60 protein-coding genes and 5 pseudogenes (2 of these 65 running past the window's edge) are annotated in these 54,194 nt (G+C 63.5%); 48 read left to right on the top strand and 17 right to left on the bottom strand.

The genetic code is table 11. The features are described 5' to 3' along the window. The 9 genes from ACSQ9I_RS33700 to ACSQ9I_RS33660 form a co-directional block, all read left to right on the top strand. On the top strand, positions 1 to 636 hold the 3' portion of the coding sequence (locus ACSQ9I_RS33700) for an NADP-dependent oxidoreductase (protein WP_436316343.1). The gene continues 384 nt to the left of window position 1, outside the view; the window shows 636 of its 1,020 coding nt (coding positions 385-1,020); the start codon falls outside the window, past its left edge; the stop codon is at positions 634 to 636. Positions 637 to 702: 66 nt separating this feature from the next. Next, positions 703 to 1,173, top strand: a complete 471-nt coding sequence (locus tag ACSQ9I_RS33695; RefSeq protein ID WP_436316342.1) for a MarR family winged helix-turn-helix transcriptional regulator — start codon at positions 703 to 705, stop codon at positions 1,171 to 1,173. 103 nt (positions 1,174 to 1,276) lie between these two features. Next, a complete protein-coding gene (locus ACSQ9I_RS33690) occupies positions 1,277 to 2,113 on the top strand; it encodes an ABC transporter ATP-binding protein (protein ID WP_436316341.1) in 837 nt (278 codons plus the stop codon). Beyond that, positions 2,110 to 2,997 carry a branched-chain amino acid ABC transporter permease gene (locus ACSQ9I_RS33685; protein ID WP_436316340.1) on the top strand — a complete coding sequence of 296 codons (888 nt, stop codon included), beginning with the start codon at positions 2,110 to 2,112 and terminating at the stop codon, positions 2,995 to 2,997. Before ACSQ9I_RS33690 ends, ACSQ9I_RS33685 begins: the two co-directional genes overlap by 4 nt. Positions 2,998 to 2,999: 2 nt before the next feature. Beyond that, the gene (locus tag ACSQ9I_RS33680; RefSeq protein ID WP_436316338.1) at positions 3,000 to 4,037 is read left to right on the top strand and encodes a branched-chain amino acid ABC transporter permease; all 1,038 of its coding nucleotides are present in this window, start codon (positions 3,000 to 3,002) and stop codon (positions 4,035 to 4,037) included. A gap of 38 nt (positions 4,038 to 4,075) precedes the next feature. Next, complete coding sequence (locus ACSQ9I_RS33675; protein WP_436316336.1) at positions 4,076 to 5,281, top strand: ABC transporter substrate-binding protein; 1,206 nt, start codon at positions 4,076 to 4,078, stop codon at positions 5,279 to 5,281. Further along, entirely contained in the window at positions 5,266 to 6,096 is an 831-nt protein-coding gene (locus ACSQ9I_RS33670; protein WP_436316334.1) for an ABC transporter ATP-binding protein, read from the top strand. The genes ACSQ9I_RS33675 and ACSQ9I_RS33670 overlap by 16 nt, the downstream gene beginning before the upstream one ends. Before the next feature lie 10 nt (positions 6,097 to 6,106). Continuing rightward, positions 6,107 to 7,933: an AMP-dependent synthetase/ligase gene (locus ACSQ9I_RS33665; protein WP_436316332.1), complete on the top strand. Its 1,827-nt coding sequence runs from the start codon at positions 6,107 to 6,109 to the stop codon at positions 7,931 to 7,933. Then, positions 7,926 to 8,720: an enoyl-CoA hydratase/isomerase family protein gene (locus tag ACSQ9I_RS33660; protein WP_436316330.1), complete on the top strand. Its 795-nt coding sequence runs from the start codon at positions 7,926 to 7,928 to the stop codon at positions 8,718 to 8,720. The genes ACSQ9I_RS33665 and ACSQ9I_RS33660 overlap by 8 nt, the downstream gene beginning before the upstream one ends. Here the strand turns inward: ACSQ9I_RS33660 and ACSQ9I_RS33655 are convergent. Beyond that, the gene (locus ACSQ9I_RS33655) at positions 8,717 to 9,832 is read right to left on the bottom strand and encodes a hypothetical protein (RefSeq protein ID WP_436316329.1); all 1,116 of its coding nucleotides are present in this window, start codon (positions 9,830 to 9,832) and stop codon (positions 8,717 to 8,719) included. The genes ACSQ9I_RS33660 and ACSQ9I_RS33655 overlap by 4 nt on opposite strands. An 83-nt stretch (positions 9,833 to 9,915) precedes the next feature. Between ACSQ9I_RS33655 and ACSQ9I_RS33650 the strand changes: the two genes are divergently transcribed. Both ACSQ9I_RS33650 and ACSQ9I_RS33645 read left to right on the top strand, forming a co-directional pair. Continuing rightward, positions 9,916 to 10,848, top strand: a complete 933-nt coding sequence (locus tag ACSQ9I_RS33650; RefSeq protein ID WP_436316328.1) for a 3-keto-5-aminohexanoate cleavage protein — start codon at positions 9,916 to 9,918, stop codon at positions 10,846 to 10,848. 814 nt (positions 10,849 to 11,662) lie between these two features. Next, positions 11,663 to 12,793, top strand: a complete 1,131-nt coding sequence (locus tag ACSQ9I_RS33645) for a site-specific integrase (RefSeq protein ID WP_436316327.1) — start codon at positions 11,663 to 11,665, stop codon at positions 12,791 to 12,793. A 171-nt stretch (positions 12,794 to 12,964) separates the two neighbouring features. On the opposite strand, the gene ACSQ9I_RS33640 is transcribed toward ACSQ9I_RS33645, so the two are convergent. The 5 genes from ACSQ9I_RS33640 to ACSQ9I_RS33620 form a co-directional block, all read right to left on the bottom strand. After that, positions 12,965 to 13,372 (bottom strand): hypothetical protein, encoded by a 408-nt coding sequence (locus ACSQ9I_RS33640; RefSeq protein ID WP_436316326.1) that lies wholly within the window; start codon positions 13,370 to 13,372, stop codon positions 12,965 to 12,967. Continuing rightward, entirely contained in the window at positions 13,372 to 13,659 is a 288-nt protein-coding gene (locus ACSQ9I_RS33635; protein ID WP_436316324.1) for a hypothetical protein, read from the bottom strand. Before ACSQ9I_RS33635 ends, ACSQ9I_RS33640 begins: the two co-directional genes overlap by 1 nt. Before the next feature lie 671 nt (positions 13,660 to 14,330). Next, positions 14,331 to 14,747, bottom strand: a complete 417-nt coding sequence (locus tag ACSQ9I_RS33630; protein ID WP_436316322.1) for a TA system VapC family ribonuclease toxin — start codon at positions 14,745 to 14,747, stop codon at positions 14,331 to 14,333. Positions 14,748 to 14,754: 7 nt separating this feature from the next. Next, positions 14,755 to 14,994, bottom strand: a complete 240-nt coding sequence (locus ACSQ9I_RS33625) for a DUF6364 family protein (RefSeq protein WP_436316321.1) — start codon at positions 14,992 to 14,994, stop codon at positions 14,755 to 14,757. A gap of 302 nt (positions 14,995 to 15,296) precedes the next feature. Continuing rightward, positions 15,297 to 15,524, bottom strand: coding sequence for an AbrB/MazE/SpoVT family DNA-binding domain-containing protein (locus ACSQ9I_RS33620; protein WP_436316320.1), 228 nt, complete (start codon positions 15,522 to 15,524; stop codon positions 15,297 to 15,299). A 248-nt stretch (positions 15,525 to 15,772) separates the two neighbouring features. Here ACSQ9I_RS33620 and ACSQ9I_RS33615 point away from each other — a divergent pair, with 248 nt between their 5' ends. Continuing rightward, complete coding sequence (locus tag ACSQ9I_RS33615) at positions 15,773 to 16,072, top strand: YlcI/YnfO family protein (RefSeq protein ID WP_436316319.1); 300 nt, start codon at positions 15,773 to 15,775, stop codon at positions 16,070 to 16,072. 123 nt (positions 16,073 to 16,195) lie between these two features. Here ACSQ9I_RS33615 and ACSQ9I_RS33610 read toward each other — a convergent pair whose 3' ends face one another. Further along, positions 16,196 to 16,441: a tripartite tricarboxylate transporter substrate-binding protein gene (locus tag ACSQ9I_RS33610; protein ID WP_436317103.1), complete on the bottom strand. Its 246-nt coding sequence runs from the start codon at positions 16,439 to 16,441 to the stop codon at positions 16,196 to 16,198. Positions 16,442 to 16,635: 194 nt separating this feature from the next. Here ACSQ9I_RS33610 and ACSQ9I_RS33605 point away from each other — a divergent pair, with 194 nt between their 5' ends. Beyond that, positions 16,636 to 16,800, top strand: coding sequence for a hypothetical protein (locus ACSQ9I_RS33605; RefSeq protein ID WP_436316318.1), 165 nt, complete (start codon positions 16,636 to 16,638; stop codon positions 16,798 to 16,800). A 281-nt stretch (positions 16,801 to 17,081) separates the two neighbouring features. On the opposite strand, the gene ACSQ9I_RS33600 is transcribed toward ACSQ9I_RS33605, so the two are convergent. Beyond that, positions 17,082 to 18,206 (bottom strand): ABC transporter substrate-binding protein, encoded by a 1,125-nt coding sequence (locus ACSQ9I_RS33600; protein WP_436316317.1) that lies wholly within the window; start codon positions 18,204 to 18,206, stop codon positions 17,082 to 17,084. A 189-nt stretch (positions 18,207 to 18,395) separates the two neighbouring features. Between ACSQ9I_RS33600 and ACSQ9I_RS33595 the strand changes: the two genes are divergently transcribed. Together ACSQ9I_RS33595 and ACSQ9I_RS33590 are read left to right on the top strand one after the other, a co-directional pair. Next, positions 18,396 to 18,518 (top strand): hypothetical protein, encoded by a 123-nt coding sequence (locus ACSQ9I_RS33595; protein WP_436316316.1) that lies wholly within the window; start codon positions 18,396 to 18,398, stop codon positions 18,516 to 18,518. Between the two features lie 113 nt (positions 18,519 to 18,631). Beyond that, positions 18,632 to 18,968, top strand: a pseudogene (locus tag ACSQ9I_RS33590) (sensor histidine kinase); the annotation flags it as partial. A 1,051-nt stretch (positions 18,969 to 20,019) separates the two neighbouring features. On the opposite strand, the gene ACSQ9I_RS33585 reads toward ACSQ9I_RS33590, so the two are convergent. The 3 genes and pseudogenes from ACSQ9I_RS33585 to ACSQ9I_RS33575 all read right to left on the bottom strand — a co-directional run. Continuing rightward, the gene (locus tag ACSQ9I_RS33585; protein WP_436316315.1) at positions 20,020 to 21,003 is read right to left on the bottom strand and encodes an IS5 family transposase; all 984 of its coding nucleotides are present in this window, start codon (positions 21,001 to 21,003) and stop codon (positions 20,020 to 20,022) included. Between the two features lie 182 nt (positions 21,004 to 21,185). Continuing rightward, entirely contained in the window at positions 21,186 to 21,497 is a 312-nt protein-coding gene (locus tag ACSQ9I_RS33580) for a HigA family addiction module antitoxin (RefSeq protein ID WP_093110419.1), read from the bottom strand. A gap of 108 nt (positions 21,498 to 21,605) precedes the next feature. After that, positions 21,606 to 21,824, bottom strand: a pseudogene (locus tag ACSQ9I_RS33575) (type II toxin-antitoxin system RelE/ParE family toxin); the annotation flags it as partial. Between the two features lie 112 nt (positions 21,825 to 21,936). On the opposite strand from ACSQ9I_RS33575, the gene ACSQ9I_RS33570 reads away from it, so the two are divergent. The 8 genes and pseudogenes from ACSQ9I_RS33570 (at position 21,937) to ACSQ9I_RS33535 (ending at position 25,668) form a co-directional block, all read left to right on the top strand. Next, entirely contained in the window at positions 21,937 to 22,071 is a 135-nt protein-coding gene (locus ACSQ9I_RS33570; protein WP_436316314.1) for a hypothetical protein, read from the top strand. A gap of 19 nt (positions 22,072 to 22,090) precedes the next feature. Further along, positions 22,091 to 22,729 (top strand): annotated as a pseudogene (locus tag ACSQ9I_RS33565) (site-specific integrase); the annotation flags it as partial. A 94-nt stretch (positions 22,730 to 22,823) separates the two neighbouring features. Then, positions 22,824 to 23,036: a type II toxin-antitoxin system VapB family antitoxin gene (locus ACSQ9I_RS33560; protein WP_436316313.1), complete on the top strand. Its 213-nt coding sequence runs from the start codon at positions 22,824 to 22,826 to the stop codon at positions 23,034 to 23,036. Beyond that, positions 23,036 to 23,419 carry a type II toxin-antitoxin system VapC family toxin gene (locus ACSQ9I_RS33555; RefSeq protein WP_436316312.1) on the top strand — a complete coding sequence of 128 codons (384 nt, stop codon included), beginning with the start codon at positions 23,036 to 23,038 and terminating at the stop codon, positions 23,417 to 23,419. The genes ACSQ9I_RS33560 and ACSQ9I_RS33555 overlap by 1 nt, the downstream gene beginning before the upstream one ends. A gap of 432 nt (positions 23,420 to 23,851) precedes the next feature. Then, positions 23,852 to 24,190 (top strand): annotated as a pseudogene (locus tag ACSQ9I_RS33550) (integrase); the annotation flags it as partial. Positions 24,191 to 24,576: 386 nt separating this feature from the next. Next, the gene (locus ACSQ9I_RS33545; protein WP_436316311.1) at positions 24,577 to 24,831 is read left to right on the top strand and encodes an AbrB/MazE/SpoVT family DNA-binding domain-containing protein; all 255 of its coding nucleotides are present in this window, start codon (positions 24,577 to 24,579) and stop codon (positions 24,829 to 24,831) included. After that, a complete protein-coding gene (locus tag ACSQ9I_RS33540) occupies positions 24,825 to 25,145 on the top strand; it encodes a type II toxin-antitoxin system PemK/MazF family toxin (protein WP_093110425.1) in 321 nt (106 codons plus the stop codon). Before ACSQ9I_RS33545 ends, ACSQ9I_RS33540 begins: the two co-directional genes overlap by 7 nt. A gap of 178 nt (positions 25,146 to 25,323) precedes the next feature. Continuing rightward, positions 25,324 to 25,668, top strand: a complete 345-nt coding sequence (locus ACSQ9I_RS33535) for a hypothetical protein (protein ID WP_436316310.1) — start codon at positions 25,324 to 25,326, stop codon at positions 25,666 to 25,668. On the opposite strand, the gene ACSQ9I_RS33530 is transcribed toward ACSQ9I_RS33535, so the two are convergent. Further along, on the bottom strand, positions 25,638 to 26,846 hold the full coding sequence (locus ACSQ9I_RS33530) for a DUF6454 family protein (protein WP_436316309.1): 1,209 nt from the start codon (positions 26,844 to 26,846) through the stop codon (positions 25,638 to 25,640). The genes ACSQ9I_RS33535 and ACSQ9I_RS33530 overlap by 31 nt on opposite strands. A 541-nt stretch (positions 26,847 to 27,387) precedes the next feature. Here ACSQ9I_RS33530 and ACSQ9I_RS33525 point away from each other — a divergent pair. After that, positions 27,388 to 28,422 (top strand): IS630 family transposase, encoded by a 1,035-nt coding sequence (locus ACSQ9I_RS33525; RefSeq protein WP_106561526.1) that lies wholly within the window; start codon positions 27,388 to 27,390, stop codon positions 28,420 to 28,422. 271 nt (positions 28,423 to 28,693) lie between these two features. Here the strand turns inward: ACSQ9I_RS33525 and ACSQ9I_RS33520 are convergent, their stop codons facing one another. Then, a complete protein-coding gene (locus ACSQ9I_RS33520; protein WP_436316308.1) occupies positions 28,694 to 30,337 on the bottom strand; it encodes a Fic family protein in 1,644 nt (547 codons plus the stop codon). 146 nt (positions 30,338 to 30,483) lie between these two features. On the opposite strand from ACSQ9I_RS33520, the gene ACSQ9I_RS33515 reads away from it, so the two are divergent. Continuing rightward, a complete protein-coding gene (locus ACSQ9I_RS33515) occupies positions 30,484 to 31,086 on the top strand; it encodes a hypothetical protein (protein WP_436316307.1) in 603 nt (200 codons plus the stop codon). 31 nt (positions 31,087 to 31,117) lie between these two features. Here the strand turns inward: ACSQ9I_RS33515 and ACSQ9I_RS33510 are convergent, their stop codons facing one another. The 4 genes from ACSQ9I_RS33510 to ACSQ9I_RS33495 form a co-directional block, all read right to left on the bottom strand. After that, the gene (locus ACSQ9I_RS33510; RefSeq protein ID WP_436316306.1) at positions 31,118 to 31,552 is read right to left on the bottom strand and encodes a hypothetical protein; all 435 of its coding nucleotides are present in this window, start codon (positions 31,550 to 31,552) and stop codon (positions 31,118 to 31,120) included. An 88-nt stretch (positions 31,553 to 31,640) separates the two neighbouring features. Next, positions 31,641 to 32,669 (bottom strand): hypothetical protein, encoded by a 1,029-nt coding sequence (locus tag ACSQ9I_RS33505; RefSeq protein WP_436316305.1) that lies wholly within the window; start codon positions 32,667 to 32,669, stop codon positions 31,641 to 31,643. A gap of 1,273 nt (positions 32,670 to 33,942) precedes the next feature. Next, positions 33,943 to 34,206, bottom strand: coding sequence for a hypothetical protein (locus ACSQ9I_RS33500; protein ID WP_436316304.1), 264 nt, complete (start codon positions 34,204 to 34,206; stop codon positions 33,943 to 33,945). Further along, positions 34,203 to 34,769: an IS66 family transposase gene (locus ACSQ9I_RS33495; protein ID WP_436316303.1), complete on the bottom strand. Its 567-nt coding sequence runs from the start codon at positions 34,767 to 34,769 to the stop codon at positions 34,203 to 34,205. The genes ACSQ9I_RS33500 and ACSQ9I_RS33495 overlap by 4 nt, the downstream gene beginning before the upstream one ends. Positions 34,770 to 34,795: 26 nt before the next feature. Between ACSQ9I_RS33495 and ACSQ9I_RS33490 the strand changes: the two genes are divergently transcribed. The 23 genes and pseudogenes from ACSQ9I_RS33490 to ACSQ9I_RS33380 form a co-directional block, all read left to right on the top strand. Continuing rightward, positions 34,796 to 35,167, top strand: coding sequence for a hypothetical protein (locus tag ACSQ9I_RS33490; RefSeq protein WP_436316302.1), 372 nt, complete (start codon positions 34,796 to 34,798; stop codon positions 35,165 to 35,167). Between the two features lie 80 nt (positions 35,168 to 35,247). Then, positions 35,248 to 36,345, top strand: a complete 1,098-nt coding sequence (locus tag ACSQ9I_RS33485) for a hypothetical protein (protein ID WP_436316301.1) — start codon at positions 35,248 to 35,250, stop codon at positions 36,343 to 36,345. Positions 36,346 to 36,352: 7 nt separating this feature from the next. Beyond that, positions 36,353 to 38,800, top strand: a complete 2,448-nt coding sequence (locus tag ACSQ9I_RS33480) for a TOTE conflict system archaeo-eukaryotic primase domain-containing protein (RefSeq protein WP_436316300.1) — start codon at positions 36,353 to 36,355, stop codon at positions 38,798 to 38,800. Then, positions 38,797 to 39,093, top strand: coding sequence for a hypothetical protein (locus ACSQ9I_RS33475; protein ID WP_436316299.1), 297 nt, complete (start codon positions 38,797 to 38,799; stop codon positions 39,091 to 39,093). The genes ACSQ9I_RS33480 and ACSQ9I_RS33475 overlap by 4 nt, the downstream gene beginning before the upstream one ends. Positions 39,094 to 39,128: 35 nt before the next feature. Then, positions 39,129 to 39,359 (top strand): antitoxin, encoded by a 231-nt coding sequence (locus ACSQ9I_RS33470; protein ID WP_093110435.1) that lies wholly within the window; start codon positions 39,129 to 39,131, stop codon positions 39,357 to 39,359. Continuing rightward, a complete protein-coding gene (vapC, locus tag ACSQ9I_RS33465) occupies positions 39,360 to 39,764 on the top strand; it encodes a type II toxin-antitoxin system tRNA(fMet)-specific endonuclease VapC (RefSeq protein WP_436316298.1) in 405 nt (134 codons plus the stop codon). It abuts the gene before it with no gap. A 165-nt stretch (positions 39,765 to 39,929) separates the two neighbouring features. Continuing rightward, a complete protein-coding gene (locus ACSQ9I_RS33460) occupies positions 39,930 to 40,421 on the top strand; it encodes a helix-turn-helix domain-containing protein (protein WP_436307021.1) in 492 nt (163 codons plus the stop codon). Then, the gene (locus tag ACSQ9I_RS33455) at positions 40,421 to 41,080 is read left to right on the top strand and encodes a nucleotidyl transferase AbiEii/AbiGii toxin family protein (RefSeq protein ID WP_436317102.1); all 660 of its coding nucleotides are present in this window, start codon (positions 40,421 to 40,423) and stop codon (positions 41,078 to 41,080) included. The genes ACSQ9I_RS33460 and ACSQ9I_RS33455 overlap by 1 nt, the downstream gene beginning before the upstream one ends. A 557-nt stretch (positions 41,081 to 41,637) precedes the next feature. After that, positions 41,638 to 41,880 (top strand): CopG family ribbon-helix-helix protein, encoded by a 243-nt coding sequence (locus ACSQ9I_RS33450; RefSeq protein WP_436307023.1) that lies wholly within the window; start codon positions 41,638 to 41,640, stop codon positions 41,878 to 41,880. Further along, the gene (locus tag ACSQ9I_RS33445; protein WP_436316297.1) at positions 41,870 to 42,154 is read left to right on the top strand and encodes a type II toxin-antitoxin system RelE/ParE family toxin; all 285 of its coding nucleotides are present in this window, start codon (positions 41,870 to 41,872) and stop codon (positions 42,152 to 42,154) included. The genes ACSQ9I_RS33450 and ACSQ9I_RS33445 overlap by 11 nt, the downstream gene beginning before the upstream one ends. A gap of 435 nt (positions 42,155 to 42,589) precedes the next feature. Next, entirely contained in the window at positions 42,590 to 43,501 is a 912-nt protein-coding gene (locus tag ACSQ9I_RS33440) for a LysR family transcriptional regulator (protein WP_436316296.1), read from the top strand. A 129-nt stretch (positions 43,502 to 43,630) separates the two neighbouring features. Beyond that, on the top strand, positions 43,631 to 44,641 hold the full coding sequence (locus ACSQ9I_RS33435; RefSeq protein ID WP_093110439.1) for a Bug family tripartite tricarboxylate transporter substrate binding protein: 1,011 nt from the start codon (positions 43,631 to 43,633) through the stop codon (positions 44,639 to 44,641). A 27-nt stretch (positions 44,642 to 44,668) separates the two neighbouring features. Then, a complete protein-coding gene (locus ACSQ9I_RS33430; RefSeq protein WP_436316295.1) occupies positions 44,669 to 45,556 on the top strand; it encodes an amidohydrolase family protein in 888 nt (295 codons plus the stop codon). Positions 45,557 to 45,574: 18 nt separating this feature from the next. Further along, positions 45,575 to 46,558 (top strand): annotated as a pseudogene (locus ACSQ9I_RS33425) (Bug family tripartite tricarboxylate transporter substrate binding protein); the annotation flags it as partial. Positions 46,559 to 46,599: 41 nt separating this feature from the next. After that, positions 46,600 to 47,289, top strand: a complete 690-nt coding sequence (locus tag ACSQ9I_RS33420) for an RraA family protein (RefSeq protein ID WP_436316293.1) — start codon at positions 46,600 to 46,602, stop codon at positions 47,287 to 47,289. After that, positions 47,286 to 48,212, top strand: a complete 927-nt coding sequence (locus tag ACSQ9I_RS33415; protein ID WP_436317101.1) for an NAD(P)-dependent oxidoreductase — start codon at positions 47,286 to 47,288, stop codon at positions 48,210 to 48,212. Before ACSQ9I_RS33420 ends, ACSQ9I_RS33415 begins: the two co-directional genes overlap by 4 nt. A 64-nt stretch (positions 48,213 to 48,276) precedes the next feature. Next, positions 48,277 to 49,224, top strand: coding sequence for a Bug family tripartite tricarboxylate transporter substrate binding protein (locus ACSQ9I_RS33410; RefSeq protein WP_436317100.1), 948 nt, complete (start codon positions 48,277 to 48,279; stop codon positions 49,222 to 49,224). Positions 49,225 to 49,274: 50 nt separating this feature from the next. Then, the gene (locus ACSQ9I_RS33405; RefSeq protein ID WP_436316292.1) at positions 49,275 to 50,231 is read left to right on the top strand and encodes a Bug family tripartite tricarboxylate transporter substrate binding protein; all 957 of its coding nucleotides are present in this window, start codon (positions 49,275 to 49,277) and stop codon (positions 50,229 to 50,231) included. A 7-nt stretch (positions 50,232 to 50,238) separates the two neighbouring features. Further along, positions 50,239 to 51,126, top strand: coding sequence for an amidohydrolase family protein (locus tag ACSQ9I_RS33400; protein WP_436316291.1), 888 nt, complete (start codon positions 50,239 to 50,241; stop codon positions 51,124 to 51,126). 63 nt (positions 51,127 to 51,189) lie between these two features. Then, entirely contained in the window at positions 51,190 to 52,125 is a 936-nt protein-coding gene (locus ACSQ9I_RS33395; RefSeq protein WP_436316290.1) for an SMP-30/gluconolactonase/LRE family protein, read from the top strand. A 327-nt stretch (positions 52,126 to 52,452) separates the two neighbouring features. Continuing rightward, complete coding sequence (locus tag ACSQ9I_RS33390; protein WP_436316289.1) at positions 52,453 to 52,770, top strand: hypothetical protein; 318 nt, start codon at positions 52,453 to 52,455, stop codon at positions 52,768 to 52,770. 68 nt (positions 52,771 to 52,838) lie between these two features. Continuing rightward, the gene (locus ACSQ9I_RS33385) at positions 52,839 to 53,753 is read left to right on the top strand and encodes a LysR family transcriptional regulator (protein ID WP_436316288.1); all 915 of its coding nucleotides are present in this window, start codon (positions 52,839 to 52,841) and stop codon (positions 53,751 to 53,753) included. A 159-nt stretch (positions 53,754 to 53,912) separates the two neighbouring features. Next, positions 53,913 to 54,194 carry the 5' portion of an SLC13 family permease gene (locus tag ACSQ9I_RS33380; RefSeq protein ID WP_436316287.1) on the top strand. It continues 1,092 nt past the right edge of the window, so the window shows 282 of its 1,374 coding nt (coding positions 1-282); it begins with the start codon at positions 53,913 to 53,915; its stop codon lies off the right edge, out of view.

Genomic DNA, 54,194 nt, shown 5'->3' with positions numbered 1-54,194 from the left:
CTAGGCATCAACGGGGTCACCGCGCACTACGGATTGCTCGAGATCGGCCGGCCAAAGCCCGGCGAGACGGTGGTCGTGTCGACCGCGGCCGGCGCCGTCGGCTCCTGCGTGGGGCAGATCGCAAAGATCAAGGGTTGCCGCAGCGTCGGGATCGCCGGCGGCGCCCAAAAGACGGCCTTGTGCACTGGGCTGTTCGGCTACGACGCGGCCGTCGACTACAAGGCCGGCGCGCTCGCCCCGCAGCTTGCGGCCGCCTGCCCCGACGGCGTCGACGTCTACTACGACAACACGGCCGGCGCGATCAGCGACGCCGTGATGGAGCGCCTGAACGTGGGTGCCCGGGTCGTGATCTGCGGCACCGCCTCGGTGGCGAACTGGGATCCGCCGCCGCAAGGCCCGCGCGTGGAGCGGCACTTGCTCGTCAACCGCGCATCCATGCGGGGCTTCGTCATCTTCGATCATCCTGAACACGGCGCTCTTGCGCGCCGCGAGCTGGCGCAATGGCTGCGCGAAGGCAGGCTCCAGTACCAGGAGGAAATCCTGGAGGGCATCGAGCAGGCGCCCGATGCGATCGCGGGGCTCTACCGCGGCGAGAACCTGGGCAAACGACTGGTCCGGATCGCGGAGCTCGATTGAGGACGACCGAGGCCCGGTCATAAAATGTTCGCATGCGTATAGTAATGAATCGCCCAAGGAGCACATATGGCCGCTGAACCGACGACAAGCACCGACTGGGAGCTCAGGCTCGGGTTTCTGATCCACGACGCGTCACGGCTGCGCCGCAGCGCCTTCGACCGCTGCCTGAAGCCGCTGAACGTCACCCGCTCCCAGTGGTGGGTTCTGGCCTATCTGTCGCGGCAGGACGGCATGACCCAGTCGCAGCTCGCCGAAGAACTCGATCTGGGCAAGGTCGCCATCGGCGGCCTGATCGATCGCCTCCAGAAGTCGGGGCTGGTACGCCGCGACGCCGATGCCAGCGACCGCCGCGTCAACCGCGTCTTTCTCGAGCCCAAGAGCAAGCAGCTCATCAACCGCATGCGCAAGGTCAGCCACCAGCTCAACCAGCAGATCCTGGCGGGCCTTCCCGAAACCCAGCTCGAGACCACGGCCAAGACGCTCGACACGATGAAGCGCAACCTGCTGTCCTATCTACAGGAGCCGGTCGAAGCCTGAATCCCGGCTCGCCGGCGCCGGCACACAGGGAAATTCCTTATGTGCGTATCCTTATTGTGCAGTAGTGTACGAATATCCGCGACACTGCAAGGACACGCACGCCATGACCTCCGAGTCCCCCGAAGGCCAGCGCCCCTCTGATTGGGGCGGCCTTTCTCTTTCGGTCGAGCAGGTCGAACTGCGGTTCGGCGGCATCCGTGCGCTGCGCGGCGTTTCCTTCGCGGCCGGCGCGGGCGAAATCACGGCCGTGATCGGGCCCAACGGCGCCGGCAAGACCAGCGTCTTCAACACCATCTCGGGCTTCTACCGCCCCGCCTCCGGCCGCGTGCTGCTGGGCAGCGACGACATCACCGACACGCCGGTCTACGGCCGCGCCGGCCTCGGGCTGGCGCGCACCTTCCAGAACATCGCGCTGTTCCATGGCCTCAGCGTGCTCGAGAACATCAAGCTGGGCGGCCATCACCTGATGCGGTCGGGCCTGATGTCGAGCCTGCTCTACGCGAGAAGCGCGCAGCAGGAGGAGCTGGCGCTGCGCGCGGAGATCGAACGCCGGGTGATCGACTTCCTCGAGATCGACCACATCCGCCACAAGCCGGTCGACGCTCTCTCCTACGGCCTGCAGAAGCGCGTCGAGCTGGCGCGCGCACTGGCGATGCGGCCGCGTGTGCTGCTGCTCGACGAGCCCGTTGCGGGCATGAACCGCGAGGAGACGGAAGACATGGCGCGCTTCATCCTCGACGTGCAGGAGGACTGGGGCGTGACGGTGCTGCTAGTGGAACACGACATGGGCATGGTGATGGACATCTCCAGCCACGTGGTGGTGCTGAACTTCGGCGAGGTCATCGCCAGCGGATCGCCGGCCGAGGTGCGTCGGCACCCCGAGGTGATCCGGGCCTACCTCGGCGCCGAAGCCGAAGAGGCCGAAGAGGCGATCGCATGAACGCACCCGCCCTCTACGAGCTGCTGGAATACAGCCTGATCGGCCTGCTGTCGGGCGGCGTGCTGGCGCTGATCGCGCTGAGCTTCGTGCTGGTCTACAAGGGCACCGGCGTCGTCAACTTCGCGGTCGGCGAAGTCATGATGCTGGGGGCCTACCTCTACTACACCGGCAACGTGCTCTTCGGCCTCTCGCCGGTGCCTGCCTTCGTGCTGTCGCTGCTCCTGATCGCGCTGCTCGCGGTGCTGATCGAGCGCCTGGTGCTGCGGCCGCTGGCCGGCCAGTCGGCGGTATCGGTGCTGATGGCCACGATCGGCATGGCCAGCATCCTGCACGGCGTGGTCGAGTCCTTCTGGGGCAGCGACACCTACTCCGTGCCGCCGCTCCTTCCCCGCCGGCCGCTGAACTTCAGCGAGGTGATGATCCCGGGCACGGCGATCGGCAACTTCGCGGTCGCCGCGGCGCTGATCATCGCCTTCATCCTGTTCTTCCGCTATTCGAAGACCGGCATCGCGATGCGCGCGACGGCGAGCGATCCGGTCACGGCCTGCACGCTGGGCATCAACATCCGCTTCGCGCAGCGTTTGACCTGGGTGCTGTCGGGCGTGGTCGGCACGGTGGCCGGCGTCCTCATCGCCTCCTCGGCCAATCTCTCGCCCCTGCTGGCCGCCACGGCCCTGAGCGCCTTCGCGGTGATCATCCTCGGCGGCCTCGACAGCATCCTCGGCGCCATCGTCGCCAGCCTGATCATCGGGTGGATCGATGCGGTGACCGCTGGCTATCTCGGCGGCAAGGCGCGCGACGTCGTGCCCTACGTCGTGGTGCTGGCCATCCTGGTCGTGCGTCCCTACGGCATCTTCGGCACCCGCACGATCGAAAGGCTCTGACCATGCGCACCGGCGTTTTTCACGAGAACTTTGCCGCCGAGGAGCAGCTGTGGGACTCCTCCACCGCGCGCCGCTGGATGCTGGCCTTCACGGTGGCGCTGTTCGCGCTGCCCTTCTACGGCAGCGACTATGTGCTCGCGATGAGCTGCATCATCGGCATCCACGTCATCGCCACGCTGGGCCTGAACATCACGACCGGCAGCACGGGCCAGATCTCGCTCGCGCACGCGGCTTTCATGGGCGTGGGCTGCTATACCGTGGCCTGGCTCGCGAAGCACGGCATTCCCTTCTTCGTCGCACTGCCCGCAGCCGGGATGCTGGCGGCGCTCATCGGCGTGCTCGTGGGGCTGCCGAGCCTGCGCGTCAAGGGGCTCTACCTGGCCATCGCCACGCTGGCCGCACACTTCATCCTGACCTTCATCTTTCGCGAGTGGGAGCCGGTGACCGGCGGCGTGCCGGGCACGTCGATCCCGCGCGCGCGCCTCTTCGGCTTCGAGCTGGTCGGCGACCGCGCCAACTTCTACCTGATCTTCGGCTGCGCCTTCCTGATGGCGCTGGCGGTGCGCAACCTCTCGCGCACGCACATCGGCCGTGCCTTCATCGCCGTGCGCGACCGCGATATCTCGGCCGAGATCCTGGGCGTAAGCCTGCTGCGCACCAAGCTCTTGGCCTTCGCGCTCGGCGCCTTCTATGCGGGCGTCGCGGGCGGCTTGCTGGGCTACTTCTATGGCTCCATCACGCCCGAGTACTTCGTGCTCACGCTGTCGATTTTCTATCTCGCCGCCATCATCGTCGGCGGCAGCACCGTGCTGGGCAGCATCCTGGGCGCGATGTTCATGACCTTCGTGCCCGAACTGCTGCGCCTGACATCCCATGTCAGCTCCCAATGGTTTCCGGGCATCGCCGCCCTTCTGCTGCCGATGGGACAGATCGTCTTCGGCATGCTGATCATCGTCTTCCTTATCTTCGAGCCGCGTGGGCTCTCGGCCGTGTGGGCGCGGGTGCGCCGCACTTTCCACGTGTGGCCTTTCAAGACCTGAACCATCCGCCGACCCGGCACATCACAAGAGGAGACGACATGACAGACATTCGCAGGCGCCAACTCATCCAATCGCTCGGAGCCGCCGCGACGCTCGGCGCGCTGGGTTCACATCCCGCCTGGGCGCAAGCGGCGAAGGGCGATATCGTGATCGGCGCTTCCCAGCCGATCACCGGCATCTTCTCGTTCGCGGGCACCGACATGCATTACGGGCTGAACGACTTCATCGCCTGGAAGAACAGCACCGGTGGTGTCGCCGGCCGCAAGCTGCGCTACGTGTACGAGGACAGCGGCTTCAAGCTCGACCAGGGTGTCGCCATCTTCAAGAAGATCATGGCCGCGGAGAAGCCATCGTTCTTCTACGGCGACAGCACCCAGTGGGCCAAGGCGGTGGCGCAGGACGCCATCGCCTCCAATTCGATCCTGACCTCCTCCACCTCGCTCGCGAGTTCGATGGCCGATCCGGTGAACATGCCGCAGCACTTCGTGCCGGGCCCGATCTACGGCGCGATGCACGAGATTCTCATGGAGTACATCGCGCGCACGTCGCAGGGCGCCGCCAACAAGCCGAAGATCGCCTACGTCTACGCCGACACCGAGTTCGGACGCGACGGCATTCCTGCCGGCAAGGCGCGGGCCGAGAAGCTCGGTCTTCCGATCGTCACGGAGATCGTGACCAAGCAGGCCGGCATCGACGTCGGCCCGGAGGTGGCGAAGCTGCGCCGCGCCCGGCCCGACATCGTGATCTTCCAGGGCTACATCCTGGCGCCGATACCCGAGTTCGTTCGCCAGATGCGCGAAGCGGGTCTGAACAGCCAGGTGATGGGAACTGCGTGGGGCTTGAACAAGCCGGCCTACGACGCGCTGGGCGCGATGGGCGAAAGCCTCACCGGCGTTGCACCCTACCGCTATGGCCACGAGACCGATTCGCCGACGATCAACACGATGCGCGAGTTCACCGCCAAGAACCGGCCCGACATGAAGCACATTTCGATGTTCTACGTGAGCGCATGGCTATCGGGCATGGTGTTCGCGGAAGTGGCAGAGCGCTGCATCAAGGCCAACAAGCCGCTGACGCTGCCCAACATGAAGGCCGCATTGGAATCGATGAAAGACTGGGACTCGGGCGGCGTGACGGGGCTTCTTGTCGACCTCAGCAAGCATCAGATTCCCTCGGGCCGCATGTATCGGTACGACCCGGTGAAAAAGGCGATGGAGCCTGCGAGCGGATGGATCAAGGCGTGAACTGCGCCGGCAGCGCCGCTTTGACGGTATCCAACGTCGAGGTGGTCTATCACCACAGCATCCAGGCGCTGCGCGGCCTGTCGATCGACGTGCCCGACCGGCAGATCGTCGCCCTGCTCGGCTCCAACGGCGCCGGCAAGACGACAACGCTGAAGGCGGCATCCGGCATCCTGCCGCTCGAGAACGGACGGGTGGCGAGCGGCAGCATCCACTTCTTCGGCGAGGACATCGCGCGCTGGGCGCCTCATCAGTTGCCGCGGCGCGGGCTCGCACACGTGCGCGAGGGCCGGCATGTCTTCGGCGAACTCACCGTCGACGAGAACCTGGTCGCCGCCGCCAACGCGCTGACCGGCCGGCCCAACGCGAAGCCCGACACCGAGATGGTGTACGACTACTTCCCGCGCCTGAAGGAGCGCCGCAAGCAGTTGGCGGGCTACCTGTCGGGCGGCGAGCAGCAGATGCTCGCCATCGGCCGCGCGCTGGTCGGCCAGCCAAGGCTGATCCTGCTCGACGAACCCTCTCTCGGGCTGGCGCCGCTGGTGGTGCAGGACATCTTCGGCATCATCGCGCGCATCAACCGCGAGCAAGGCGTCGCGATGCTGCTGGTGGAGCAGAACGCGCGCGTCGCGCTCGGCGTGGCCGACTACGGCTACATCATGGAAAACGGCCGCATCGTCATCAACGGTGCAAAGGAGGTGCTGCTTGGCGATCCCGATGTACAACGCTTCTACCTGGGAAGCAGCGACGATGGCCAGGAGCGCGTCAGCTTCCGCGATACCAAACACTACAAGCGGCGAAAACGCTGGCTTTCATGAGGGAGGCGCGATGAGCACGATCGCCGCGGGCATGGAGCAGCTCACCCTGCCTTCCCAGTTGATGCGGTGGGCGCAGCAAAGGCCCGATGCGGTCGCGCTGCGCCAGAAGGAAGGCGGCGTCTGGCAGCCGGTGAGCTGGTCGGCCTTCGCCGACACCGCCAGCCATTTCGGGCTCGGGCTGCTCTCGCTCGGGTTGCAGCGCGGCGAGAACGTAGCGATCCTCGGCGAGAACTGCCGCGAATGGGTGTTCGCGCAACTGGGGGTCGCGCTGGTCGGCTGCATCACGGCCGGCGTCTATCCCACCTCGCCGGCGCCGGAGGTCGAGTACCTGCTGGTGCTCTCCGAAGCGCCGGTCATCGTCTGCGAGGACCAGGAGCAGCTCGACAAGGTGCTCTCCATCCGGCACAACCTGCCCTTCCTGCGCGCCATCGTGGTGATGGACCCGCGCGGCCTGCGGCACTACGACCGCAGCGGCATCCATGATTTCGAGCACGTACTGGCGCTGGGCCAGCGGCTGCAGAAGGAACAGCCCGGGCTGATTGCCGAGAGCCTTGCAAAGTCAGGGCTCGACGACATCGGCCTGATCGTCTTCACTTCCGGATCCACCGGCCGGCCCAAGGCCGCGATGATGAGCTGGCGCGGCCTCGGCTGCGCCGCGCGCGGGCTCAACACTGCGCTGCGCTGCCGGCCCGAGGACGCGCTGGTCTCCTACCTCCCCCTGTGCCACGTGGCCGAGCAGATGTTTTCGGTCCACGTGCCGATGGCGACCGGCGCTGTGGTGAACTTCGCCGAGAGCCTGCGCACGGTGCAGGAAGACCTGCGCGAGCTGTCCCCGCAGGTGTTCTTCGGCGTGCCGCGCATCTGGGAGAAGTTCCACGCCTCCATCCAGTTCAAGCTTCGGGAAGCCGGCGGCCTGCGCCTCGCACTTTACGAACTGGCCATGCGCTCGCTGACCGGCTTCGGCTCAGCGCCGCGTTCGACGTGGCGCCTCGGCCAGCGCGTGCTCTGGGCGTTCTGGTATGCCGTGATCCTGCGCGCGCTGCTCAACTTCGTCGGGCTGCGCCGTTGCCGCATTGCCATCTCGTCGGGCGCCCCGATCGCGCCGGACATCCTTCATTTCTTCCGCACGCTGGGCGTGCCGATTCGCGAGGCCTACGGATTGACCGAGGCTTCGGGCGCCACCACGATGCAGACCACCGACGCATCGCCCGTCGGCACGGTCGGCGTGCCCTATCCGGGCGTCGAGGTGAAGCTCGCCGACGACGGCGAGATCCTGATCCGCGGCGACGTCGTCTTTCGCGGCTACTTCCGGAACGAGGCCGCCACGCTGGAGGCCGTCGACGCCGAAGGCTGGCTGCACTCCGGCGACGTGGCCCGCTGGGTCGACGGTCCGGCGGGCCAGGAGCTGCGCATCGTCGATCGCAAGAAGGACATCATGATCACCGCCGGCGGCAAGAACATCACGCCGTCGGAGATCGAGAACGCGCTGCGCTTCTCGCCCTACATCCGCGAAGCGATCGTGGTGGCGGACCGCCGGCGCTTCGTGTCGGCCCTGATCCAGATCGACTTCGAAGGCGTGGGCAAGTGGGCGGAGGAGAACGGCCTGGCCTACACCACCTTCAGGCATCTGGTCGAACAGCCGCAGGTCCAGGCCCTGATCCAGAAGGAGGTCGACGCCGTGAATGCGCGCATGCCGCAGGTGCAGCAGGTGCGCAAGTTCCATCTGCTGACCAAGGAGCTGGACCACGACGATGGCGAAGTCACCGCCACGATGAAGGTGAGGCGCAAGAGCGTTGGCGAGAAGTATGCGGACGTGATCGAGGCGATCTATGCCTGATGTTCGGCTCGAGACGCTGTCTGACGGCGTCAGCCTTCTGCGGCTCGACCGGCCCGCAAAACTCAATGCGCTCAGCGATGCGATGGTGGCCGATGCAGGCCGGCTGCTCGATTCGGTCGGCGCGGACACCCGCTGCAGGGTGCTCGTGATCAGCGGTTCGGGACGCGGCTTCTGTGCCGGCTTCGATCTGGCGTCGGCCAGCGATGCGCCAGGCAACGGACCCGAGGAGACCGCGCTCTGGATGCGGCGCCAGGAGGCGTTCGCGGGATTGATCCAGCGCCTGCGCGCCCTGCCCCAACCGGTCATCGCCGCCGTCAACGGCGCTGCCAGCGGCGCCGGTCTGGGCATCGCCCTGGCTTGCGACATCCGGATCGCCGCCTCGTCGGCCCGGTTCAATTCGGCTTTCGTGCGCGTCGGCATGTCGAGTTGCGACATGGGCGTGAGCTGGCTGCTGCCGCGATGCATCGGCCTGTCGCGCGCGTTCGAGATGATGCTGACCGGCCGCATGGTGAAGGCCGAGGAGGCGGACCGCATCGGCCTGGTGAGCGAGGTCGTGGACGACGGGCAGTTGATGGCGCGCGTCTGCGAGATCGCATCGCTCATCGTCGCCAACAGCGCCTTCGGCGCCTGGATGACCAAGCGCGGGATGTGGGCCAACGTCGAGGCGTCGAGCCTGCAGGCCGCGATGGAGCTGGAGAACCGGACGCAGATCCTGTGCCGCAGTACCGGGGAGCTCCAGGCGGCGGCCGGCGCGATGCTCGACAAGCGCCGCGGTGCTGCGACCTAGATCGGCGGATGCTTCTGCACGGCCTTGTAGAGCGCGTAGTCCTTGCCGACGCCGTATTCCATGATGCCCCAGCCGATCTCGTCGCCGTCGCGCACCTCGATCACCTGATCGCCCAGCGTGCGTACCAACTGGCGCGTGGCGGGATCGCTCAGATCCCACTGATCGGCTTCGACGTAGGACTTGCCGCGGTCATCGCCATGGAACCAGCCGTTGAGCCCGCCGTAGAGTCCGCCCTTGAGGAAGTAGCGCGTGGGCAGGGTACGGATCGTGATCGGCCGCTCTCGGCCATCTGCATAACGCAGATGGAACACGGCGGACTTCACGCTCTGGCCGTGCGGGTCGTCGTGCCACTCGACCTCGTGACGCACGTCCACCAGCTGATTGCGTGAAGTCACCTTGCTGCCCAGCGCGAACACCTCTTCACCGGACAAATAGATCTTCTCGCCTGGGGCGCGCTCCTTGAAGAAGACATGCAGGCCGCGGTCTTTGAACTGCGCGGTGGTCCAGGCGTAGAAGAACGGCGGGTAGAAGGTCAGCGGGGGATGGCTTTCGTCCGTGCGCATCTCGGCGCGCACGCCCCATGAATGGTCACGCTGCCCGAGCCACTGTGCACCGTCCAGTTCGACGCGCCGCCCGTCGAATTCGATCCAGCCTTCATAGCGCCCGAGCTGCTGCGCACGCGCCATGTTCTCGGTGATGCGTCCGTCGCGGCGGCGCAGGTGCGCCTTCTCCTCGTGCGGGTTCATCGTCCCGATGAACTCCAGCTCGAAGCGAATCCCCGACGCGTTGCTGCCCAGGGTCAGGCGATGCCTGCGCAGGCCTTCGACCACCTGGATCTCCAGCGGACCGACGCACGTGGTCAGCGGATCGGGTCGCAGGTGGCGCGATGCACGGAAGTTCCATTGCCGCCCCGGCACGGCGACGCCGGCGAACGCATCCATCACGTTCCGGTTGGGGTGATAGCCGAGGCCGATGTCGAAGATGAGGTCTCCCGCCGGCGAGGGGTGGCCGGTGTACCAGAGCCGCTCCATCCACGCCGGATCGCTGTTGTCGATCTGGTCAAAGGTGGTCGGGAGCTGGTGCCCGATGAGGTCATCCTGCGGTGTCAGCATGCGCTTGTCTCCGAGTTCTCCGGCATTGTCGGCATATCGTACTCTAGCGTATAGTACTTTACAGCAACACAAAGGAGCAATGCATGTACCAGCAAAAGGTCGTCATCATCAGTTGCGCTGTGACAGGCGCGATCCACACGCCTTCGATGTCGCCGCACCTGCCGGTGACGCCGGAGGAGATCGCAGAGTCTTCGATCGCGGCGGCAAAGGCAGGCGCAGCCATCATCCATTTGCACGCGCGCGACCCGGTGACCGGCAAGCCGGACCAGCGCCCCGAGGCCTTCACGCCCTTTCTAGGGCGCATCAAGAGCGAGTGCGACGCGGTGATCAACCTCACCACCGGCGGATCGCCCTACATGCCCGTGCAGGAACGCATTCGCCCCGCCGTCGAACTGCGCCCGGAGGTGGCCTCGATGAACATGGGTTCGATGAACTTCGGCCTGTTCCCGATGCTGGAGCGATTCAAGGAGTTCAAGCACGACTGGGAGCGCCCCTATCTCGAGGGCAGCAAGGACCTCATCTTCCGCAATACCTACGGCGACATCCAGACCGCGCTCTCGGAGCTTTCCGCCAGCGGCACGCGCTACGAGTTCGAGTGCTACGACACCTCGCACCTCTACAACCTCGCTCACTTCATCGATCGCGGGCTCGTCAAGCCGCCCTTCTTCGTCCAGACGGTCTTCGGCATCCTCGGCGGCATCGGTGCGCACCCGGACGACGTCATGCACATGAAGCGCACGGCGGACCGCCTGTTCGGCGACGACTACCGATGGTCGGTGCTTGGAGCGGGCCGCAATCAGATGAAGGTGGCGGCCATGGCTGCGTCCATGGGCGGGAATGTTCGCGTCGGGCTGGAGGACAGCCTGTGGATCGGTCCGGGAAAGCTGGCCGAGTCGAATGCCCAACAGGTCCACAAGGTGCGGGAGATTCTGGAAGGGCTTGGCCTCCAGATCGCCACGCCGGCGCAGGCGCGCGAGATCCTTTCGCTCAAAGGTGGCGAGAACGTCGGGTTCTGACGCCTACGCCGTTCCCGCCAGCGGTAGCTACCGTCAAATGACGTCGCCTATTTGGCCTTTTCCTTGGCCGAAGCTGCCCGACGCGCTTCCGCATGGCCGCAAGAAGTGCGGCTTGCGCTGCAACCTGAGGGCAATGGATTTTCGGGCGCGTAGCCGGTAAGGGAGTGGATCCTCCGCGTAGGCTTCCACCGCCCTCCCTGAGTGGTCGGTCATCAAGTTCGTAGGCTGCCTACATCATGGTGAGCGCGATCGAGGACGTCCACGATCAGTGCTGGGTTGAATTCCCCGTTCTCGATTTCCCCCAGCCTGTTCGCATAGCCGCGTGGATTGCACAGCACACGGCAGTTGCCGACTTGGTAGTCAAAGCTTGCGTGCGTATGTTCGTGCACCCAAAGCACTGGAACCGTGAAGACCTCGTCTGGCAACTCGCTGATGAACGCGCCCGAGCACCAGTCATCCGCGTAGCGCGATGCGAGCGACAGCCGGTGTGGAGCGTGATGTGTAACGACGACGGTGATTCCTTCGAACGGTTCGGCCAGCTTGGTGGCCAGCCCCGATGTGCCCTGTGCAGTGCAAGCGTGTCCCCCGGAGTGAGCGGTCTGCTGTCCCGCGGGCCGCCTGCCTGATGCTGCGGTACGTTCGTCAAAGGGATTGCTTCGAGCCGAAGAACGTCAAATGGATTGCTTGCCGTTGCCGCAATGGATTTGCTTGGGACACGGCTTAGCGAAAATCCTTCTCAGCGGGCCTTCGAGCGGCGACGGCCCGTCGAGGCGACCACAATGCAAAGGAATTACTAGAACCGCATATAGACTCCATGAAAACAGCCGAAACGCACCCGCTGGCCAACCTGCCCGAGCGCAGCCTGGCGCTGGATCCGGCGCGCCTCGCGCAGACGACCGAGGACGCGGCGCGCGCGCTGCTGCGCGAGGGCGAATCGGCCAACACGCGTGCCTCCTACGCCTCGGCGATGCGCTACTGGTGCGCCTGGTACGCCGCGCGCTATGGCCAGGCGCTGCGCATGCCGGTTCCAGTGCCGGTCGCCATCCAGTTCATCGTCGACCACGCCGCGCGCAAGGCGGATGCGGGTTCCGGGGCCGGCCTGTTGACGGGACTCGTAACCGAGCTGCCGCCGGACATCGACCAGGCACTGGTGGCCAACGGCTACAAGACGCGGCTCGGCGCGCCCGCGCTCAACACGCTCGTGCACCGTATCGCGGTGCTGTCCAAGGCGCACCAGTTGGCCGAGGAGCCGAATCCTTGCGCAGACCCGCTGGTGCGCGAGCTGCTGGCCCAGACGCGCCGCGCCTACGCCAAGCGCGGCGCGCGGCCGCGCAAGCAGCGCGCACTCACCAAGGATCCGCTGCAAGCGGTGCTGGCGACCTGCGACGACACCCTGCGGGGCAAGCGCGACCGCGCCCTGCTCCTGTTCGCGTGGGCGACCGGCGGGCGGCGGCGCTCCGAGGTCGCCTCGGCCACGCTCGAGAACCTTCAGCGCATTGGTGGAGAGAGCGCGAAGTCATACCTCTACACGCTCGCGCACTCCAAGACCAACCAGGCCGGCGCCCAGCGCCCCGAGGATGTGAAACCCCTGGTGGGCAGCGCGGCGCAGGCCATGCAGGCGTGGCTCGCCGTGTTGAACGAAAAAGGGATCAAGGAAGGCGCCCTCTTCCGCCGCATTCGCAAGGGCGGGCATCTCGGGGAGCCGCTCGCGCCTGCGGCCGTGCGCGACATCGTGAAGGAGCGGTGTGCGGTGGCGGGGGTGGAGGGAAGTTTCAGCGCGCACTCGCTGAGGGCCGGGTTCGTGACGGAAGCCGGCCGGCAGAACATGTCGCTGCCCGAGACGATGGCCATGACCGGGCATCACAGCGTCGCGACGGTGATGGGCTATTTCAGGGCAGAGAGCGCGCTGGGCAGCAAGGTCAGCCGGATGCTCGATGAGGATTGACAGCGCCGGGCGGTTGATCGGGTTCTCGTACTTCATGGCAGGGAGATGCCCTGATAAACCTCCTTCGACGATACCCGCAGCCGCCGACGCAGCCGGGAGCGGACCCGCTATGGTGTGGGCCAGCGTCTTCCCATGCGCCGTTGCCGATCGCCAGCGCGGTCAGGCCTCGTGTCATTCGGCCACCGCACGAAATGCTGCCTGTACGGCGCGCACCAGGGACGGATGCAGCATACCGAGCTTGGGTACCTGGCCGTGGGGCGCCGCGGGCGGCACCGAAAACCAGTCGCTGGTGTAGGGAAGGTCGATGGCCTGCTTCAGATCGAACTTGGTGTCGTAGCTCAACCCTGCTGCTTCGTAAGCGGATGGGTTGCGTTCACGCAGGATCGAAAACTCGCCCCGGTGCAGCGTCGTGGTTCGCTGGCTGGTGCCGTAGGCGACCCGCACGTGGAACTGCGGCGCGTCATCGTCGAAAACAGCCAGGACCAGCGCCGGCCGTGGTTTGGGACGCGGGTGAATGTCGTCAGGGAAGTGACACCAGACGATCTCGCCGGCGGTGGGTTCGGCCCACCATGCCGGCATTATGCGGTCTCTGTGTCAAACAGGCTTGACCGCAGCGAGCGCTTGCCGCCTTGCGGGACGCGCTTCTTTATCTGACGCACCTGGACAGCCGTCAGCGGAGCGTCGTCCGCTTCGTACTGGGGCAGCATCCTGACGGCCAGTTCGTGCAGCGCCCGGTGAATGGCCTGGGTTTCATCCACACCCAGTTGTTCAGCCAGGCGCTTGGCGGTTTCGCGCGTGACGCCAGTGGCGCTATCGACCGCGCGGTAGCGAAATGCGATTTGATTGGCGAGGGTGCGTGCAGCCATGGGGGCCTTTGAAGATATCTTTAAGATATCCGACCTTTGCGAACGAGTCAAGCATGGTGCGAAGGAGCTGGAAATGATCGGCGTTCGTCACTCCCGGGCGCGACCCCTGTATCCAGACCCCAGTCATGCGTATGCGGCGGCGAACCATAGGTCGAACCTATGGAGGAATTCACATTTCGCATTTTTCAGTGGTCGGACCAATAAGCTATCGAAATCAGCCCAACGATTTCGAATCTACAATCCATCTTATGTTAAATCACATGTAGAGCAGATGGCTGCGCGCAGGCCGATGAGTCCCCGCGTCATCGGAGCAACTCAGTGCCCAGGTGCCCCCATCTCTCCGCCGTGCTTCGAACGATCGAACGCCTTCAATTTCTGCGCCAACGTCAGCCTTGGCGAACCGACAATGCGCAGGAAAATTCCACCCTCGACCACCTCAACCTCACCGGCATTCCTCGCACCAGACGCGCCGCGCGCGCCACCGGCGCCGTTAGCCGAACAGCCAATCCGTTTCCCCACTGTTGAACAGTCTGCTCGCTCTTGATCGACGTTGCCCGCACGGGATCTCCAAACATCAAGCACCCGATAAAGCGGTCGTCTCGATGGCGTGTCAACGCAAAGAAACATCCTCGCATTCTTGCGACATAGCAAGACCGCTTTGCGGTCTCCGGCTACGCCGCGAGCCGTGTGAACTGCGCTCTCGAAAGCAGCCGCTTGAAGTCGCCGTCGAAAGTGACCAAATGCTCGCCTTGATGGATAACCGCGGCAGCCAACCAAGCGTCAGGTATGTCATTCGCAACGAGCGCCTTGTCAGCGCACAGTTTGCGGAGCGTGGTCCACTCCTCACCGAGCGCGGATTGCTCCACACCCGGCGCGGCCAACAGCACGTCCACGAAGCGCAAGGCTTCGGTCGTCGGCGTCGGGTTCACGAATATCTTTGGATGCGTCACAAGCCGAAGGAAGCTTGCGATCACCATAGGCTGCAGGTTCAGCGGCTTCCCGTGGGTTGCACTCGCGACGGCTTCTTCCAGCCAGCTGCGGGCCACGGCATGGTGCGGATGATCGCTACGTGACGCAGCGACGAGCACGTTAACATCAGGCGTCACTGTCGGCGGCGTCCAACATTGCCTTGTTGCTCAATCCGTCGAGCCCCGCGGCCAAGCCACCCTTGCCTCGGTAGATGGGAAGGCGCACGGATTTCTTTTGAGGCGGGCGCGAGCGCAGGCGCAGTTGGAGCCCTTCTTCAATCAAGCGCGTCAGGCTCGTACGCTGCTGCACCGCTAGCGCCTTCGCTTCGGTCAGCAATGTATCGTTGAGGTTGAGCGTTGTCTTCATGGGTTGGCTCTATCGCAGGACTCGAGTACAGATTTCTGTATTGTAGTACTGAGGCTGAACAGCGCCAAGGGCCTTGTCATACTAGAGATGGCAATTGCTTATGTTGAATAGTATGTCGACGGGCGGTTGAAGGCGGGCCTGTTCATGGCAAATTGCCCAATGCCTTGTGCCTCAGCTCTGCGGCGACCTCGCGCGTCATGACGCGCCCCTGACCCGAGTTCAACCCCTCTTCGATTCGCTCGCGAAGGTGCCTCTTTGCCCGCTCCTCCCGATCCCTGCGGATCAACCCACGACGGCGGCACTCATTTGCTTCCATAGGGGTTCATTTCTGCGATCGAGACGTGCTTTCCTCTGGGTGGCTTGAATGCTCCAGCCAGGTCGAGGATGGACTTGGTTTTGGCCCGAACGACAATGCTTCCGTCCGGCATCACGTGCCAGACCAAGCGAGTGCCTGGCGCGGCGCCAATCTGCTCTCGCACTTCTGCGGGAACGGTTGTCTGACCCTTCGAGGTGATGGTGGATTCGATCACGATGGTCCTTACCTATTGGTGATGCGCGATGCAAGTTCGTCGCCAGGGCTGGCCACATCACATCGTGAAGGAGCGCGGCGCCCGCGCCACGGCCGAGGAGCCAGTTCTCGGCGCAATCCTTGCGCACGGCATCATTCTGGGCCAAAGTCTTATCTTCCGCGTTGCCGATCACCTGAGCGGTCGGCCGACTCGCCTGGCCGTCGAGCGGAATCTTAGTCGCGCATAGCAGCTGCCCTACATTTGCTTCTATGAAGACCGCCCGGTTGCCTCCCGTACGCGTCGAGCCATCCGTGCGCGATGAAATCGAGAGCGTGCTACGCCAAGGCGAAACTCTGTCGCAGTTCGTGGAAAACGCGGTGGTGCAGGCCGCCCAGCGCCGCCGATCTCAGCAAGAACTCCTTGCGCGTGGCCGCGATTCATTGAAGCGTGCGAAGAAGAGCGGCGAATACTACTCTGCCAAGGACGCGCTCGTCGCGATGCAAGCACGCCTCGATACGCGCGTTTCGCAGCTCGCGCAGGAAAAGCGCGGTAGCACCGCTCGTTCGTAACTTACACGAGCACCCCGACGCGTGAGGCGCTTGAGGATCTGCTGCGTCCCGAAGACTTTCTTGTCGAGTCCGCTCTGCAGCGTGCTCCCGCCGCAATTCGCAATCTTCAATATTCATGGGTGCTCATTCCGTCTTCACGTTTTCGATCACTGCCTTCAGGCGGACCTGTTCGTTCGCGAGGAAGCTTCGGAAAGCTGCGGGCTCCTCGAAATCCGAGATCACGGATCCGAAGCTGAGTTCGGCCTCCCTGTACGCAGGGTCACGCATCGTGTCGCGAACCGCGGCAGTGAGGCGTCCATGGACATGCGCAGGCAATTTCGCAGGCGCAAGCACTGCTGCCCATACGTCAGCCTGTACGCCCTTGAGCAGTTGCCTGGGCTTCCAGCGAGTCGCCCAAGTGCTTTCGGTATTGGGCTGGACGTATCCGGGCCGACAACAGCTGCGCGTGAGAAGAAACGCGGCCTTTGGATGGCGGCCAAAACGGCCAGCGTCAGCTATTCCAGCGAACTGGCGCCTGAAGCTCTAGGCACGCACTGGCGAGCGGCGATGTTGCCGAACCCTTCATGGCGCACCTGACTCACCTGTTGGATGAAGCGCCATTGCCGATCATCGTGATGGCAGTCAAAGAAGCGGCTTCTCATGAACACGTACTGCCGCGACAAGTCTGGCGCAACGTGGCGAAGCTCGCGAAGTCGCTGGCGGTGCACCGCAAAGGGCTGCCGGGGTGATGATGAAGAGCCTTCCTGGAGGTCCATGGAAAGTACTGTTCCCATGGAGGTTGGCGCTCATCGAAAACATTCAAAAAGCATCAGTCCTAATGTTCCGATACGAGCATCGTCTCAGCAAGGAACATCAACATTTTCGTTCCCGCGTCCAGAATCGCCGACAGCCTGCATGTTCGTCTGCGGGAGCAGGAGCGAATGGCCGCAGCGTTGGGCTCGCTGGCTGCAGGCAGCGTGCTGCAGCCGGCCGGAGGCTGAATGAGCGTCAGCTTTCCAACCGAAAAGGCTCAGCGAAGGTAACGCCCGTCAGCCTTGAGCATCGACAGTTCGGAGAATGTCAGGCCGCGGTGCTCGCCCGGCCGGTACGACACCGCAATGCCGCCGATGTCGAGCGTCTTGAACGACTCGAGGCCCTTTTGCAGCGACTCCGCCGTTGGTTTCGGTCCGGCTCGCTTCAGCCCCTCGACCATGACCTTGGCCGCTACATAGCCCTCAAGGCTGGCATAGCTGAACTCGATCGCGCCGATCTTCTTCATGGCCGCCTGGTACTCGGCAATCACCGGCATTGCGCTGTTCCATGGGGAAGGCACGACCTGGGAGATGACCACGCCGGCCACGTCCTTCTGGATGTCCTGATACAGCTTCTGCCCGTTCAGGAACGAGAACGAGTAGAAGGCCGTCTGGCCGCCAGCCGCGCGGTAGGCCGTGATGAACTTCGCCGCCACTTCGTTGGTCGCCGCCAGCACCACCGCCTTGGGCTTGAGCTTGGCCAACTCCGCCGCGCGCTCGGCGGCGTCGGAGCCATCGTTCTTGATTGCCACGCTGCCGGCCATTTTCTCGCCACGCTCGGCAATGAACTTTTCCGTACTGTCCCGCGCCGAGCGGGCGCCCGGGTTGTCGTTGTGCGCGAAGGCGATGCTTGAGATGCCGATCGTGAACAGGTGGTTCACGATGCGGCTGTATTCCTCGTCGAAGCTGATGCGCACGGGGAAGCCGTATTCGGAGAACTTCGCGACCGGGCCCGCGCCGGTGTAAGGGCCGATGACGGGAACCCTGAGTTCGTTGGCCGCCTTCAGGGCACCGACCGTCGACGATGTGCCAATGGGCATGAGGATGCCGACGGCGCCATCTTTGACCAAGGTCTTGACGTTCTGGGAGCCCTTGGCGGGGTCGTAGGCGTCGTCGAGCTGGCGCAGCTCGACCGGCCGGCCGTTGATGCCGCCATTCGCATTCAGCGTCGTGAACATGGCACGGATGCCGACCAGGGGCTCGGTCGACAAAGACGCCAGGGGGCCGGTCTGCACGTAGGTTTGCCCGATCACGAGCGGCTGGGTCTGGGCCTGTGCCGCCGGCGAAAATCCCAGTACGAAGGCAAACAGGACCGAAGCCAGATGAATCTTTTTATGTTTCATGGTAACAAACCGTTTATCAGTTCATCTTAAAGGGCGAGCCCTCCAAGTCTTCGGTCACGGCGGGGAAGCAACTGTGTAGTAATGCACGGACCCTGCAGTTAGACTTTCCTTCCTCGGCGGCTTCTGCGCTGTAGGCCGGTTCGTCTGACACCCCGTGAACTCCGCTGAGCCGACGCACAGAGTGTCGTCATGACGGAACTGCTGCGAAGTGCGTCCGAAGCTGCTACCGGCGGCCAACGCGTCAGCGCCGAAGGCTGCGTGGCGTTCCTGGATCAGATTTATCGCGCGTTCCGCGATCCCGGGCCCTGGTGATATCTGGGCCAGCCTCGCTTGCGCGAGACCAGGCCCGCAACGCCTTCATCCTTGTACCGCTGGACCAGCCGCTCAAGCTCCTCCAGCGCGTGCTGCAACGCTAACGTCGTCGCATGTTTCGCCTCCGCCTTTCACTCGCATTTGCCATTTTTGTCGCGCTGGTTTTCATCCAGGCCGGTTTCGTCTACTGGGGATCGAACCGAGTCAACGACTACGCGCAGCACAGCCGGCTGGCCAGCGACATCTTGTCGGAGCTGCTGGAACTCTCGGCCAGCAAGCAAAGGCTGCGTGTCTGGGCGTCCCAACAGCTGATGGATGCCAACGCATCGCCTGAGGTGCAGCCAGCTGGCGCGCAGGCAAGGCAGCGCGGAGACGCTCAGACAACTCGCGCGCCGTGACCTTTTCTTGTGGGGCGGGATCGCGGCGCGCGAAGGCGTGCCCATACCGCCTGGTGATGCGATTCCACACGCACACCTGGACCTGCCGGCGGCGTCCAACGGGTCACCGTCCCTGGAGACGGGGTAAAGCGCCAGAGATGCCCGTGCTCGCCCCAATTGCTCGAGCGGGCGAGCAAGCCTGCCAACTGCACGTCTTCCAAGGTCATGACAACCGCGTGGTCGGAGGCAAGGAGCAGGAACGCATCTCCCGTGTCCTACCTTGAGATCTCGTTGATCTCCAGTTCTCGTTGCCAGCCGCCGGACCTCCAGGGGCCGACCGATCCGGGGCAGCCTTGCAGTTCGTAGACGGAACGTCGCACAACGGCAGAGCGGCGAGCGTTCGCGCACGCGAAGTGAGTCTAGCGCCGTTGCCCTGCGCTATGCCCATGAGGAGTTCGTGGTTTGCGGGCAGGTTTACGCGTTTAAAGCCACCACCTCGTAGCATCGAAAGAACCTCTGATCACGCCTTCACGACAGAACATCGCAGCGTCACAAAAGCGTTCGATCAGGGTGACGGTTGCGGCCATTGGCACGGCCCTGACTGACAGCTCTGTGCGAGTACCTACCAAGTCGAGGTTGCCATGCGTGAAAAACCGGTCTCGTACGAGGTCGCCAGACGTCACCTCCTCGATGCGTTGAGTGGGGCGCCCAGAAAGCCCGCCAAGCGCGCCACACGGTCTTCGACGAGTGTGGCTAAGCCCTCAGGCGCAGCGAAATCAATCATCAAGCGCGCAGCCACAGCGCCGACACGCAGGGTTGCGAAATAGCCGCGAGTTCGAGTTCACCCGCCGAACGTCACAGTCGCGAACGTTGAGTCCGAACGTCGAGTCCATAGGGAGGTCGGCCAAGTTGGTCCAAGCCGACCCGATGAGCGCCACCGCCCTCTCCTTTCAGTTCTGAAAATTCCCTGAAAAAGTTGGTCCGTTAGGGAGATGCTGATCAATGAACGAGGCCGGCGGATCTGAGGACATCACGAAGCGATGCGGTCGCGATTTCGGTCGACTTCGCGCCGAGAGTCCTGCCCGCCGGGGGTTTTGCGCCTCTTGCGAGGCCACTTTCGGTGTTCAAGACGCACCTCGGGCATGCGCGCCCAGCAACGACCTCTTGGCGATGACCAGATTGGCCAGCCCGAACAGGCTGAACAGCTGTGCCTCGTTCTTGGCCAGTCCCTTGTAGCGGGTCTTCCTGTGCCGGAACAGATTCTTGATCACGTGGAACGGATGCTCGACCTTGGCCCGGATGCTCGCCTTCAGCTGCTCGGCCTTCTCCAGCAGGCGCGCCCAGTTGCGCGTCAGATCCAGCTGCCGGCGCTTGCCCGGCTGCATCGCGACGTGCCACTGCGGGCCCTGCGCTTCTTCGCGCTTGTGCACGCCCCGGTAGCCGGCATCGCCGAAGGCCACCGTCTCCTTGCCGTGCAGCAGCGCGCCGGCTTGCGTCACGTCGTTGACGTTGGCCGCCGTGCCCACCACCGTATGCACGAGGCCCGATTCGGCATCCACGCCGATGTGGGCCTTCATGCCGAAGTGCCAGGCGTTGCCCTTCTTGGTCTGGTGCATCTCGGGATCGCGCGTGTTGCCCTCGTTCTTGGTCGAGCTGGGCGCCGCGATGATGGTCGCGTCCACGATGGTGCCCGCGCGCATCAGAAGCCCCTGCTCGGCAAGATGGGCGTTGATCTCTTCGAACAGCGCTTTGGTGAGGTCGTTGTCCAGCAGCAGTCGCCTGAACTTCAGCAGCGTGGTGGCGTCGGGCACCGACTCGCGCGACAAGTCAATGCCCACGAAGTCGCGCAGCGCCTGGCTGTCGTACAGCGCATCTTCCAACGCTTCGTCGGCCAGCCCGTACCACTGCTGGAGGCAGTACATGCGCAGCATCCTGGGAACACCGATCGGCTGCCGGCCGACGCGCCCGCTCGTGGGGTACAGGGGCTCGATCACGGCGATCAAACGAGACCACGGCACGACGCGCCCCATGTCGGCCAGAAACTTCTCGCGTCGCGTGCGCTTCTTCTTCATCGCGTACTCGGCGCTGGCAAAACTGCGTTGGTTCATCTCGGTGGTGCTGTGAGTTGCTCTGTCTTCACGCATGCACGGGCCGTGCCCGCCGCGACCTATTGATCAGCGTTTCCTTAGATCTGCTCGCTTGCGACTTGACACGGATCGAGGGCACAGCGGAAGCGGATTGGTCGACTTTGTGGATGCCAAGGGAGAAAAGCACTCTGTGTACAGAGAGCTCAGGCGGAGATTGCATGCTCGCGCGGACGCACCTCTTTCTCGATCTGCTTCGCGGCCTCCTTCTCGGCCATCTTGAGGTCGTAGACGCTCTGCATGTTGAGCCACCATTGCGCCGAGCCGCCGAAGTAGCGGGACAGGCGCAGGGCCATCAGAGGGGAAACGCCGCGCTTTTCGCGCACGATGTCGTTCACGGTCGGCGCGGCGACGTGCAGTTCCTTTGCGAGCGCGCTGGCGCTCATCTTGAGGGGCTCCAGAAAGTCCTCCCGGAGCGTCTCGCCGGGGTGAACCGGGCGCATTCCGTTCTTAAACATGGCTCTTGCCTTTCTGCCCAAAGGGCGATTCGCATCTTGCGAAGATAAGTCGCTGGGCGTTTGGCGCCGCCCGGCCTGCACGTTCTCGGGCCCGTCGCCGGTCCACTGCCAAGCTAGACGCCACTGGTCATTGATCCTGATGTGCCAGAAGCCATCGTAGAACTTCAGGTCATTGCCCGGCGGCGAGCCCATGTCGTCGTTCGTGACAGCCCCGTCAAGCTGCATCAGCTTGCGGGTTGCCACTCTCACGATGGCTGCAAACCTCTTGTTCTTCCCTTTGCGGAAGAGTTCCTCGGTGTCTGCGTCAGAGAAGGATTTGATTGCCACGTGCCAGATTATATAACGCCTAACGTTAAACGTTAAACGTTAAACGTTAAACGTTATGGAGTGGCAGTCCGCGGGCGCGGGCGATGAGGCGCATGGCCTCGTAGCCGGTGTCATGTTCACACTCAAGACTCGGGGCGCGCTCGGCATTCCCGACATCGCCAAGATTCTGAATGTGACGGTGGAAGCGGTGCGCCAGCCGACCACGCCGCGCGCAAGGCGGATGCGGCTTCCCAGGCCGGCCTGGTGAGCGAGCTGCCGCCGGACGTGCCCAGACGCGCCGCGCGTACGCCAAGCGCGGCGCGCGCCCGCGCAAGCAGCGCGCGCTCACCAAGGATCCGCTGCAAGCGGTGCTGGCGACCTGCGACGACACCCTGCGCGGAAAACGCGATCGCGCCCTCCTCCTGTTTGCATGGGCGAGCGGCGGACGACGGCGCTCGGAGGTGGCCGCGGCCACGCTCGAGAACCTTCAACGTGTCGATGCCAGCTCCTATCTCTACACGCTCGCGCATTCCAAGACCAACCAGGCAGGCGCCCAGCGCCCCGAGGATGTGAAACCCCTGGTGGGCAGCGCAGCGCAGGCCATGCAGGCGTGGCTCGCCGCCAGCGGCATCAAGGAAGGCGCCCTCTTCCGCCGCATTCGCAAGGGTGGTCATCTCGGGGAGCCACTCGCGCCAGCGGCCGTGCGCGACATCGTGAAGGAGCGATGTGCGTTGGCGGGGGTGGAGGGAAGTTTTAGCGCGCACTCGCTCAGGGCCGGGTTCGTGACGGAAGCCGGCCGACAGAACATGTCGCTGCCCGAGACGATGGCGATGACCGGTCATCACAGCGTCGCGACCGTCATGGGCTACTTCCGCGCCGAGAGCGCGCTGGGCAGCAAAGTGAGCCGGATGCTGGATGAACAGTGAAGACGTTCCACCGGATTCCGTAGCTGAGAAGCTCAGGTAGCCCACCCACTCGCATCCAGATTGATGCACAATTGCATCATTTCAGGCGGCTGACATGCGAACGACCGTGACACTCGACGATGCGCTTTACGCTAAAGCCCTTGAGGTGGCAGATCCCGGGATGGACAAAGCCGATCTGTTTCGCGAGGCTGTTGAGACCTTTGTTCGCGTCCGGGCTGCCAAGCGCCTCGCCGCGCTGGGTTCGTCTGCACCTAGCATGCGAAGTGTTCCTCGCCGGCGCCCTCGGCGCCCAGCAACGCACTCCTGATGGGGCCCGTTCTTGTCGACACCTCCGTGTGGGTCAGTCACTTCCGCCACCGGAACAAAGCCCTGATGGCGCTGTTGCAGGCGGATCTCGTTCTGACACATCCGATGATCGTTGCCGAGCTGGCATGCGGGACGCCACCGGAACCGCGACGGCGAACCCTGGGCGATCTGGACCTTTTGCAGAAGGTTCAACAGGCGACTCTCACCGAGGTCAGGGACTTCATCGAACGGGAACGCCTCTACGGGCTCGGTTGCGGTCTGGTGGATCTCTCATTGCTCGCATCCACGATGCTCATGCGGCCCGCCGAACTCTGGACGCTCGACAAAAGCCTTGGCGCCCTTGCCGTGCGCTTGGGCGTCATGCATCGGCCAGCACTGCACTGAGCTCGCGCGATCCGCCGTAGTTTCGACTAGGTACGACTGGCGGCCACGGGTTCGAAGCCCAGGACTGCCTTCGTCTCGAAATGCGCCGCCAGTGTCATAGTGCTCGACGAGCGGCGCAGCGCGGGCGGCCAGATCTACCCCTCCGTCACCGACGCGTTGTCACGCTGGTCGACGAGCGCGGGCCGGACTACGCCGACGGCCGCCAGCTCGCCGAGGCCTTCGCCGCGAGCGGCGGTAGCCGATGAACTGCGGTGAGGCGCGCGCGATGACATTGCTCGCTAAACGTCGACGCAGTGATTGCCATGTGGCTCCCAGTGCAAGCACACCTTTCTCGCCGTCGCCCTGTGGGAGCAGGTCTTGCGCCGAGCACCGGTGCGCCCGACGATCTCACCCCGCACTCGCGAGGTCGCTGCGTGAACATGCGTCGTCACGACGGGGAATGCTGAGCTACGTCTCGCCGAGAGCGGCATCAAGGAAGGCGCCCTCCTCCGCCGCATTCGCAAGGGGGCGCATCTAGGGGAGCTACTCGCGCCAGCGGCCCTGCGCGACATCGTGAAGGAGCGATATGCCATGGCGGGGTGGCGGGGTGGCGGGAAGTTTTAGCGCGCACTCGCTGAGGGCCGGGTTCGTGACGGAAGCCGGCCCACAGAACATGTCGCTGCCGAGACGATGGCCATGACCGGGCATCACAGCGTCGCGACCGTGATGGGCTATTTCCGCTCTGAAAGCTCACTCAACAGCAGGACCAGCCGGATGCTCGATGAGGAGTGAGGCGTTCCTGGTATCCGCGCTCGGCTTCATCGACGCCGCAAGCCATGGCCGTGCCGATCGACGGAGTTCACGTGCCGCCGCGGTCGCTCAGGGCGTCGCAGGCCGACAAGCCTCAGACTCTGAGAATCCCGTCGCTGCCGCTGCCGCACAGCACAAGTGGTGATCTTCGGCTGCGTCTGCGCCAGCAAGAGCCGCAGATGTCCGCTCGCGCGGGTCTTGCCGATGCGCGACAGTGCGCTAGAGCTTCGCGATCGAGCCTCTGCGCAAGACGCGCATGACCACCGAGGACAGCGGAGGCACAGGACAAGGCGTTACCACAAAATAATAACAACCCGCTTGACAGGTCGCGATGCACGGAATAACATTGTTGTCACTGGAGGAAGCCAATGCAAGTCACCATTCGACCATTCGGAAACAGCAAGGGCGTTGTCCTTCCCAAGCCACTTCTGGCGCAGGCGGGACTGGGCGATGAGGATGCTGCTGAGATGACCGTCGAGGAGGGGGCCATCGTCTTGCGCAAAGCGGCGCGTCCGGCGCGAGCCGGTTGGGCCGAGGCCGCTATGGCGCTGGCCGCCAACGGCGGCGACGAGTTGGTCATGGGTGAATTCAGCAACGAAGCCGATGCGGAGTTGGCTTGGTGAGGCGTGGGGAGATCTGGCTTGTGAACCTGGACCCCACGGTCGGTAGCGAGATCAAGAAATCCCGCCCTTGCGTGGTAGTGTCCCCGGCTGAGCTGAACGACCATCTGCGCACCGTGATTGTGGCGCCGATGACCTCCAAGGGGTTCGCAGCGCCGTTTCGGGTTGCGCTGACGCACGGCGGCACCAAGGGTTTGATCCTGCTGGATCAGGTGCGCACGGTCGACAAAGCTCGCTTGGCCAAAAAACTTGGCGCGGTATCAGCGAAGACACTGGCGGCGACATTGGCGACGCTGCAAGAAGTCTTTGCAGCCTGAACAAGGGCCGCGGGGACCATCGACACGGGCGAGGGAGTGGCCAAATTCAGGGGGCGCTTCCAGTAACTGACCTCAACAGCTGGATCCGGCGCGCCTGACGCAAACCGCCGAAGACGCAGCGCGCGCGCTTCTGCGCGAGGGCGAATCGGCCAACACGCGCGCCTCTTACGCCTCGGCAATGCGCTACTGGTGCGCCTGGTACGCCGCGCGCTATGCCCAGGCGCTGCGAATGCCCGTTCCGGTACCGGTCGCCATCCAGTTCATCGTCGACCACGCCGCGCGCAAGGCGGATGCGGCTTCCAAGGCCGACCTGGTGAGCGAGCTGCCGCCGGACATCGACCAGGCGCTGGTGGCCAACGGCTACAAGGCGCGGCTCGGCGGTGCAAACGACCGGTGGGCTCGGGCTGGCGCAGCGACGAGACCTGCGCCGAGGTCGCCGGCGAGAGGAAGTGCCTGCGGTGCCGTGGACCGCTTGGACGCCACGACGGCGGATCAGCGGTTCACCCAAGGAATCGCGTCGTAGATCAGCAGTTCGGCCTGATTGTCGGACTCGGCCATGAAGTAACCGCGCATCGACTTGCCATCGGCGTTCGGCTCGAGCCAGAACGCGTTGTGGGTCAGCGCCAGTGTGGCCTTCATGCCACTGCCTTCATCGATGAACAGGTTGACCGGAATCTGGTGCTCCAGGCGGTTGCTGCGCAGGTCCAGAAGCTCGAGTCCACCGAATGCGATATTGCCCAGCGGGCTCGAATAGCCGCCGACGCCGCCGCAGAGCATGTATTGCACGCCCTGGTAGTGGCAGTCCTGGTAGTCGATGGAGAACTGCGGATTAGGCACCCAGGTCGAGGCACCGGCCTTGCCTTGTTGATTCTTGTTGCCCAGGTCCCAGGTGTAGAGGCGCCGAGAGCCCCAGCTCACGCCGTGCAGCGTGCCCTTGGCGCGGTTGAACACGAGGCCGCCGATGTGATCGTTCTCGCCGAACACGCGCTCGGCCGCCAAGGTTCTGGGATCGACGCGGTAGACGGTCGCACTGCTGTTGGGTCGATACTCGGCAACCGGAACCCACAGGTTCGTGCCGTCGTAGTCGATGCCACCAGGGTGATAGCGCAGCCCGTCGGTCAGCTCAGTCTTCGCGATCAGTTGACCCTCGAGCGTGAACTGGAAGAGCCAGCCTCGGCCCGTGCCGGCACTGCGGTCGATCGAGAAGTCGTAGAGCGCGTCGGTGGTGACGGCGGTATTGCGCTGCGTGGGCTGGAGTATCTCGACCGCCGTGACGTACAAGGTCCGATCGATCTTGACCATGCCCTGCGTGTGGAAGGTCTGCCAATTCATCGGCACGGAGGCGACCTGCGTCCAGATCGTGTTCTTGCCCATCAGGCGAAACAGTTGCGTCGTCTCGTTGTCCCGCGCACCGGGCTTAGCCGCGTGGGCGTTTGCCGCATGCCCGGACCGGTCACCGTCCTGCGCCGAGGCGGCAGACGAAAGGCCGCCGATCAGGCTGGCCAGGACAATCCACATTGGCAGTTTCTTCAAGTTGACCCTCGTCTCGTGAATTTGCGGAAGGGCGCCGAGCCCATCGGCTGGAGCACCGGCGCCAGCTTCGGTGGTTCGACGGCGCCCGATCATGCGAGTCTGTTGACCGAACGTGACTCGGGTGTGACGCCCCTTGCCAGGGGCACCACCGGCGGTGCGACGAGGCACAGAAGCATGCGAGAACGAAGCACCATCGGCAGCATGCCAAGGCCGGGATGACTCGCGCGATGGGTGCAGGCATCGCGAGTCCGATGACGGACCTCGATGCGAAGGCGCGCCAGGAGCGGATGGACCAGGCTTACGCGTTCGGGTTCACTCGCCCATAGGTCCTTGCACCTTACCGAGCACATGAGAGAGCAATTTGGAATCGTGGTTTTAAACAGAGTAGCGCCAGACTTAAACAAGCCGCAGGTTGGTCTAAATGTTGGTCCGGAAGTTGCAAAACGCATGATTGACAAATTGAGATGGCGTTTTTGTGGAACGACACCCGTAGGTCAGTGTCTGGGCAATGCCCAGGGCCAGCTCATCTCCCGAATGGGCGTTTCGCGATTACTTCATCAAGGAGCCGACCTTAGATTGGCCAAGCGGGTACACGACGATTACGTATCTTGCATCTGTCCTAGTGAGGAAAATCGAGCTCCTTACTCAGTAGTCGATAATTTAGGCTACAAAAGTCACCGCGGCGATCGGTTTGATGATCCAATAGTGCATGAAGCGAGATGGCCGCACGCTGGATCACAAAACGCTTGAAGAGATTCGCCTGATGGCGGTGGAGCGAGTTCGCGACGGGGAGAAGCCATCTGCAGTGATTGCCGCCTACGGTTTCAGCCGCACAACCATCTACAAATGGCTGAAGGCCTCGTCGGGTCGAGGCAAGGGACTCAAGGCATTGCGCGGCACGCGCGGCACCGGGCGACCACGGACGCTGAGTGCCGCGCAAGAGCGCCAAATATTTCGTTGGATCAATGGGCGCGACCCGCGACAGTACGGACTGGACTTTGGGCTGTGGACACGCGCCATTGTCGTGGCGCTGATCGAGCAGAAGTTCGGCGTGAATATGGGGGTGACCGCAGTCGGTGCGTTGCTGGCCAAGCTCGGACTGACCCCGCAAAAGCCGCTGCAACGCGCCTACCAACGCGATCCTCAAGCCATCGAGCGCTGGCAGCGTGAAACCTACCCCGGCATCGCCACGGCTGCGAGGCAAAGTGGTGCCGACGTCTACTTCTGGGACGAATCGGGCTTTCGGGCTGACACCGTGCACGGCAAGACCTGGGCGCCCATGGGCAAGACCCCGGTTATCGAGCGGCCCGGCCAACGCCAGTCGATCTCCGCGGCATCGGCCGTCAACGCCAGGGGTGGATTCTGGTTTGCGACTTACCAGGGTGCGCTCAATGCCGAACTGTTCATCGAATTGCTCAAGAAGATGATGAAGGGTCGCAGCAAGCCGGTGCACTTGGTGGTCGACGGATTGCCGGCCCACAAGAAAGCCAACGTGCGCGAGTACATCGAATCCACTCAGGGCAAGCTGAGCATGCACATTCTGCCGGGCTACGCACCGGACCTGAACCCGGACGAACTGGTCTGGAGTCACGTCAAACGTACCGGCGTGGCTCGCAACCCATTGCGAGCTGGCGAGAAACTCGAAATCCGCGTCGACCAGCAACTGCGCAACATGCAGAAGAATCGCCGGCTTGTTCGATCATTCTTCGAAGCGCCCTCTGTCGCCTATATTTCCGACTGCTGAGTAACATGGAGACCAAGGAAGTCCTTGGCGAAATCCCGCTTATGTCGCCTTGAGACGTCGCCAGCACGTTTTTTGCATCTCTCTGTGCGCCTTGTCTGGAACCACTTGCGGGCCCTTGCAGCGGGGCGCCCCATTGCGCCGCGGCCTGGTTCGAAGGTTCGAATGCTCTCGCCCGCTTGCACCCGATGGGAGCTGCCAATCTCGAACGCGCACTCAGAACTCGGCGCACCTTGCCGCGCGCGAGGTCCTTCCGACAGGGTCCGTGTGGCGCTCAGCCGCGCGGGCGTTGGGGATCGTCTTCGTCAATGTTGGCGTCTGAGGCGCCATCGTTGCGGCGCGTGTTGGCCTGCGCCTCCCTCGCTGCGGCCAGGCTCTGGGCGACGAACGTCGCAAACGGCCTGATGTCGCTCTGGCCGCTTGCCGCGTTGAGCGCCGCCATGTACCGGTCGCGTTCTTCAAGACGCAGCACCGTCCATGGGAACCCGCCGGAGGCCAGCATCGCGTTCATGACGAATCGCCCAAGACGACCGTTGCCGTCCATGTACGGATGAATGAAGACGAACATGAAGTGGCCCAAGACCGCGCGCACTCCTGCCGATGGCTCGTCGCGTAGCAGCTCGAAAAGCACGGGCATCATGACCCGCACCGCTTCACGCGGCGGTGGTACGTGCTGGGCGTTGCGAATGTAGACCTGATGGCCTCGGTAGCCCGCGAGGTCGCTTGGCGCGAGGAGTCCGGCTGTGACGCTCGGCGAGAACATTGCTCGGAACCAAGCGCCATGATCGCTTTTGAGGACGTCGCCAGCGTTCGCACCCGCGAAGATCTTTTGAATGGAGGCCTTGACTTCGTTGTGCGCTAGCCAGTAGCCGTGTGCCGCCATCCCATCTCTCGACTGCCGGTCCTGCTCATGGATGTCCTCGTTCCAGTCTCCGGCTGCCACGCGACGGATCAGTTCAGGCGTGACTCGATAGCCCTCGATGGACAGAGAGTGGTAGGCATCGGTGACGTAGACGTCTTCGATCGCCTTCATGAACGCGGGAACGTCCCTCGGAAGGCCCGGCTCCTCGCGCGGGAAGGTGTTGGCCACGTCGTCGCGCATGGACGCCCACATGAGCCGCAATCTGGAGACGTAGGGGGACTCGATGCGGTCGCCTGGCACGATTCGCGGCGGGGTCTCGAACGGGTTGGATTCGGTGACCTGGTTGCCCAAGGTGCGCATGAATCCGACGATATCGTCCGCAATCGCGTCTCGGCCCACAGCGCGGAAGGCGCCCGCGAGGCGGCCGGCAATTGTGCGGTGGTTTCCTTCTGCGAGCAGACGGCTGAGCTCCGACGCGTCGCTGATTGACAGCAATGCAACTTGCGCGTCCTGGGCGGAGGCTCTGAAGAAGTGCTCTGGCGCCTTCAGGAGTGCCTGGGCCAGCGTCATCGTGCGAATATTGCCGACGCTGTCGCGCCGGTCCGAGCCCGGAAAGTCTTTGGCCTGGTAGTCCATGAGGGAGAACCCGTTCGGCAAGGCAAGCACGCTGTTCTTGCCCAGTGGCGCGTGAACGACGACCTGATTGGGCAACAGGGTCGTGCCGGCGTGAAGTTTCAGCGAATAGTCCGCGGCAACGCACCAGTCCGCGCCGAACCTGGCGTTGCAATAGGCGGCGATAAAGTCCTTCATGCCCGCAATCCATGGCGTGGTGTCGCCGGCCTTCGCCGAAGGGTTGGCGGACATGTACCAGCCCTGGATCACTGGTTGGATATACCCGGCATGGAGCAACGCCTCACGGTCCGCGCGCGAGAATTGATTCGTGCTGAAGACGCTCAAGCCCTGTTGCTGCAAGGCGTGCAACGCCCCGAGGCCGGCGGCGAGTCGCCTCTGAGCAGGGGTGGCTGTTCGGCTGGCGGTCGCCTGATTCGTTGCCATGCTTCGCCCTCGTTACTTGGGTCCAGATCCAAAAGTCACCGGTGGCTAGGTTTCTCCGACAACCGGCAGCTAGGGTTTATTGTAACCCATAGCTAGGTTTCATTGTCTTTCGAGCGCTAGGTTTTTATGTATCCGAAAGCTAGGTTTTGTTGTTCACTTCATGCAATTCCGGCTCGACGGCTCTCGGCTGGCTGATCGATGCAGAGATCTCGGTTGAACGGTACGAGGCACCGTTTGCGCGGCGAGCTCGTGGCCGCAGCCGCCGTGTGGGCCTTCTCCACGTGGAGCTCCAACGCAAGGCGAAATTTCCCTTGCTCGTGGTCCACGATCATGTATTCCGCAGGGACAGCGGACTCGAACTCGTTCGCTCCATTGCGGCGCAGGCGCAGAAGAATCCATCCCGACGGCTTCTTCTTGCTTTGTCGGAAGGCTTACTTCGTAGAGTCGGCGGGAATGCTTACACGACGATCTTGCAGCTCCCCGGCCGGGAGCTGTACCTGGCATCGCTGTGGTACGGCGCCACCCCTGACCGATTGGTACAGCAATGCACGGACGGCGTCCAATTCGGCGACCCGGAGTTTGGCGAGGACAATTGCATGATCTCCATCGCAGTGAACGCGTTGGATGAGGGATTGATTATTGCGGAGGACGCCAGTCCGCACATGCGCTATGTCGAAGTTGGATCGGGTTTGCGGATGCCTTTCGTGAAGGAAGAGAACCTGTTCGACCTTGGAATCGTCCTGGCATGAAGTTGAAGAGCATGCGACTGGCTCAACTCCGCTAAGCGACGCGCGTGATAGTGACGTTTATCTCGCCGCGATTGTTCCAGTACGCAAACCAGACATCGTTGGCGAATAGGTGCAGCTCTTCATCGCGGCTGCCGCCCTGCCCTTCATAGGTCCACTGAAGGTGCTTCCCAACTGGGAAAAGGTGTTCACCGGATCGTCCCACCGAACCGATCAGCTGGAACCACCTTCCCGACTCACAGCGCAAGGCCCAACTCACCATTGACTGCACGAAAGTGGGTCTATCCCGCCCATCGGCATCAGAGTCGAGCTTCCAGTCCTGCCAGTGGCTCTTGTCAGCGACGATCACGTATTTCGCACCACGCTTGAGGACCACGCCGGTCGGAACGTAGCGGGAGGCGCTCGGCACGCACACGCTAGTGGACTGACCGATGGCTAGCTGCGCAGCGTGGTGCTTGTGTGCGCTCAACGCGTGCCCCCCGTGTCTTGCACGCCGGTGGCGCGTTGAGCATCCAAACAAGCCAAGTCCATGGCGCTCATTGATCCGGCGCGTTGAACTAGCAAGTCAGACCGTCCTCGTCACCCTTGATTCCGTAGATCTTCCGGTCAATCTCTCCGGCCTCCAGATCGCGTCGAGAGCGAAGGATGCGACCGAACACGTTCAACATCTTCTTGGGCATCTTGTCTTGGACAAAGTACCCATGGCCACCGCCACCATCCCTTGCATTGGTGCAGCTGATGTAGCGCATGTACGGAACTCGAAGCCGATCGGGTGTAGGGTCTGTCCCGAGCTTCAACTGTGTGTCGCCCGTCAGACCGTTGTCTGCGATGCTCGCTCCGGCCAAGACCGAGTCGCCGTCGTTGAATGTCACGAAGAGCTGGCTGTTGGGCCGGATCTTGGCGAGCCATTCGCGATGACCGCCCGAACACACGGCGCCAGGAGTGCGACGTTCTGTGCTGTAGCGATCGACTCGGCCGCCCCTGGAACGTCCAGTGTGTACTGCAAAACTGTGCGCCAAGGCTGTGTGCCGCGACGGTGTAGAGCTGCTTGTTCGCGTCAGGCGCGCGGCACCGATCATCCGAAAAAACCGTGCAAGAGCATCGGCTGAATGCTTGCCGTTGAGTCCCGCCTGGTGGTAGCGGTAGATCTTCGACTGAATCTTTGATTCTTTCCGATTTTTCCCTTTCACCGCGCCGAGTTCGTCCTCGTCGCCGTCCACCTCCCTGGGATCGACGTCCGGCACTGGCTTCCCGTCGGGAAGGTATCCCTCCGAGGGCCAAGAGAAGCCGATGACCTCGACGTCATAGAGCAACTCCAGCTTTGCGCATCGCTCGAAGCATTTCGACGGGGTGTTGTTGTTGCCGTGGACATAGACCAAGACCGGTCGATCGCCTTTGAAGAGCGGCAAGAGTTCCTTCTTGGAATCGGCGTCGTCGACGTCGACGTCAGTGGCCGAGACCGCCCATCGCTTGTCGGCTCTACTCACGGTCGCCATCCCGAGCCGCTCAGAGCCTTGCTTGAAGCTGGTACCGAACGCCGATTCGTTCGTACCGTCATTCATTTCCCGATTCGTGAAGATCAACATAGTCCCCTCCGGTCGTTGGACGCAGATTCTCGGCGTCGTATCCACCCCGGAGACCGCGGAGAACGTGGATTGACGAGATGGCCGACTGGGCTTAGGTCCACGGCATCTCCAGCGCGGTGGCCAAGCAACGCAAAGCGAGGCGTCAACCAGCAGATCCCATCAGGGACAGTGGCCAAAAGCCACGACCAAAGTCCGGATGTACGGGAGCAATCTTTACCCGAGCAAGCTGAGCGATGAGCGAGTTGCTGGCGCGCATCGGACGCGGTCCGTCGGGGCCCTCGCCCTAGGCGCCTGCTTCAGGGCCGCTCGCCTGCTGGCGCTCTCGGTGCTCGGCGTGTCGGCGAGTAACTCTCGTGGTGTAAGGAGCGCACCTGCGGCGAAGATAGGCTGGATGTCTGCGCCTCTCACCGCTTCTTGGTTGTTCCTCCTCGCTTCCTTATCTGCTCCCTCGTGGTCGCAAGCCGTGAATCGAGGCCAGCTTGAAGCATCCGCGTCGATCCTGCTGCGTGACGTCGCTGCCGAGCTGTGCGGCAAGAGCGCCCGTCCCGCGGATGCTGACCTGGCTCAGCCGTCGCCGACGTCTCGAAGCCGCTTGAACGACGCAGAGTTGGTGTTCAAAAGCCTTGGCTATGGGCAGGCATCGATCAACGGGTTCGACACGCGCCTGCAGGGTCTGCCGGCCGGGCCGGAATGCCGCGCGCACGCGATCTCGGCGCTATGGCAACACTTCACCGCGTTGGGCCGCCCGAAGGCTGCTTCGGGCAGCGAGAGTGCTGGAGGTCCCGAGATGGTCGACTTGCCTGCAGTCGCTGAGCTTCCGCAGCTCCCCACAGCCACGGAACGGCAGAGGGCGTCTTCCACGCCGAGCAGGCCTCGGCGGCAAGCCTCCCAGCAACTGCCGAGCCTGAGCGTCGCGCCCCTTGTTGGACCCGAGGTAAGCAGGCCATCGGATGCTGCGCCGCCGCCGGCGCCGGCGCCCATGGCGGAGAGCGCGCCCGCCAGCGGACCAGTTGCCGCAGAAGGCGCGAGCGGCGGTGGAACTACGTCTGCACAGGTCCTAGCGGCGACCTCGGGCGCCCGGTTGCCGTTCGCTACGAGGCACCTGGGATGGGTCGGCGTGGGTCTGATGATGGTAATCGCCGCGCTCGGAGGCTGGTGGCTCCGGCGGGGGAGGAAGGTCACGAGTGCCGAGCTGGCGCGCCGGCGTCTGCGACCCACCTGAGCATCCAGGGTACGACCTCAGGCGGAATGCGCGAGTGCGCGGCCACGCCGGTCACTTCTTCGGACGCGGCTTGATCGCCTTTGGCCTATCGCCTCCAAAGTCCTGGGCCTCCATCGGCAGGCCGGCGCGCGCGATTCGCATCGGCTCGGGCTCGCCAGAGATCGTGACGACAACCCTGGTCCAGCCGTCGGTAGTTCTCCCGAAGACTGCCGTCCCCTCGACGCCAGGGGTGCGCACCGCGCGCAGGATCCGCGCGTCGTTGACTTCGAAGTCCTCGGGGGCGTAGACGAAGGGGATGGTTTCGGTAGCGCTCATGGGGACCCTACAACCAGCCGGTGTTGAGACCATCTGTACAATTTTCTGGGCTCCATGTGACGCATGCTATGCGAAGTTCCCGGGCGCGGAATGTGGACGAATTCCGCCTCTAGCGCCGACAGGAAAAACATGGCAAGTTGGGGTGATCGTACTTTTCGTGATTGGTACGGTTTCACCGTTTTGATGAGGAGTGCCGGCCCCTTGCGATTGCGCGCGACAGGGCCTTGCTTCGCTGCTTCTTGCTCGGGTCTCAGCTCCTTGATCTCTCGTTCGATGCCGTACAACTGCCCGCTGAAGTCGATGGCCGTGGCGGCGATCGTGCTCTTGTTAGCGGCGCGCAGCTCCATGAATTCGCGGCGCGCGTGCGCCTTATGCGGAGCACAACATGCCCGCCGCAAGTTCGTCCAGTCCTGCAGCGTGTGCAGATCCGTACCGGACATCTTCTTGTCGGCCGCCTCGAAAGGGTAGCAAAAAAGCTGCCCGAGGCCGAAACTGCTTGGACCCATTTCGGCTTCGCCGAGTCGACCGATGAAAGCAGCCCATGGATCGTCGTCGCGGTTCAAGTCGCCAAGGTGAGGACGGTGCCAAGATGACGATCATGAAGCAGAACCCCTTTTCCGGTCCTTGGCGCATCGTCTGGATGTCCGGCTGGGACCAGAACTATGTGGACATAGAAGTGCCCGGCCACATCATCTTCAGCGCAGACCGGTCCGGCAGCTTCCAGTTCGGACTGGTACAAGCACAGATGGACTGCAAGATCGACAAGCGGCAGGGCCAACGCATCGAGTTCACCTGGCACGGCTTCGACGAGGGCGATGAACTGACTGGGCGCGGGCATGCTGAGATCGTTGACGGCGAGTTGCACGGTCACCTCTACATCCACCTCGGCGACGATTCCGCGTTCCGCGCGGTCGGGGAACCGACCGCCAAGCGCAAGTCCGCCCGCAAGCGAACGGGCTGAGCCTACGCTGATGCAATCACATGAGCGAGTACCAATACTACGAATTCGCGGCCATCGACCGGCCGCTGACCCGCACCGAGATGGCCGAACTGCGCGCCGTCTCCACACGCGCGGAGATCACGCCTTCGGGCTTCGTCAACCACTACGAGTGGGGAGACCTGAAGGCCGATCCAGCCGAATGGATGCGTCGCTACTTCGATGCCTTCGTCTACACCGCCAACTGGTGCAGTTGCCGGCTGGCCTTGCGCGTGCCGCTGGCCACCTTCCGCAAAGCCGAACTGGCGCCCTTCTCTTCCCGGCATGCGCTGACAATCGAGACCAGCGACACGCACTGGATCATCGACTGGTCGCTCGACGAGAGCGAAAACTACGATCGCTTCGGCATGGAAGACGGAAGCGGCTGGATGCGGCGCCTGGCGCCGCTGCGCGATGAACTATTGCGCGGCGACCTGCGGCCGCTCTACCTCGGGTGGCTGGCCGGAGCCGCTGGCGGCGAACTCGCGGACGGCGCGCTGGAACCGGAAGTGCCGCCCAGCCTGTCGGCGTTGTCACCTCCTCAGCAGGCCTTGGTCGAATTCCTGGAAGTCGATCCCGACATGCTCGCGGCGGCGATGGCAGGCAGTGGATGCGCTTCTGAGGCTGATTCAGCGCAAGGCGATCGCATCGATGCATGGCTGAGTGAATGGTCGCATGACGAGATGGCAAACATGTTGAAGCTGATCGCACAGGGCCGTGGGCACGAAGCGGAGCGCCAGGTCAGATCCCGCCACGCAGCTTGGCTGAAGGCACGACGCCCTTCGTCCGCATCTTCCGCATCGCGGCGCAGCGTGGGCCAACTGCGTGCACTCGCCCAATCGGCCTCTGGCGCTCGCTTGGAGCGCGAGACAAAGGAACGCGCGAAGCAGGAGACGAAGCACCGGCAGCAACGCGAAGCGGCCCTTCAGTTGTTGATGACCGATGTGGACAAGCGCTGGGCTGCCATCGACGCACAGGCAAGGCGTGGTTCGGCATCGGGTTACGAGCATGCGGTGCGGACATTGGTCGACTTGGCGGAGGGCTATGCACTCACGTCTAGCCGCAACGAGTTCGACCGCGCGCTGCGGCGCTTTCTGATTCGTCATGCAACGCGTGGCGCATTGTTGCGCCGTCTGGCCGAAGCAGGTCTGTGGTCAGGATGAATTCGTCATGACTGCACACAGCGGCGACGAACTCGCGCGGTTGCGCGCCGAGAACGCTCGGCTGGCCGGGCTGCTCGAGGCCCATGGCATAGCCTGGCGCGTGCCCGAAGCCGCGGACGCGCCGGCTGCGATGATGCCGCTGACCATAGACGAGAAAGTCGCGCTCTTTCGCCGGCTGTTCCGAGGACGCACCGATGTCTATCCCGTGCGCTGGGAGAGCAAGGCGGGTAAGACAGGCTACTCGCCAGCGTGCGCCAATGAATGGCGTGTGGGCGTATGCGAGAAGCCCCGCATCAAATGCTCGGATTGCGGCCATCGACTGCTGATGCCTTTGGTCGACCAGACCATCTACGACCACCTCGCCGGTCGTCATACCGTCGGCGTGTATCCGCTACTGGCAGACGACGACTGCCACTTCCTTGCCGTGGACTTCGATGATGCCGATTGGCGCAGCGATGCCCAGGCCTTCGTTCAATCCTGCCGTGAATTGGGCGTACCGGCCACGCTGGAAATCTCGCGCTCCGGCAACGGCGCCCATGCGTGGGTGTTCTTCTCATCGAAGGTCGCGGCGCGGGATGCACGACGGCTTGGAACCTCCCTCATCAGCCATACCTGTGCCCGCACCCGGCAATTGAAGCTCTCGTCCTATGACCGCCTGTTCCCGAACCAGGACACGATGCCGAAGGGTGGATTCGGCAACCTGATTGCCCTGCCACTGCAGAAGGCATCTCGCGAGCGCGGTGGCAGCGTGTTCGTGGACGATACGCTGCAACCCCACGTGGACCAATGGGCCTTCCTTGCATCGGTGCAGCCGATGGCACCGCACGACATCGAGCCAACGATCCTGCGCGCCACCGGCGGCTCGCATCCGCTCGACGTCACCTTCATCACCGAGGAAGAACAACAAGAGCCATGGAAGCGCACAGTACCTGCCAAGCAGCGCCTGCCCGGCGCCATGCCTGCATCTCTGACCGTGACTCTGGCCAACCTGCTGTATTTCGGCAAGGCATCCCTGCCTCAAGCGCTTGCGAACCGTCTGATCCGCTTGGCCGCGTTCCAGAACCCAGAGTTCTACAAGGCGCAGGCGATGCGCCTGTCGGTATGGAATGAGCCACGCGTGATCGGCTGCGCCGAGAATTTCCCGAACCACATCGCCCTGCCGCGAGGCTGCCTGGATGCCGTCCGGGAGCTTCTGCGCGAGAACGGCATTCGCTGCGACCTGCAGGATGAGCGATTCAGCGGTGAACCGCTGGAGGTGAGCTTCGCCGGCACGCTACGGTCGGACCAAGAGGAAGCAGTCGCGGCGATGCTTCGTCACGACACCGGCATCCTGTGCGCGCCAACAGCATTTGGCAAGACGGTCACAGCGGCGGCGTTGATCGCACGGCGGGGCGTGAACACGCTGGTGTTGGTGCACCGTGCCGAACTCCTCAAGCAATGGCAGGAGCGGCTTCAGGCTTTCCTGGGCGTTGGCAAAGGCGTGATCGGCACCATCGGGGGCGGTAAGGCCAAGCCTACGGGCTGGATCGACATCGCGTTGATGCAGTCATTGTCTCGGCAGGGGGAAACCAACGAGATTGTCGAGAATTACGGCCAGGTCATTGCCGATGAATGCCACCACCTGTCGGCGTTTTCGTTCGAAGCCATCATGAAGCGAACGCGGGCGAGGTACGTGCTCGGGCTCACCGCTACGCCGATCCGACGCGACGGGCGACAGCCGATCATCTTCATGCAATGTGGCCCCACGCGACACACAGCTGCACGCCCGACGGGAGCCCCGCAAACCCTGGAGGCAATTCCCCGCTATTTGTCAGCGCACATCGCCCTTGCCGCCGACGCCGGCATACAGGACGTGTTCCGGCACGTTGCCAACGACGCCAGCCGTACCGAAGCCATCGCAGATGAGATCGCGAGCGCTTTCGAGCAGGGGCACAAGGTGCTGGTACTGACCGAACGGACCGACCACCTCGACGCCATCGGCACTACCTTGGCAGGCCGCGTGCCAACGCTGTTCACGCTGCACGGCCGCATGTCAAAGAAACAGCGCGTTGCACTGATCGGTGCACTGGATGCTCTGCCGCCTGATGCGCCGCGCGTGCTGCTGTCCACCGGCAAACTGGTTGGCGAAGGCTTTGACCATCCACCGTTGGACACGCTGGTGCTGGCCATGCCCATCTCATGGAAAGGCACGTTGCAGCAGTATGCCGGACGCCTACACCGCGAACATGCCGAGAAGACCCGCGTTCGCATCATCGACTTCATCGATGCCGGACACCCGGCCTTGCTGCGCATGTGGGACAAGCGCCAGCGCGGCTACCAAGCCATGGGTTATCGGATCCCCTCAGCAGGCGTCAACGCCCAACTGGCCTTTGACGAGCAGCAGCGGGATGGTGTTCAAGACTCTCCCCACGCCAGTGCGGTGTCATCGCTTGCAGGCAAGACAATATCGGCGTGAAGCAGCAAGAGCTTGGCCTCAATCTGAGCACGCGGCGCACACGCAGGCTCCGTCGCAACAAGCCGCCGAAGGCGTGGGAAGGCGCGACGGCAGTCGCCGCTCAAAAGGCCAGCGAGTGGAACTGCTGGCCGCAGACGTGGTTGGTCCCCAACCTCGCGCCCGACAAGGGCGCGGTCTTCCGCGAAGCCGCACGCCTGCTGAGGGCCGGGCGCCGGCTGACGCTGGCCGACATCGTGACCGATGTGCATTTCCCCGAGGGAATCCCCTGCGCCCCGTTGACGCGGTCAGCGTGAATGTATATACTGTTTGTATATACGCAGGAGACCCGATGACTTACGCCCGTGTTTTCCAGTCCGGCAACAGCCAGGCTGTGCGCTTGCCGAAGGAGTTTCGATTCACAGCCGAGCAGGTGGAGATCTTCCGCCAAGGCAACGACATCGTTTTGCGTGAGCGGCCCGCCAGTGCAGCCGCCATCTTTGACGCCCTCGTCGGCATGCCTGCCGACTTCATGGCCGATGGCCGCAGCGACAGCCCTCCCCAGGAGCGGGAGTCGTTCTGAATGGCCATTCGCTATCTTCTCGACACCAACATCTGCATCTACATCGCCAAGCACAATCCGGCCACCGTTCGAGCGCGCTTTGAGCAACTGAGCGCCGACGTCCTGGTCATGTCGGTCATTACGCTGGGCGAACTGCAACACGGCGCGGAAAAAAGCCAGGCCCGTTCCAAGGCCCTGGCTGCGCTGCGGCAACTGCAGAGCGCCATCCAGGTCGAACCACTCACACAGGCGGTGGGCCAGCACTACGGCCAGATCCGCAGCGTCCTTGAGCGCAAAGGCCAGTCCATAGGCAACAACGACCTTTGGATCGCCGCCCACGCCCGTGCCGAAGGCTGGGTGCTGGTCACCAACAACGAGCGTGAGTTCAGCCGAGTCGACGACCTGGCTGTTGAGAACTGGGTTTGATGAGCCATCGAAATCAGCCGAAGATTTCGACAATCCTATGTCCAATATTTTGGACATTTCCAGGCGCTACGTAGAGACGGAAACCGAACTGATGTGTCAGAGATGGAAGGGTCCCGAACCCATGATCTGTTAAAATGTCCAAAATAACAGACACTTGTCGCGCTTATGAATCTCACTCAGATAGGCCATGCCGTGCGAGCTCGCCGCGAGGCGTTGGGGCTCACGCAGGCGCAGCTCGCGCAACTGAGCGGACTGTCGCGCCAGACACTGGTCGGGCTGGAGAATGGGACGTTGAGCGACTTAGGCTTTCAGCGAGTCGCCCAAGTGCTTTCAGTACTGGGCTTGGACGTATCCGGGCCGACAACAGCGGCGCGCGAGAAGAAACGCGGCCTTTGGATGGCTGCCAAAACGGCCAGCGTCAGCTATTCCAGCGAACTGGCGCCTGAAACCCTGGGCCACGCACTGGCTAGCGGCGATGTTCCCGAACCCTACGTGGCACACCTGACTCACCTGTTGGATGAAGCGCCATTGCCAATCATCGTGATGGCAGTCGAAGAAGCGGCTTCTCGTGAACACGTACTGCCGCGACAAGTCTGGCGCAACGTGGCGAAGCTCGCGAAGTCGCTGGCGGTGCACCGCCAGGGGCTGCCGGCGTGATGACGAAGAGCCTTCCTCGAGGTCCGTGGGAGGTACTGTTCCCACGGGCGTTGGCGCTCATCGACGACATTCAAAAGCATGGTGGGCTCGCTGACCCGTTTTGGACGCTTGGCGGTGGCACGGTCCTGATGTTCCGATACGAGCATCGTCTCAGCAAGGACATCGACATTTTTGTTCCCGACCCGCAGTACCTCGGTTTCGTGACGCCTCGCCTGAGCGACACGGCCGCTGAACTAACGAACGACTACACGGAGCTGCCTGGCTCGTTTGTGAAGCTCCAGTTCGAGGAGGGCGAAATCGACTTCGTCGCCGCACCGAATCTTCTCGACCAGGCCTGGGAAATCTGGGAGATTGCAGGACGCAGCATAAGGGTTGAAACGGCAGCAGAAATCATCGCAAAGAAGATATATCACCGGGGTAATCGTGCCACTGCGCGCGACCTTTTCGATCTCTCGTTGGTGATCGAACGAGAGCCGCAACAGTTGAGGCGAGCGGCCACGTTCCTTCTGCGCCACCGGCAAACCTTCCTTGACCAACTTGAGCAGCCCCGGCCCGGCTTGATTGCTGGTTTCGAGGCAATTGCCGCGCTCTCATACCGCCCGACATTTGGCCACTGCGTTTCGGTGGCGCGTGAGTTTTTGACAAGCCTCCGGGATTGAGACCCTCACCGGCAAAGTCATGGGAAGAACAGACAGCCGACAGGCCGAGCTCATGCCAGCCGCAGCCTCGATCGCGTGAAGTTGGGCGGCCATCGAGCGGTCATAGAAGAACATACAACAACAATATGCCTTATGTGAAATGACGGCGGATGGCTGAAGGCGGGCCGCTTCATGGCAAATTACCCACCGCCTTGTGCCTCAACTCTGCAACGACCTCGCGCGTCATGACGCGCCCCTGGCCCGAGCTCAACCCCTCTTCGATTCGCTCGCGAAAGCGCCTCTTTGCCTGCTCCTCCTGATCTCTGCGGATCAACTCACGGCGGTACTCATTTGTTTGCATAGTGACCCAGGAGAACACGCTGAGCACCGCTCGTTCGTGACTTACACGAGCACCCTGACGCGTGAGGCGCTTGAGGATCTGCTGCGTCCCGAAGACTTTCTTGTCGAGTCCGCTCTGCAGCGTGCTCTGAGACAGCTATGGTAGGCGCATACATGCGATATTGTAGTAGGATGTGTACATCCGACCACCATTCTCGTGCCACCGCTCCAGATCTCCCATGTCTACCACCATGACTGTTCGACTTGACGACGAAGTCAAGGATCGTCTCGACCATCTGGCCGAAGCGACGCAGCGCAGCAAATCGTTCTTGGCAGCCGAAGCAATTCGTGCCTATGTTGAAAACAACGAATGGCAGATCGGCGAAGTCCAGGCTGCGTTGAAGGAAGCTGACGCTGGCGATTTCGCCAGCGACAAGGAGGTCGCGGCCTTCGCAAGAAAATGGAAGGTGAATGCGGGTTAGGTGGCTGCGTAAGGCGCTGCTCAATTTGGACGAAGAGGCCGCGTACATCGCCACCGACGATGCGGCTGCGGCGCGACTGGTCGTCGGGCGCATTCTCGACTCTGTGGCCCAGCTCGCTCATCAGCCTGGCCTTGGCCGCCCTGGGCGTATGCCCGGGACACGTGAATTGATCGTGCCAAAAACGCGTTACATCGTGCCCTATCGCGTGCGCGGAGACGCGGTCGAGATTCTGCGCGTCTTTCATACATCTCGCCGTCTGCCACAGCGTTGGTAGATAGCGCGGCACGGAGTCTGATCTCTGGCACGCCGTAAAAAAAACGGAATCGAGCGCTCGCGCCGTACCCCAGACCCAGGAACTGGGACGGCAGACTTTGCGACATTTCTACCTCTGCCTTGCCAAAACGCGACATTACTATTCAGCCGCTACATTCGGAGCCTTGGCAAGATTGATTGTGTTAAATGACGCCATCTGCTCGCAGCAGAGGCCGGTGTCAAGGTGCACTGCAGCGCCCCCTTCGCCTTCAGGTGATCCACCAACGCGTCGTGCATGCCTGCGAGCGCCATGCCCACCTCCATCAATAGAAGCCACGAGTATGAGCATTCGCCAGCACATTGAGCGTCCGCTTCGAGCTGCGGACTACCGCTACTAGGCCGCCAGTGGCACCACGCTGTTGCCCTAAAGTCTTGGATCAGTGCTTTAAACAAACTTGTGGAGTTCATCCTGGATCTGCGCGATCTCCAGTACTTTGAAGTTATTGCCGAGCTCGAGCACATGGGGCGCGCGGCCGAACGGCTGCACCGGACGCAACCCGCGTTGACAAGCTGCGTACGGCGGCTGGAAGAGGCGTGCGGCGCCCTGCTCTTCGAGAAAACAGGCCGCGGCATCCGCCTGACCAGTGCGGGGAAGGCGCTTCTCAAGTGGGCCCAGCGCACACGCTTCGACGTGGAAAGCGCGCGCCGCGAGATCGGCGACATCGGCAGAGGCCTGACTGGAAACATCAAGATCGGCATCGTGCCGACGGCCGCGCAGTTCCTTTTGCCGCCAGCCGCGCGCGACCTGATGCGCGAGGCACCCGAAGTCACTTTGCAGACCACCGTGGCGCTGGTTGACATCCTGAAGCCGCTGCTGCGCGCCGGTGATATCGATCTGATGGTCGGCACCGAGGGCGCTACTGAACCGGGGTTCGCTTCGCAGAACCTGGCCGAGGACGTGATCGTGGTCGCCGCCGCCGACACGCACGCGATCTTCGACAAGCCGAAGCCGGCCCTGAAGGACCTGGCGGGCTATCGATGGGTGCTTCAGCCCCCTGGGGCACCGACGCGGGACTGGCTCGACCAGACCTTTGATCGCCATCGAGTTCCCCGGCCCGTGGTGCAGGTCGAAAGCACGATGCTGCTGATGCTGCCGACGCTGATCGGTGAGACCGGCCTGCTGAGCTTCATCTCGCGTCTTCACCTGCAGGCCGGGCGTTCCGGCGCGGCGTTGCGCGAAGTGAAGCTGCCGGCCACGACCATGCGCCGGCGCATGGTCGTGACCTATCGCGACAGCGGCTACATCTCCCCGGCAGCGCAACGGCTGATCCATCTGTTGGCGAAATATGCCGATTCGCCACCAAGGTAATACCCAAAGTCAAATCTATCGATCTTCAAAAAGTATCGATTGGACTGAATAAGCCCCGCGCCGAATACTTGCCTCCACTGAACGCACCGCCCGCAATCGAGCAGGGTGGGCTAAACAGGAGACAAGTTCATGCAACATCGTGCCCTCGCCGCTGCGGCTTCGCGCCGCCTCATCGGCGTCGCCGCCACCACGCTCGTTGCCGGTGCGACGCTCATGGCCCACGCAACGGCGTCCGCACAGGCCTATCCATCGCGCCCGATCAAGCTGATCGTTCCCTTTCCGGCCGGCGGCGGCACCGACCTGATTGCGCGTGAAGTTGCCAACAAGGTGGCCGTCGCCAACGGATGGTCGATCGTCATCGACAACAAGCCCGGCTCCGGCGGCAACTTGGGAGTGGATGCCACGGCCAAGGCTCCGGCCGACGGCTACACACTGGTGCTGGGCCAGACCAGCAACCTGGCCATCAACCCCACGCTTTACGCCAAGCTGCCTTACAACCCGGAGAAGGACCTGACTCCGATTGTCGAGGTTGCAAGTGCGCCGCTCGTCCTCGTGGTGGCGGCGGACTCGCCGTACAAGACGCTCGCCGATGTCGTGACCGCTGCCAAGGCCAAGCCCGACTCGCTGAACTACGCCAGTTCCGGCAGCGGCACGGTGGCGCATCTCGCGACCGAGTTGTTCCAGAAGACGGCAGCAGTCAAGTTCACGCACGTTCCGTACAAGGGCGCTGCGCAAGGTTCGACCGACCTGATTGGCGGCCAGATCCAGATGTATATGTCGTCGGTGCCTACGCTGATCGGTTACGTCAAAAACGGGAAGATGCGCGCCATCGCCGTGACCTCGCCCAAGCGCACTGCCGACCTGCCGTCGGTGCCCACCATTGCGGAATCCGGCTTCAAGGGTTTTGAAGCCGTCACTTGGTTCGGCGTTGCCGGGCCGGCGGGCTTGTCGAAGGACGTGGTCGCCAAGCTGAACGGCGCATTCAACAAGGCGCTACAGGATCCGGAAGTCAAGAAGAAGCTAGCCAGCCAGGGCGCCGATGCGCTCGGTGGAACTCCTGAGCAGTTCGCCAAGCTGATCCACGACGATATCGGCCGCTGGGGCAAGATCGTCAAAGAGTCCGGCGCCAAGGTCGACTGACGCATTCAGCAGCAGAGCGAGCGCGCGATGCAGACGTTGGACAAGGAGAAGGCGGTCGCGCCTTTCTCTTCGGGGCAGGGCCGCACGAACGTCGAGGTGCCGGCGGGCGCCTGCGATTGCCATGTGCATGTGTACGACGCCCGCTTTGCGCCCGTGCCGGGCGCGCGCCTCCTGCCGCCTGATGCGAGCGTCGACGATTACCGGCAACTGCAGCAGCGCACCGGGACCGACCGCGTGGTGTTCGTCACGCCATCGAGCTACGGCACCGACAACCGGCCGATGTGCGAGGCGCTTGTTGCCTACGGCGAGGGCGCGCGGGGAATCGCCGTTGTCGACGAGCAGATACGCGATGCCGAACTTGAAGCGTTGCATGCCAAAGGCGTACGTGGCGTCCGCCTCAATCTCTCGCTGGGTGTCACGAACTCAGCGCAGCAGATCGACGTGTTGGCCGCGCGTGTCGCGCCCTACGGATGGCATCTGCAATTGCTGGCAGCTCCGGACACGCTCGCTGCCCTCGAGGCCCGCCTTCTGCAACTCCCGGTTCCTGTGGTCTTCGATCACATGGGCCGCATCGCACCATCGCTGGCGAAACGACATGCAGCCCACCGATTGATTCTTCGCCTGATCGACTCAGGTCGCGCCTGGGTCAAGTTGTCGGGCGGCTACATCGTGAGCGAAGAAGGCCCGCCGGCCTACACCGACATCGCGCTGCTGGCGCGGGGCTACCTGCTGGCCGCACCCGAACGCGTGGTGTGGGGAAGTGACTGGCCCCATGCGTCTGCCACTGCGGGTCACCAGCCCCTGCCCGACGACGCGCAGCAAATGGACCTGCTCGCGCAATGGGCTGGCGATTCGACCGCCCTGCGGCGCGTGCTGGTCGACAACCCGGCCGCGCTCTACGACTACCAAACCTGATTCTTGACAAGGACAGCCATGACCAAGCTTGACCGGCGCACCGCCCTGACGATAGCCATTCCACTTCTTGGGCTTGCTGCCATGCCCTCCACGGCGCAGGTCACCTGGCCGACCGGGAAACCCATCACCTGGGTCGTGCCCTACCCCCCGGGTGGCACCACCGACATTTTGGGCCGCGCCATTGCATTTCGGTTGGGCAACTCGCTCGGCGCCACGGTGATCGTCGACAACAAGGCTGGTGCCACCGGCACGATCGGCTCAGCGTCCGTCGCCAAGGCGGCACCGGACGGCTACACCTTGCTGGGCACATCGATTGGCCCTCAGGCCATCGTGCCGAGCCTCATGCCGAAGATGCAGTACGACCCGGTCAAAGCATTCGAGCCAGTTGTTCTGATCGGCACGATCCCCCATGTCCTCATCGTCGGCGCGGCCCAGCCCTTTCGCACGGTGGCCGAACTCGCCGCGGAGGCGAAGGCCCATCCGGAAGCGGTTTCGTTCGCCTCCGGTGGCAAAGGCACGATCCTCCAGATGCAGGGCGAACTGCTGCGCTTGCAAACCGGCACCCGAATGACTCATGTGCCCTACAAGGGCGATACCCCGGCCATCCAGGACGTGCTGGCCGGCCATGCGACCTTCATGTTTGCGCCGGTGGCTGCGGCGCTGCCGCACATCCAGAGCGGCCGGCTGCACGCGCTGGCCGTGACCTCTGCGGTCCGGCTGAAATCCATGCCCGAGGTGCCCACGATGGGTCAGGCCGGCTTCAAGGATTTCGTGGTGGAGCAGTGGCAGGCAGCCTACGCGCCGGCCGGCACGCCTTCGGCCGTGGTGCAGCGGCTGAACCAGGAGATCGTGCGCATCCTCAAGGACGCCGAGGTCGTCGCCATGGCGGACAAGCTCGGCGTCACGCTTGTGGGCAGCACGCCGCAGCAACTGGCAGAAACCCAGAAAGCAGACCTTGCCAAGTGGGTCAAGGTCATCAAGGACGCTGACCTCAGGGCCGACCGACCCACTTCCATTCCTCCTCTTACATCCGAAAGAATCCCATGCCTTCCAATCTTCCCGACATCATTCGCGACTTCGAACGCGTGCCTGCGCACATCGTGGCGCAGGCCGCTGAATTGCAGCCGGCCATCCTGGCCGATGTGGCCGGCCGCCGCGGCGCCGTGGATGGCCGCATCAAGGCTCTTCGTCCGCGCATGAAGCTCGCCGGCACCGCTTTGACCGTCGAAGTGCGGCCGGGTGACAACCTGATGATTCACGCCGCCATTGCAATGGCCAAGCCAGGCGACGTTCTCGTCATCGACGGCAAGGGTGACCAGACCTCGGCGCTGATGGGCACCATCATGATGACGGCCTGCAAGCAACTGGGCATCGCCGGCGTGGTGATGGATGGCGCCTGTCGCGACAGCATCGAGATCGACGAAATGGACTACCCGGTGTTCAGCGTCGGCACCAACCCGAACGGTCCTACCAAGAACATCGGCGGCCGCATTGGCCATCCGATTTCCATCGGCGGTGTGACCGTGCACGCCGGCGACTTCGTGATCGCCGATGGCGATGGCGTCGTGGTGGTCGAGCGCGAGAAGATCGAAGGGCTGTTGCCGCTCGCGGCCAAAAAGGTGAAGGATGAAGCCTCACGCATCTCCGCCATCAAAACTGGCGATACCGCTGCGAAATGGCTGAACGCTGCTCTCCGAACAGCCGGTGTGCTCAAGGAAGGGGAGGCGTTGTGAGCACGATCCTCGTCACGGGTGCTGACCTCGCGCCGCAGGCGCTCGCGCTGCTAGTGGGTCACGATGTCATCTATGCCGGCAAGACGCCGACCGAAGACGACCTGGTGGCACTTTGCCGTACGCATGATCCGGTGGCCATCATCGTGCGCTACGGCAAGGTCGGCAGCGTCGTGATGGACGCAGCGCCGTCGCTGCGCGTGATCTCCAAGCACGGCAGCGGCACCGATACCATCGACAAGGTGGCGGCGCAGGCCCGCGGCATCGACGTGGTCGCGGCAGCCGGTGCCAATGCCGCGGCAGTGGCCGAGCAGGCACTGGCCCTCTTGCTGGCGTGCGCCAAGTCGGTGGTGGCCCTGGATGCACGCATGCACGCCGGTCATTGGGACAAAGCCACGCACAAGAGCCTCGAGCTCGGTGGCCGCACCATCGGTCTGGTCGGCTTGGGCGCGATCGGACTGCGCTTTGCGCGCATGGCCGATGCCCTCGGAATGCGCGTGATCGGGTTCGATCCATTTGCGAAAGACTTGCCGTCGTACGTGGAATGCGTCGACTTGCCGACGATCTGGCGCGAGTCCGATGCGATCTCGCTGCACTGCCCTCTGACAGAAGACAACCGCGGTCTGCTCAATGCCACCACGCTGGCCCAGTGCAAGCGCGGCGTCGTCCTGGTCAACACGGCGCGCGGCGGGTTGATCGACGAGGTCCCGCTGCTGAGCGCAGTACGTTCCGGTCAGGTTGCAATGGCCGGTCTCGACAGCTTCGCGGTAGAGCCGATGACTGCCGGCCATCCGTTCCAGGGTGAAAAGAACTTCGTACTGAGTCCCCACATTGGTGGCGTGACCAGCGATGCCTACGTGAACATGGGCGTCGGCGCCGCCAGGAATGTGTTGCAGGTGCTGACACGCCAGCCAGCCACGACCTGATGGCCCAGTGATGCAGAACAAGAAGGAGACATCCGTGAAACGATACTTCGCCATCGCATGGCTGATGGGAACGACTGGTCTGTTCGTCACGCTGTCCGCCCAGGCGCAGTCGACCTGGCCAGCCAAGCCAGTGCACGTCCTCGTCGGTTTCTCGGCGGGTGGGCCGACCGATGTCGTCGCGCGTGCATTCGCCGACTATGCCTCTCGCACGCTGGGCCAGCCTTTCGTGGTGGACAACAAGCCCGGCGCCAATACCATCCTGGCGGCCGAGGCGGTGGCGTCTGCGCCAGCGGACGGCTACACGCTCCTGCTCGGTGCAACCAACCACACGATGATTCCCGCGCTTTACAGCCAGCGGGTGAAGTTCGACGCTGTGCGCTCTTTTGCGCCGGTGTGCTCGCTGGCCGTCAGCCCGACGGTGCTGGTCGTCGGCCCATCGATGCCGGTCAAGACGCTTGGAGGCTTCCTGAAGGAGGTCAAGGCCGCCCCCGGCAAGCGCACCTACGGCACACCGGGCAGCGGCAGTTCCGGCCATTTTGCAAGTGAGCAGTTCACGCGGCTGACCGGAACCTCGATGAATCACATCCCCTACAAGGGCGCGGCCCAAGCCACGACCGACATGATCGGCGGGCAGGTGGACAGCTCTTTTGCCACGCTGGGGTCGGTGCTGCCTCAGGTGCAGGCAGGCAAGCTGAACGCGCTGGCCGTCGCCGCGCCCAAACGTTCGGCGCTGCTGCCGAACGTGCCGACTTTCGAGGAGGCCGGCGTGAAAGGGTATTCCGCCGATGCGTGGTATGGCCTGCTCGCGCCCGCAAACACGCCGGCAGCGACCTTGGCGGTGCTGCGTCGGGTTGCGACCGAGTTCGCCCAGTCACCTGCCATGGCAGAGAAGTTCAGGCTCCTGGGTATGGAAGCGCAGAGTACCTGCGCTGAAGCCTTCGGCACGCAACTGACGCGCGAGGTGAAGGCTTACGGTGAGCTGGCCCGTGCGCTTGACCTCAAACCTGAATGAGCGCTCGCCGTTCGCCAGATTCCCGTCCGACATTCTTCGAGAACCAACCCATGAAAACCTTGATCCGTCGCGTGCTCGCTGCATGCCTCTTTGTCGCCGCTTCCGCACAGGCGGCGTTTCCGGACCGACCAATCACGCTAGTCGTGCCCTACGCACCCGGAGGCTCGGCTGATGCGCTGGCGCGCGTGCTCGCGGTACGCATGGGCGCGAAGCTCGGCACCAGCGTGATTGTTGACAACCGCCCCGGGGCGAGTGGCACCATCGGCGCAAGCTATGCCGCCAAGGCGCCGGCCGATGGCTACACCATGCTCTACGACGCCACGCCCTATTCGATCAATCCGCACCTGTTTCCGCGCATGCCCTTCGCGAGCAACGCCCTGCAGCCGCTGTCGCTCGTCTCGCTGGCGCCGAACATCATCATCGTCAAGGCCGAGTCGCCGATCAAGGATGTAAAGGACCTGGTGGCCAAGGCCAAGGCGACACCCGGCAAGCTGAACTACGCCTCCGGCGGTAGCGGCACGGTGCAACGTCTGGCGGCAGAACTGCTGCGCCAGAAGCTCGATCTCGACATGGTGCATGTTGGCTACAAGAGCGGGGGTCCTGCCATCGTCGACGTGACCGGCGGTCAGGTCGACTTCATGTTCAGCACCATCGCGGCGTCATACCCGCTGGTCTCATCGGGCAAGCTGCGCGCGCTGGCCGTGTCGTCGCCCGAGCGTTCGAAGCGCCTGCCCGACGTGCCGACGGTGGCCGAATCGCTGGTGCCTGGCTATGAGGCATTCGAGTGGAATGGTTTGCTGCTGCCGGCCGGCACGCCCGAGCCCGTCGCTGCGAAGTTGCACAAGGCCCTGGTCGACGTGCTGAAGGAAGACGAGGTGAAGCAGCGTTTCACCGACGTCGGCGTGCAAGCCCTCGGGTCCACGCCAGCCGAGTTCGCCACTTTCCTGAAGAAGGAAGACGCGAAGTGGGCCGAAGTGATCCGCAAGGGCAACATCAAGCTCGACTGAATTGCCGATGGCTGCCCTCCCGCCCACGCGTCCCGTCCCGCATTCGGTTGGTCTTGAACGACCGTCGCGCGCGCTGCCCGCCGGTGCGTGCGACAGCCACATGCATATCTTCGATCCGCGGTTCACGCCGTCGCCGCACTGGAAGCGCCAGCAACCCTGCGCAGAGGTGGCCGCCTACCGCCAGCTCCAGCAACGGCTCGGGACGTCGCGAACGGTGGTCGTCAACCCGTCGACCTACGGCACCGACAACGCCTGCATGCTCGACGCACTTGAGCAGCTTGGTGAGGACGCGCGTGGTGTTGCGGTGGTAGGCGTCGACGTGGATGACGCCGAACTCGAGCGACTCAACGCGCAACGCGTATGTGGACTGCGCGTGAACTTCGTGACGCCGCAATCCTGGGGCATCACCACGACGAAAATGCTGAGGACGCTTGCGCGCAGGGTCGCCCATCTTGGCTGGCACATCCAGGTCTTCGTGCACCCCGAACAACTGGTTGAACTCGCGCCGGTGCTCGAGGCGTTGCCGACCCCACTCGTGGTTGACCACATGGCCCGCATCGATCCCGCCGAAGGTCTGGACAGCGTCGCCTTCACCACGTTGCGTCGGCTGCTCGACCGGGGCAACACATGGGTGAAGCTGTCCGGTGTCTACATGCGCTCGCGCGAAGGCGCTCCCGCATACCGCGACGCCCAAGCGCTCGGGTGTGCATTGGTGCAGGCCGCGCCGCAGCGCATGGTGTGGGGCAGCGACTGGCCGCATACCACCGAGGCATCAGGCTCCGTTGACGACGCAGACCTGGTCAATGTGCTGCGCGGCTGGTGTGGCGACGACGGGGTGATGGACCGTATCCTCATCGACAACCCGGCACGACTCTACGGCTTCGACGGCGCCTGACCACACGCGGTCAAGCCTGCCTTCACAACTGCGGCGGCATCGAAGCCGCGACGGAGATCCACGGTGTTCTTTCTGCAAGCTCCCCAAGTTCACGAGCTCGAGGTGTTCTCGCGAATGCCCGAAATCTTCCGGCGGCGCAAGACAAGCGCGTGGGCCGACGCCAACCGTGGCGGCCAAGTCACGGACTCGTTTCTCGAAGGACCGGTTTTCGATGACGCCGGAAACCTTTACGTAGCCGATATTCCCTTTGGGCGCATCTTCCGCATCGACCCCGCGGGTGCATGGACACAGGTGACCGAGTACGACGGCGAGCCCAACGGGATGAAGTTTCTGGATGCGCACACCCTGCTCGTCACCGACTACAAGAACGGTCTCATGTGCATCGACGTGCGGGATGGCGCCGTCACACCGTATCTGCAGCGGCGCAATAGCGAAGGCTTCAAGGGCGTCAACGACTTGGTGCTCGACGAACAGGGGAACATCTACTTCACTGACCAGGGCCAGACCGGGTTGCACGACCCGACCGGGCGTCTTTACCGGTTGCGACCGGACGGCCAACTCGACCTGTTGCTGGCCAACGTGCCCAGCCCGAACGGCGTGGCACTGTCACCGGATGGCAAGCTGCTCTACCTCGCCGTAACCCGCGGCAACTGTGTGTGGCGCGTGCCGCTTCTGACCGACGGGAGCGTGGCGAAGGTAAGTCAGTTCTTCACGTCGTACGGTCCGAGCGGCCCGGACGGCCTTGCCGTGGACGCACAGGGGCGCCTGCTGGTTGCGAACCCTGGGCTTGGCTATGTCTGGGTGCTCAATGCGCGTGGCGAACCCGTGATCGTGTTTCGCGGCCCGACAGGCGCTTCGACGACGAATCTGGCCTTTGGCGGCAGTGGAAGGTCGACTGTTTTCGTCACCGATTCGACGCATGGTCAGGTGCTTATGGCCGCGCTCGATTCCGCAGGGCTTGTATTGCATCGCGGTCGCAACACCGATGGCTTTGCTTGATTCCTGGGCGATTTGATCAAGGCGCAGAGCCTGAGACGCGTTAGCTTCGCCCTGGCGCAGCACATCTTCAGTAGACAAGTTCTCCACCGTGCCGGTGGACAAGGCTGTGGAAAACGACGTGCACATCGCGGCAGACTGTTGTCACGCGGGCGTCACCATGCTCTGCCTGCAAAAGCGGCATCGCGCCCCCTGAAATTGAGACAGCCGCCGGCATCGAGGATGCCGGCCAATCTGGGCGGGTGCCGAAGCGACCTCTACCAGCGCCGGCCGACTGTCAGTCTGAAGCATGACGCATTCGTATGACGCCGGGATTAAGTGACGGTTCCAATGCACAACGGCAGCGCACTGCCGTGCTCGATCAGCGGCGAGGCTGCAATGGAGCCGCTGGTGCTGCTCGCCGAGATCGTGCCGGCGGCGCAGTACCTGACGCTCGGCTTGGTCCAAGAGGTCGTGGACGACGCCGGCCCTGGGCGCGCGGGTGGCAGCGATCTGCGCGCATGCGTCGCAGTGGTCGCCGACCTCTGTAGCGGTCACCAAGCGTGGTGGAAGGAAATGGGCGACGAGCTGTTCGCCCGGGCCGCCACTGCCGGCGCCTACCTGGGCGCCAGGAAGTTCACCAAGCGTAAGCCAGCAGCCGTACCCTGATGGCGCACGCGGACGGCGTGCAGCCATCCTGGCTGCGGCTACGATTCGATTTTGATCCACAGGCCGCCATGCTTCCCCGCGTTGACGAAGAAGTCACATTCCGCAAGTTGGAGATTCTTCTGGCCTTCATGGAGGCCGGCAATCTCGCCCGCGCGGCCGAAAAGCTCGAGATCAGCGCCGTCAGCGTGCACCGCGCCTTGCATTCGCTGGAAACTGGGCTGCGCTGCGCGCTGTTCCGGCACGAAGGCCGCAACCTGCACCCGACTGAAGCCGCTCATGCGCTGGCCGAGGTGGCCCGCGAGGTGCTTCGCACGATGTCCGCGGGCATCCGCGCCACGCGAGAAGTCGCCGGCTACTCGGCCGATCGGATCCGCATCGGCTCGCTCTATTCCCTGACGAGTCGCACGGTGCCGCAGCTGATCATGGGAATGAAGCTGCGCAAGCCGGAACTGCACACCGAGCTCGTCCTGGGGTCCAATGCCGACCTGCTGCTGAAGTTGCGGGACGGCGCGATCGATGCCGCCCTCATGGCGATCCCCGAGGATGCTTCCGACGTCGAATCGGAGCCGCTGTTCCAGGACGACATCCAGTTCGCCGCGCCAGTGGATTCTCCTTATTCGGCGCAGAAGGAGATCGACCTGAGCGCCTGCGCCAGCGAACGCTTCGTGAGCCTGAGCGAAGGCTTCGTCACCTACAGCGGTTTCATGGAGTCGTTTCGTGTTGCCGGCTTCACACCGAACGTGGTGATGAAGACCGGGGACATCTTCTCCCTCATGAACCTGGTCAGCGGTGGCGTCGGCTACACGCTGTTGCCAGGCCGTGTGCGCGGCGCCATGCCCCAGAAGGTGCAGTTGATCCCGTTGCAGCCCAGGTACCTGATGCGCCAGACCATCGCGCTCAACTTCCTGCGCACGCGCGAACGCGATCCCAACCTGCTCGCGTTGCTGTCAGTGTGCCGCCTGGCGAAAGCGGAACTCGGCTGAACGGGAGCCATCGACTGGGCTCGGGTTAACCCTCGATCGTTTCACTTCGCGTAAGGATCGACGCGACAGCTTCATTGATCGTCCCGGAGGGGGTGCGTACCTTACGCACCCAGATGCACAGCCGATGCGTCGAACCCCAAAACCCCCGGAGACGCATTGATGAGTTCTCATTGGATCTCGATCTACGCCCTGGTTGGCATGTTCGTGCTCGCCACGGTGCTACCGATCAACATGGGCGTGATCGCCTTCGTCGGTGCCTTCCTGGTCGGCACGCTGGTGGCCGGCATGAACGCCAAGGCGATCATGGGCGGCTTCCCCGCCGACCTGTTCCTCACCCTGGTCGGCATCACCTACCTGTTTGCGCTGGCGCAGAACAACGGCACCATCGATTGGCTCGTCAAGCTGGCGGTGCGTGCGGTGCGCGGGCGCATCGCCGCGATT

This window comes from Variovorax sp. LjRoot84, from assembly GCF_964254305.1.
Classification (GTDB): Bacteria; Pseudomonadota; Gammaproteobacteria; order Burkholderiales; family Burkholderiaceae_C; genus Variovorax.
Note: the sequence above shows the minus strand (reverse complement) of the source record. Positions and strands in the feature narration are given on the sequence as shown.

Coding starts and splice junctions, on each gene's coding strand:
- ACSQ9I_RS33695 (WP_436316342.1), top strand. CDS start 703: ATGGCCGCTGAACCGACGACAAGCACCGACTGGGAGCTCAGGCTCGGG.
- ACSQ9I_RS33690 (WP_436316341.1), top strand. CDS start 1,277: ATGACCTCCGAGTCCCCCGAAGGCCAGCGCCCCTCTGATTGGGGCGGC.
- ACSQ9I_RS33685 (WP_436316340.1), top strand. CDS start 2,110: ATGAACGCACCCGCCCTCTACGAGCTGCTGGAATACAGCCTGATCGGC.
- ACSQ9I_RS33680 (WP_436316338.1), top strand. CDS start 3,000: ATGCGCACCGGCGTTTTTCACGAGAACTTTGCCGCCGAGGAGCAGCTG.
- ACSQ9I_RS33675 (WP_436316336.1), top strand. CDS start 4,076: ATGACAGACATTCGCAGGCGCCAACTCATCCAATCGCTCGGAGCCGCC.
- ACSQ9I_RS33670 (WP_436316334.1), top strand. CDS start 5,266: ATGGATCAAGGCGTGAACTGCGCCGGCAGCGCCGCTTTGACGGTATCC.
- ACSQ9I_RS33665 (WP_436316332.1), top strand. CDS start 6,107: ATGAGCACGATCGCCGCGGGCATGGAGCAGCTCACCCTGCCTTCCCAG.
- ACSQ9I_RS33660 (WP_436316330.1), top strand. CDS start 7,926: ATGCCTGATGTTCGGCTCGAGACGCTGTCTGACGGCGTCAGCCTTCTG.
- ACSQ9I_RS33655 (WP_436316329.1), bottom strand. CDS start 9,832: ATGCTGACACCGCAGGATGACCTCATCGGGCACCAGCTCCCGACCACC.
- ACSQ9I_RS33650 (WP_436316328.1), top strand. CDS start 9,916: ATGTACCAGCAAAAGGTCGTCATCATCAGTTGCGCTGTGACAGGCGCG.
- ACSQ9I_RS33645 (WP_436316327.1), top strand. CDS start 11,663: ATGAAAACAGCCGAAACGCACCCGCTGGCCAACCTGCCCGAGCGCAGC.
- ACSQ9I_RS33640 (WP_436316326.1), bottom strand. CDS start 13,372: ATGCCGGCATGGTGGGCCGAACCCACCGCCGGCGAGATCGTCTGGTGT.
- ACSQ9I_RS33635 (WP_436316324.1), bottom strand. CDS start 13,659: ATGGCTGCACGCACCCTCGCCAATCAAATCGCATTTCGCTACCGCGCG.
- ACSQ9I_RS33625 (WP_436316321.1), bottom strand. CDS start 14,994: ATGAAGACAACGCTCAACCTCAACGATACATTGCTGACCGAAGCGAAG.
- ACSQ9I_RS33615 (WP_436316319.1), top strand. CDS start 15,773: ATGAAGACCGCCCGGTTGCCTCCCGTACGCGTCGAGCCATCCGTGCGC.
- ACSQ9I_RS33605 (WP_436316318.1), top strand. CDS start 16,636: ATGGCGCACCTGACTCACCTGTTGGATGAAGCGCCATTGCCGATCATC.
- ACSQ9I_RS33600 (WP_436316317.1), bottom strand. CDS start 18,206: ATGAAACATAAAAAGATTCATCTGGCTTCGGTCCTGTTTGCCTTCGTA.
- ACSQ9I_RS33595 (WP_436316316.1), top strand. CDS start 18,396: ATGACGGAACTGCTGCGAAGTGCGTCCGAAGCTGCTACCGGCGGCCAA.
- ACSQ9I_RS33585 (WP_436316315.1), bottom strand. CDS start 21,003: ATGAACCAACGCAGTTTTGCCAGCGCCGAGTACGCGATGAAGAAGAAG.
- ACSQ9I_RS33580 (WP_093110419.1), bottom strand. CDS start 21,497: ATGTTTAAGAACGGAATGCGCCCGGTTCACCCCGGCGAGACGCTCCGG.
- ACSQ9I_RS33570 (WP_436316314.1), top strand. CDS start 21,937: ATGTTCACACTCAAGACTCGGGGCGCGCTCGGCATTCCCGACATCGCC.
- ACSQ9I_RS33560 (WP_436316313.1), top strand. CDS start 22,824: ATGCGAACGACCGTGACACTCGACGATGCGCTTTACGCTAAAGCCCTT.
- ACSQ9I_RS33555 (WP_436316312.1), top strand. CDS start 23,036: ATGGGGCCCGTTCTTGTCGACACCTCCGTGTGGGTCAGTCACTTCCGC.
- ACSQ9I_RS33545 (WP_436316311.1), top strand. CDS start 24,577: ATGCAAGTCACCATTCGACCATTCGGAAACAGCAAGGGCGTTGTCCTT.
- ACSQ9I_RS33535 (WP_436316310.1), top strand. CDS start 25,324: ATGCGCTACTGGTGCGCCTGGTACGCCGCGCGCTATGCCCAGGCGCTG.
- ACSQ9I_RS33525 (WP_106561526.1), top strand. CDS start 27,388: ATGAAGCGAGATGGCCGCACGCTGGATCACAAAACGCTTGAAGAGATT.
- ACSQ9I_RS33520 (WP_436316308.1), bottom strand. CDS start 30,337: ATGGCAACGAATCAGGCGACCGCCAGCCGAACAGCCACCCCTGCTCAG.
- ACSQ9I_RS33505 (WP_436316305.1), bottom strand. CDS start 32,669: ATGTTGATCTTCACGAATCGGGAAATGAATGACGGTACGAACGAATCG.
- ACSQ9I_RS33500 (WP_436316304.1), bottom strand. CDS start 34,206: ATGAGCGCTACCGAAACCATCCCCTTCGTCTACGCCCCCGAGGACTTC.
- ACSQ9I_RS33490 (WP_436316302.1), top strand. CDS start 34,796: ATGACGATCATGAAGCAGAACCCCTTTTCCGGTCCTTGGCGCATCGTC.
- ACSQ9I_RS33485 (WP_436316301.1), top strand. CDS start 35,248: ATGGCCGAACTGCGCGCCGTCTCCACACGCGCGGAGATCACGCCTTCG.
- ACSQ9I_RS33480 (WP_436316300.1), top strand. CDS start 36,353: ATGACTGCACACAGCGGCGACGAACTCGCGCGGTTGCGCGCCGAGAAC.
- ACSQ9I_RS33470 (WP_093110435.1), top strand. CDS start 39,129: ATGACTTACGCCCGTGTTTTCCAGTCCGGCAACAGCCAGGCTGTGCGC.
- vapC (WP_436316298.1), top strand. CDS start 39,360: ATGGCCATTCGCTATCTTCTCGACACCAACATCTGCATCTACATCGCC.
- ACSQ9I_RS33460 (WP_436307021.1), top strand. CDS start 39,930: ATGAATCTCACTCAGATAGGCCATGCCGTGCGAGCTCGCCGCGAGGCG.
- ACSQ9I_RS33455 (WP_436317102.1), top strand. CDS start 40,421: ATGACGAAGAGCCTTCCTCGAGGTCCGTGGGAGGTACTGTTCCCACGG.
- ACSQ9I_RS33450 (WP_436307023.1), top strand. CDS start 41,638: ATGTCTACCACCATGACTGTTCGACTTGACGACGAAGTCAAGGATCGT.
- ACSQ9I_RS33445 (WP_436316297.1), top strand. CDS start 41,870: ATGCGGGTTAGGTGGCTGCGTAAGGCGCTGCTCAATTTGGACGAAGAG.
- ACSQ9I_RS33435 (WP_093110439.1), top strand. CDS start 43,631: ATGCAACATCGTGCCCTCGCCGCTGCGGCTTCGCGCCGCCTCATCGGC.
- ACSQ9I_RS33430 (WP_436316295.1), top strand. CDS start 44,669: ATGCAGACGTTGGACAAGGAGAAGGCGGTCGCGCCTTTCTCTTCGGGG.
- ACSQ9I_RS33420 (WP_436316293.1), top strand. CDS start 46,600: ATGCCTTCCAATCTTCCCGACATCATTCGCGACTTCGAACGCGTGCCT.
- ACSQ9I_RS33410 (WP_436317100.1), top strand. CDS start 48,277: ATGGGAACGACTGGTCTGTTCGTCACGCTGTCCGCCCAGGCGCAGTCG.
- ACSQ9I_RS33405 (WP_436316292.1), top strand. CDS start 49,275: ATGAAAACCTTGATCCGTCGCGTGCTCGCTGCATGCCTCTTTGTCGCC.
- ACSQ9I_RS33400 (WP_436316291.1), top strand. CDS start 50,239: ATGGCTGCCCTCCCGCCCACGCGTCCCGTCCCGCATTCGGTTGGTCTT.
- ACSQ9I_RS33390 (WP_436316289.1), top strand. CDS start 52,453: ATGCACAACGGCAGCGCACTGCCGTGCTCGATCAGCGGCGAGGCTGCA.
- ACSQ9I_RS33385 (WP_436316288.1), top strand. CDS start 52,839: ATGCTTCCCCGCGTTGACGAAGAAGTCACATTCCGCAAGTTGGAGATT.